We start from the raw sequence: 57,671 nt of genomic DNA, 5'->3' as shown, positions 1-57,671 counted from the left end.
CAAAACACCAGAACCGGAAACGCCCTATCACAAGGCCGCACAGGTCTGGGACGACCGCATCGGCTCGGCCCGTGTCCAGGCCCGCAACTGGCGGCTGGCGTTCTTCGGAACGCTCGCCCTGAGCGGCGGGTTGGCGGCGGGACTGGTCTGGCAGTCGGCGCGCGGCACGATTACGCCGTGGGTGGTGCAGATCGACCATCTTGGTCAGGCGCAGGCCGTGGGTCCGGCGACGGTCGCCTATCGGCCGACCGATCCGCAGATCGCCTGGTATCTGGCGCGCTTCATCTCCGAGGTGCGCGGCATCCCCGCCGATCCGGTGGTGCTGCGGCAGAACTGGCTCGATGCCTATAACTACGTCACCGATCGCGGGGCGCTGGCTCTGAACGATTATGCCCGCACCAATGATCCCTTCAGCCGGATCGGCAGGATGCAGGTGGCGGTCGAAATTGCCAGCGTGATCCGCGCTTCCGACGACAGCTTCCGGGTGGAGTGGATCGAGCGCCGCTATGTCGACGGCGCGCTGGCCATCACCGAGCGCTGGAGCGCGATCCTCACCATCGTCGTCACCACGCCCACCGATGCCGAGCGGCTGCGCAAGAACCCGCTCGGCATCTACATCCACGCCCTCAACTGGTCCAGGGAACTCGGCTGATGCGCACCCTCAACACAATCGCGCCGCTCATGATCCTGCTGGCGCCGCTGGCGGCCTGCGCCTCATGGAAGCCACCTGCCATCAGATACGACGATACGCCCCGGCAGGCGATCCTCGCCCCGGAGCCGCCCAAGCCGGTACAGGTGGTGGCACTGCCCGAACCCTTGCCGTTGCCGGGTCAACTCAAGTCGATCCCCTTCCGGCATGCATCGTCCGAGCCCGCCGATCCGCATCAACGGGTCGAGCGCGCCAATAGTGCGGCGCGGGTCCAGCCGACGCGGGCCGGTTATCTCAACGCGATCCAGGTCTTTCCCTTCTCCGAGGGCGCGCTGTATCAGCTCTACGCCGCACCCGGCGAGATCACCGATATCGCGTTGCAGCCGGGCGAGAAGCTGGTCGGCTCCGGACCGGTCGCCGCCGGCGATACCGTACGCTGGATTATCGGCGACACCGAGAGCGGGGTAGGGGCATCGAAACGGATTCATATCCTGCTCAAGCCGACGCGCCCGGATCTGACCACCAATCTGGTCATCAATACCGACCGGCGCACTTACCATCTGGAACTGCGCTCCGACGAGCGGACCTATATGGCTTCGGTGTCGTGGGATTATCCGCAGGACCAGATCGTGACCCTGCGCGGTCAGGATCGGGATTCTGATCTTGGCACTCCAGTCGTGACCGGCGTCGATCTCGATGCGCTGAATTTCCGCTATCGGATTGAAGGCGACGAGGCGCCGTGGCGGCCCTTACGGGCCTTCGATGACGGGCGGCAGGTCTTCATCGAGTTTCCGACCGGCATCGCTCAGGGCGAGATGCCGCCGCTCTGGGTAATTGGCCCGCAGGGTGACGGTCAACTCGTGAACTATCGCGTGCGCGACAACCGGATGATCGTCGATCGCCTGTTCGCGGCGGCCGAATTGCGGCTGGGGGCGAAGCATCAGCAGGTGGTGCGCGTCGTCCGCACCGACGGGGTGCGGCGGTCATGAGTGAGAGCGCCGGGAACGGGAACGCCAGGGCAGCCACCCCGCCGGTGAGGCCACCGGGTGAGATGCAGTTGCGCATCACTCGACCGCCGGTTACGCGGCTGTCGCGCAAGGTGATCCTTGGCCTGTCGGTCGTCGCCGCAGCCGGCGTCGGCGGCGCGCTTTATCTGGCGTTGAAGCCGGCGCCTCCGAAGAGCAATGCCGAACTCTACAATACCGGAAGCCGCACCACGCCGGACGGGCTGGCCAATCTGCCGGGCGATTATAACCATCCGCCGCGGCTCGGGGCGCCGCTGCCCGGCGACCTTGGCCGGCCGTTGCTCAAGGCAGGTGTTGGCGCTCCCGGCATGACGACACCGGCGGCGCCTGCTGACCCAGAGAAGCAGCGTATCGCCCAGGAACAGGAAGCGGCGCGGGCCAGCCGCCTGTTCACCCAGACGCAGATGGGGCGGGATGTCGCAGCGCCGACGACGGCGGGCACGACGGCAACCCCGCCCAGTAGCGTTGCTACCGATCGCAAGCAGGTGTTCCTCGATGGGCCGGTCGATCACCGCACCGTCAGCGCTGAGCGGTTGGTACCCGTTCCCAGCCCTTACGTGCTCCAGGCGGGATCGGTCATTCCCGGTGCGCTGATTACCGGCATCCGCTCCGACCTGCCGGGCGAAGTCACGGCGCAGGTGACGGAGAATGTCTATGACAGCCCGACCGGCCATATTCTGCTGATCCCGCAGGGCGCGACGCTGATCGGCCGCTATGATTCCCAGATCTCCTATGGCCAGAAACGGGTACTGCTGGTCTGGATCCGGCTGATGCGCGGTGCGAATGATTCGATTGTGCTGGAGAACGAGCCGGCTGCCGATGCGGCAGGGTTTGCCGGATTGCAGGACCAGACCGACAACCACTGGGGCGAGGTGTTCAAGGCAGCGTTGGTCTCGACCGTGCTCAGCATCGGCTCCGAGGCCGATATCAGCGGCGGCAACGGCATCGCCCAGGCGTTGCGCACCGGCGGCTCACAGGGCTTCAACCAGATCGGCGAGCAGATCGTCGGACGTTCGCTGAATATCCAGCCGACCAACACAATCCGGCCGGGCTTTCCGGTGCGGGTGATGGTGCATCGCGATCTGGTTCTCTCTCCATACGAAAAGGAGGCATCGAAATGACGAAGCTTAGGCTTGGGCCGATTGAGAATGACAAACCGGTGCGGCTGACCATTGAGCTGCCAGCCGCCGTACATCGTGATCTGGTTGACTACGGGCGGTTGCTGGCGCGTGAAAGCGGTCAGGTCGAGATCACGCCACCGAAATTGATCGCGCCGATGTTGGCTCGTTTCATGGAGGGGGATCGGGCTTTCCAACGTCGACGCCGCGCGCAAAAGAAGGAGGCGAGCGGGTCCGGGTCAGCGTGCGCATGAAGCTTACAAATCGACCAAGGAAAGCATCCTCGGATTCGGCACGCCAGGCCAAGTGTACATTGAAGCTATCGTCGAGGCCCGATATCGGGCGAAATGCGAGGCCAGAGGGCAGAAGATCACGACACGCGGTGTTGGTTAGCCCAATACCCGCGCCGGAGCGCACTTGCGACAAAAGAGTAATTATCCCGCCTGTATGGACCACGAGATGCCCATGTTGATCAAATGCGTCGAGTTTAAAATGGTTGCGTCGTTCTTCATGTGGATCGACTGGGACCAGAAGTCGCTCCTTCATGATCTTGGCTATTGGTAGAGTGGGCAGCTTCGCCAGGTGATGCTCCTCTGGCAGAACCGCGAGAAGCTTGTCATTATATAAAATGAACGACGCCATAGTGTCGTTGATTACACAATCCGGTAAAATTGCTGCGTCAACGTGTCGCTTGACCAGCGAAGCAGCTATGCTTTCGCCGTCGGGTACGTAGAGGCCAATGCGCGTTCTTGGATGGCGCTCGTTCCAAGCCCGAAACCACGCCTCAATTGTGGGATGAAGTGGCGGCCGCGCGACCCCAATACGGATTTCACCGTCCGGCAAATCAGCTTCATTGGCTATAATGGTCACGAGATGATTGGCTTCTGTCATGATTCGACGAGCATGCCGGAGAACCTGCCGCCCGGGCTTGGTGACCACGGTCCCCCCTGTGCCCCGTTCGAAAAGCGTGATTCCCAGCGAGTCCTCGATCCGCGTCAGGCGGCGGCTCAGTGCGGCGACGGATACGTCGAGAGCAGTGGCAGCACGGCCCAGACTATGGGTGGCGTCGAGAACGAGCAGGCTATGAAGGTCGCGTAGACTCAATGAATGGAAGCGTTGCATCACCAATTCATCCCGTCGATCTTATGATTTGCTCCGTATCTTCGTGGGACAAGGTCAATTTTTGGGCTATAATTCCTCCTATGTCTGGATCATCCTCACTTTCCCAACTTCCCCGTCGCTCTCTCGTTGACTGTGCGATTGATGCCATGCGGGAAAAAATTGAAAGCGGGGCGTGGCCTGTTGGAGAGCGTATCCCAAAAGAAACCGAACTTGCCGAGATGCTGCAGGTTGGGCGGAATACGGTGCGGGAGGCTATTCGTGTCTTGTCCCATGCTGATGTGCTGGAAGTTCGGCAGGGGGACGGAACCTATGTCCGCTTTGAACTTGATCCTGCCGCAGTCATGCGGCGCGTCACGCGATCCAGCCTCCGGGATCATTTTGAACTGCGTGTCATTCTGGAAACGGAAGCGGCCAGGCTGGCTGCGCAACATCGGACCGCCAGGGACATTCGGAAGCTGGAGAAAACACTCAAGGCGCGCGGCGAGTGGGCTGAGGGCAGTGATCTTGATCGGTTTTTGAAAGCAGATACGGCATTTCATCTTGCGGTCGCCGAAGCGACCCACAATGAAGCTCTGATTGAACTTTACCGATACTTTCTTGTCGCGGCGCGTCAGGCAGGGCGTGCTGTCATGGAAGAGCATGGCCTGCCTGAACCCGGTTATGCCGCTCATGAACGGATATTCCGGGCAATAGAGCAGGGAGACGGCGCGCGCGCAGCTCGTGCTGCCAGCGCGGTTGTCCGGCCGCTCGTGCATGCTTTTTCTGATCATACTGGGAACAGTGATTGAGCCGCGCGTCACGGTTCATCTACCTGCTGGCCAGAGCATGGCGGGCCAGGATTTCTGCTTCAGTTTTTGTCGCCGTGGCCATCTGAGGAACACCGAACGCGCGTTCCGTACCCGGGAACATCTTTTCGAGAGCCGAACGTCGTATCGCATCGGGTTCAATCAGGATCATGACCCGGCATAATCTGGAAAGGGGCTCGCGGTTTGTTTTAAGCCAGAGTCCTCGTTCCTTTCTGTCCTCGTGATCCTCTTCCGGAGCAGGGGGGTAAATCAGGGCAAACGGGGTGCCGCGCTCCAGAAGGGCGGTCATCTCCCCCTTCCAGTTTGTCGCGTAACCCGGGACCATCTGGTTCGGGTTCAGGCAGACCAGCGGAAAATCGCTTGTGTTGAGTAATCCCGAAGCGTCAGAAAGAGTCATGCCTATTCTCCATAATATACAAAGGACGGGTCATCCGACCTTTTTAATGAATGAGGATGTCTGGCGTTGGGGCAGCTTCATGTGAGCGATTGCGCCATCCGTTCGTTACCGTGAGAACGGTGCGACGCAGCCATCGATGCACCACATCTGAATCGTGGCGGGGATGCCATGCCTGAAAGACATTAACGGGTGCGAGTTTAAGTGGGAGGGGAAAGGCGTACAATCCAAGACGGTCCAGTGTGTCGCGGTTCATCGCTACATCGGGCACCGGGAGGATCAGATCGGTCCGGTGCAGGCCCTGCATCGCGGTGTAATACGAGGGAACGAGAAGGGCCACGTTCCGGTTAAGGCCGAATTCTTCCTGCAGCGCGTCATCAATGGGACCATGTCGTCGGCTGCGACGTGACACACTGATGTGGTCGTATTGAACCAGTGACTGGGGCGTGATCTCACCAAGCAGAATCGGATGGCCTGCACGCACGACCCCATGAAAACGGCTTTCGAAGAGTGTCTGCCGCATAATTTCCGGCCGCAGGTTTTCGGTTGCACCGATATACAGGTCGATCGCCCCACGCCGCAGAGCGTCGCTATCGTCGCCGTCGGTTTCACTGGCAAAAACAATAGCAGCGTCTGGACAGTCTCCCCGCAAGGTCTGAAGCAGCTTCGTCGCGAATGGTCCCACGACGACATCTGCGGCCCGGATCGTGAAGACAGGTTTTATGTCCGTAAAATCCAGTTCCTCGTCTCTGCGCATCAGGTCATGCATGCCCGCGAGGATACGGCTAATGCGCGGCTGCATCTGGAGCGCGCGGGGTGTCGGTACCATGTTGCGGCCCATCTGTACAAGTATTGGGTCATCGAAGGTTGCCCTGATCTTGGACAGGGTACGGCTGATTGTCGCCGCACTGACCTGAAGACGCTGGGCGGCACCCGTAACGCTCGATTCCTCAATCAGAACATTCATGGCGTGTAACAGGTTCAAGTCGTAGCCACGCGTCATCAATAGAGTCCTCCCGCGCACTGAAGGCGGTTCATACCCGTCTGTCTGGCAATGTCATAATAGATGGGAACATAGGATGTTTAAGGCAAGCGACCCTGCCATAAGCATGAGGACACTGCAATAATTTTATGCGTTCTTACCGTTACGGTTCATGAGAGACATATTTTCATATTTGAGCGTTCCCGATCCCGGGCGTTGCGATCACAGTCGCCGCAGACATACCTATCGCAAATTAAAGAGGCGTCGTTTGACCCGGATCGACCTTTCTCCTGCGGAAGTGGTGGCTGCACCGGCACCTGCTGCGCCACCTCCACCGCCTCCGAAAGGTCCAGCTTTCGGCCTGCGTCTCGCCACTGGCCTGATCGGCGTACTGCTGGCCGTGCTGCTGGCCGGTTTCAACGAGCATACAACCGAAATGGCGCTGGCTGATATCAAGGGGCAACTCCATATAGGGCACGACGAGGGTACGTGGATTATAGCCCTGTTCGAGGCCTTCAATATTTCGGCGATGGCCTTTGCACCATGGTGTTCCGTGACGTTTTCGATCCGACGTCTGACCATCGTCATGACAGGAATGGTTGGGGTGCTTGGGCTCGCTGCTCCTTTTATGCCGAACCTTGGCGCTCTTCTCATTCTGCGTAGCCTGCAGGGTTTTGCCTGTGGCTGCCTGCCTCCCATGCTGATGACGGTGGCGCTGCGCTTCCTCCCGCCCAACATCAAGATTTATGGTCTTGGCGCCTATGCCCTGACTGCGACCTTTGGTCCCAATCTCGGCGTGCCGCTGGCGGGCTTCTGGTTTGAATATGTGGGCTGGCAGTTCCTGTTCTGGCAGATCGTTCCACTCTGTGTGATCTCGATGATCTGTGTGGCATGGGGGCTGCCGCAGGATCCGCTGCGGCTGGAGCGCTTCAGGCAGTTCGACTGGAGGGGACTGCTGACCGGTCTGCCCGCGATCTGCTCGCTGGTCATTGCTCTCGAACAGGGCGACCGGCTCGACTGGTTCCGCTCACCGCTTATTACACATCTGTTCTGTGGCGGTGGCTTTCTATTTATTCTTTTCATTATCAATGAATGGTTCCATCCACTGCCGTTCTTCCGGATTCAGTTGCTTAAGCAGAGAAATGTCTCGGACTCACTGCTGACCCTGGCGGCCGTGCTCGTTCTTTGTGTTGTCACCATCGAGATCCCCTCGGTTTACCTTGAAGAGGTGAGGGGATACCGCCCCATCCAGACTGCGCCCATCGCGCTGATTCTGGCCGTTCCCCAACTGATCGCGCTGCCACTGGTGTCTGCGCTCTGTAATATCCGCAAAGTTGATTGCCGGATCGTACTCATGGCCGGGCTGGCCATACAGGGCGCATCCTACTGGCTGGGGACATGGATCGATTCAGACTGGGTGCGTGAGAATTTCTATATTGTCCAGCTGATGCAGGTCGCCAGCCAGCCGATGATGGTCATTTCGATCCTGATGCTGGCGACCATGGGCCTCGGACCGGCGGATGGCCCCTTCATCTCGGGCATGTTCAACATGACCAAGGGATTTGCCAATGCCATTGCTGCTGGTGTCATCGCAGCGCTTCTGCGCCGGCGGGAGCAATATCACTCCACTATGTTGCTGGATACTTACGGTTATAACCAGAATGCCCTGGAAGGGATGGGCGATCCCGCCAGTAAGTTGCTTGCTCCCCACATCGCCGACCCTGATCGTCTGGCGCGGAATACGCAGGTTCTTCTCCACGGCAAGGTCGCCGAGCAGTCTCTCGTACTGGCGTGCGCGGACATCTATTACGTGATGGTCGGGCTCTGTGCCGCTTTCATTATCCTCAATATGTTCCTGCCCCAGCGGGTTTATCCTCCACGCGCGCCGTCAGCCAGCGCCCCGGCCAAATAAGCCACAGGATCGAAATCATGTCAGACAGGATGCATCCCGTGCCACGCTCTACTTCTGAGCTTAAAAACATCCCATCACCCGATGAAAGCATCGAAGCATTCAGGACTGATCTTGAACGGATTTATGGAGACATGCCTCAGGCCGCGGATATTGCTCACGCCGGGACCAAGGCGCTCGCCAATGCCGATTATCACGCGCGGCACTGGCAGAGTAGTGAACCGGGCTCCCTGAGGCCTGGCAGTCTCGCCCATAAGCGCGCGGTGTCGCGCATGTTCCGCGATACGTTCAATCCATACCGGCCTTCCGTCATCGACTGGCCCCGGCTTGATCCTGCTACATTGCGACGCATCACATCCCTGCCGATCTGGGACATCGCCGTTGAAACCGAAGGCAAGGCGCGCCTCAGGATGGCGGCCTACGCCGCGACTATTGCTGACCCTGACATGAAGGACGCCATCGCCCGGAACGCGTGGGAGGAAAATCGTCATAAGGAAGTGCTCTCCCGATTGGTCGAGGCCTATGGGATTCCGATGGCCAAGGAGCCGCCATACATCACCCCGCGTGATACCGAATGGGCCTACATGGTCACAGGTTTTTCCGAATGCGTGGACAGCTTCTTTGCGTTCGGTCTGTTCGAACTGGCAAAGCGTTCCGGCTTCTTTCCCGCCGAACTGGTCGAGACGTTCGAGCCGGTCATGCAGGAAGAGTGCCGCCATATCCTTCTGTTCGCCAACTGGCTTGCGTGGCATCGCGCCACCCTGCCGCTGTGGAAGCGTCCATGGTTTGAAACCCGGGTGCTCGGTGTCTGGCTGTTTCTCGCATGGGAGCGGATCGGCATGGTCAGAAGCATGGATGCCGACGGTAATATGCGCGAGCAGGACGCGAATTTCACCGTATCTGGCGCAAAAGACGTGTCCAGCATCGACGTCAGCCTGCGGGAGCTTCTGGGCATTTGCCTGGACGAGAACGAGCGGCGGTTTGCGGGGTACGATGCGAGGCTGCGTAGACCCCGGATGACGCCGGCCCTCTCCCGATGCCTCCGATACGTTCTCCCCCGTTCAAAGACCCCAACAGTTGCCGCGTCACGACCCAGCCTCGTCGAGAAGGTCGGTGGCCTTTGCTTTGCGGGCCTTCTGGTTCTTTACGCGCGGACGATGTGACCGCCTTTGCCAACATCCTGCCTGTCTCGCTGACGCACTGGCTCAGGTGCGCTGTCGGGGATTTCTGGAGCTGAAATGTCACGAACACGAAACCTCATGCTGATCGGCGCAGGCGTCGTCGGTCTTGGCGCCGCCGCCTGGTTCGCAGACCACCTCATTCTCGGTAATGGCGTCCATGTCGAAACCAATGATGCTTATGTCACGGCTTATTCCACGCTGGTTGCCCCAAAAGTCTCGGGCCGTATCGATCATGTGCAGGCGCAGGATAATGAACGGGTCCATACCGGTGAAGAACTCGCCCATATCGAGGACGATGATTATCGCGCCGCGTTGAAAGTAGCACAGGGAAACGTCGCGGTCGCGCGGGCGGACATCGCCAATCTGCAGGCTGAACTGGACAGGCAGAACGCAGTCATCGCGGCGGCCGCCGCAACAGTACAGGCCGACGAGGCAGCCCTCGAATTCGCCCGTCAGGATGAAGCGCGTTATCGAAACCTGTCCGCGGGAGGTGCTGGCACGGTCGAGCAGCGCCAGCGAACGGCATCCGGGACGCGCCAGACTGTCGCGACGTTGATCAGGGATCAGGCTGGAGTTCAGGCCGCAAAAGACCAGGTGACAGTTCTGACCGCACAACTTGACCGGGCAAAAGGAAGCCTCGTCCGGGCAGAGGGAGAACTGCGTCAGGCGGAACTGGATCTGTCCTACTGCACGATCCCTGCGCCCATCAATGGTGTCGTGGGTGTGCGAGGCGTACGCGTCGGCAATTACGTTCATGCCGGGACCGCGCTCATGGCCGTGGTGCCCGTGCAGGATGCCTTTGTCGTGGCGCATTTCCAGGAGACGCAGCTCACTCGTGTATTGCCGGGGCAGAAAGCCACGGTTTGGGTGGATACGTTCCCCGGACATCCGCTCCGCGCCCATGTGGACAGCATACCGCCTGCAACCGGTGTCGCGTTCGCTCCCATCCAGCCAGACAATGCTACCGGGAACTTTACCAAGGTCGTCCAGCGCCTGCCGGTCCGTGTAACCTTTGATCCCGGTCAGCCACTGGCGGCCCGTGTGCGGGTGGGCATGTCCGTTGAGGTCCGGATCGACACGTCCTCAACGCCGGAAGGCAGCAAGGCCAGGGATGAGCGCTATGTCTGGCAATAAAGCGATGATCGCCGCCGCGCGTTCAATGCGCTCTCGCCTCGCCGCGTGGCTGGCTCTCGGTCTGCCCATGGCAGGATGTACGGTCGGACCTGATTACCATAGATCCCCACCGGCCTCACCAGCATCCTGGCACCAGAGTGTCGCGCCCGCTGAAAGTCATCCGGTGCAGGCACAGCTCGACCCGGAATGGTGGACCATCTACAATGATCCCGTCCTGACCGCGCTTGAACATCAGGTGGCCGAGGTCAACCTAGACCTGCGGGCGGCTGCCTATCGCTTTGCCCAGAGCATGGCGGAGCGCAGGATTGCGAGCGCCGCCCAGTTCCCGCACGCCGAAGCCAATGCCTCCTATGCGCGGGAACGGGCCAGTCCCAACGGTGTCCTGGGTCTGCTCGGCACCATGGAAGAACAGGGGGCAGGGTCAATCGCGAGTGGAACGCAGGGGTTTGGTCCCACACGCCTTCCGGGATCTGCAGGCGCTTCATCCTTCAACCTGCCACAATACGGTATGAACGCCTCGTGGGAGGTGGATTTCTGGGGACACGTCCGCCGGCAGGTCGAGGCTGCGACGGCCGCAATGCGTGCAACCGAAGATATGCGACGCGATGTACTGGTGTCGCTCATGGCAGAAACCGCGCAGGACTACCTCGAACTGCGCGGGGTGCAGGCCCAGATCGGAATTGTCGAAAACAATATCGGGATCGCGCGCCATAGCGTGCAACTGACAACGTTGCGTTTCACCCAAGGAGCTGCCACCCGCCTGGACGTTGCGGATTCTACCGGACAGCTGCACAGTTTTGAATCGCGTCTTCCCGCTCTGAAAAGCCAGGAAGTGCATCTGATCAACGCGCTGAGTTTTCTGGTGGCGCGTGAACCCGGTGCCCTCACGGCGCAGCTCGGCAAACCCGCACCGGTTCCTCCCGTGCCAGTGTCGGTGCCGGTGGGTCTCCCGTCCGAGCTGGCCGAACGGCGGCCGGATATTCGTATGGCGGAAGAGCGTCTGCACGCTGCGACGGCCAATATCGGTGTGGCCATTGCCGATTTCTTCCCGCGCGTCACGCTATCGGGAAGTCTGGATGTGCAGGCGCTCCAGTTCAGCGGGCTGGGATCTTGGGCGTCGCGACAGTATGGGTTCGGACCGACAGCGACACTACCGATTTTTGAAGGCGGACGCCTGACAGGTCAGCTACGCCTGCGCAAAGCGCAGCAAAGGGAAGCCGCTGTCATGCTCCAGCGCACGGTGCTGAAGGCCTGGCAGGAAATCGACGACGCCATGGCTGATCTCTCGGCGGCGCAGAACCAGAGGGATCGTCTCGCGGAAGCCGTGAAGGAAAACGAGATCGCCGTGCAAACCGCTCAGGCCCAGTATGTGCAGGGATCATCTGACTTCCTGAATGTCCTGACCTTGCAGAACGCACTTCTGGCGACCCAGAACCAGCTCGTGCAGGCCACAACCAGCGTCTCCACTTCGGTCGCTCGTCTCTACCGTGCGCTCGGTGGCGGATGGGAACGGCAGTTCCCGGTTCAGGCGCGACGTTATGCTGCAGGCTCGACATCAGCACCAAAGGGAAAATCATGATCACCCTTCGCCCCGCCCGGGATCTCGGGACGGTGACGCAGCCTGGCGTGACCATTCGCTGTCATTTCTCTTTCGCGGAATACCGTGACCTTGCTCACGTTCATTGGGGACAGATACGTGCGATCAATACCGCCGTTTTCGAGCCTTTTGCCGAGTTCCGGCTGGGAGAAGAGGATGCCCGGGATATTGTCACAATTGTTCTCAAGGGCACTTTTTTTGCCGAAGTTGACGGTCAGGCACCGCATCAGCTTCAAGAGGGCGATATCCATCTGCTCAGTGCAGGGCAGGGAATTCAGGACGCGACGTGGTGGGCCGCCAGTCCGGACTCTTCATTCATTCAGGTATGGCTGCTGCCGGACGAGGAGGGCGGGGTGCCGGAGAGTGTGGTTCATCACCGTCCGGTCCGGCATGGTCAGAATGCGCTCGCCATTCTGGCGAGCGGCTTTGCCGAAGATTCACCCGAGGATACCGATAGCGGGGCAGCAGACGAACCACTCCCGCTTCGTGCTTCTACGCGCGTCATGGGGATGGCGCTGCAGTCGGGAGTGGTGACGCATTACGTCACAAGAGCGGGACGGCGGCTTTACCTCGTTGCGCTTTCGGGCACGATAAGGGTCAATGACCAGTCTGTCAGTAGCGGGCCGGGAGCGGAAATTTCTAACGAAACAGAGGTTAGGCTTCTGGGAGAAGCGGATGCCATCGTCCTGCTGATTGATACCGTCTGAAGGTATGGGTGTTTCTCGGGTTAAGGACGAAAGCGAGAGTTTATTCGGAAAATATGTGGTTCAAAAGAAGGGGAGAGTTTTTGGAGAAAAGGGCTGTGGCTTGGGTCACGTCATAGAGTATCGCTTTGCCAAGCGTCTCCTTAACATCCGTAGGCTCGCCCAAAACGCATGAGTTCCGCCATTGGGGCTGCGTTTTCAGGAGTTCAAAATAATGAAGACAATTCGTATCCCTGCCCGAAGCATGTATTACGGCACGCCGGTCGCCTTGGTCTGTACGGAGAACAGCGACGGCTCGGACAATCTGACGCCCATGTCGTCATCCTGGTCCCTCAGGGATTTCTTGGTGCTTGGCTTGGGATCTGCGTCTCAGGCTATGGAAAATTTACGTCATCGTCCTCGCCTGACGGTAAACCTTCCTTCTGCAGAGATGTGCGAATCAATTGAGCGCATTGCAGCGTTTACCGGGAAAAATCCTGTTCCTGACCATAAGGCAGGACAGTTCTCTTATTGTCGGGACAAGTTTGAGGTTGCAGGGCTGACGCGGCTCACATCGACTGAAGGCGGTCCGTCACGCGTTGCCGAGTGTCCAATCCAGATTGAGGTTGTCGTAAATACCATGACTGACGTTTCGGACGACCCAGAGGGGTTTTCCGTTATCATCGCAAAAGCCATCGTGCTGCACGCTGCAGTCGGGATCATTAATGAAACGTCCGGTCAGATCGATCCGGCAAAATGGGATCCTCTTGTATTCAGTTACAGGACCTATCACGGTCTCGGCCCTGAATTGGGCCGTATGGCCCGTAGCGTGCGCTCCTGAAGGAATTGTATAATTCATGAAACTTGCGCAGAATATAATGCGATATAAAAAAGTCGCATCAATCAATCCCATAATGGTGAAGCTGGTAGCTTCATGTTACCATCGAAACGCAACACCGGTTTTGAACGTCCGCCGGTTTCCGTAGAAACATCCTCCCGCCGAAAAGCATGATGACACATATTTCCGGTCGAAAAGGTTGGTGCCGTTGAACATCAGAGACCATCCATGAAGGCTGGGTGACAGGTGGGAGAGATCGTAGCGCAGTGTCGTGTCAAACAGTACTACGCCGGGAACCGTAAAGCTGTTTGTCTCATCGCCTGCGCTTGAACCAACATATCGGACGCCCCCGCTGACGTTGATGCCCTGCAGATGTCCCCAGGTGACGGCATAGTTCGCCCAAAGCGAAGCCATATGTCTGGGCACGGCATAGAGGCGTTTTCCGATCAGACTGGCATCCGGATCATGTGTAACAGTCGGATCCGTGTAGCTGTAGGACGCAATCAGTCCCAGATTATCTGTGAGGGCTGCATGGGCTTCGAACTCGATACCCCAGGACCGTACGCCACCGCGCTGGACGGAGTAGTAGGGATGAGCCGGATCTGTAGTGCTGACGTGTCGTTCATTGATGTCGTAGGCAGCGACCGTCAGGAAGCTGTTATAACCGACAGGCTGGTATTTGATGCCACCTTCAACCTGACTGGCCCGGGTCGGCTGAAAAGCTTTCCCCTCATAATCGACGCCCACAACCGGCTGGAAGGATGTCGAATAACTCACGTATGGCGATAATCCGTTTTCAAAAAGATAGACAAGCCCCGCACGTCCGGTAAACGCTGAATCATGTTGGGTGCTTGTCGTATCGGAAAGCCGATCTCGCGTCCTTATGGTAAGCCAGTCATGGCGGCCGCCCAAAAGCAGGGACCAGTGACCGAACCTGATCTGGTCCTGTATGTAACCCCCGATACGTTGTGAGTCCTGCCTTGTGCTCTGGGCCAGCGCAGGAGGCACAATGGTGGCATCATAGACGGGCGCGCTATAATCAAGTGCCGAGACCAGCCCGTAAGCCGACTGGCGCATTGACGATTCCGACCGGTCATAGGTTACGCCAGCAAGAATGCGGTGCTGGAGTGGTCCTGATGTCACATGCCCTTCCACGCGTGTGTCAGCCACCACACCGTTGAGATCAGCACGTGACCAGGATGAGTAACGATTGAGATTTCCATCAGTGTCGTAGGGATTGGAAAAATTGACTGCAAGTCCCTTGAAGCTCGTATTCAGATATTCGTAGCGAACGGTTTGCTGTAGGGTCCATCCCTGAAGAAAGTGATATTTTACCCGGTATTCCGGCATGATCTGTGTTCGGTTGTAGCCATCGTAGTTTGACTGGCTCGGATTGAATTTCGTGGAAATGCGCCCGTGCGGGCCAGGTAGAACACTTCCCTGTGCGGGGATCCAGCCTGCAAAGTTATTGTCCGGATCACGTTGGACATTGAGTACAAAATCAACGCTTACTCGTGGCGTAGCTTTCCAAGTCAGCGTGGGCGTAAGAGCCAGTCGTTGCTCTTTTGCGTCCCGCATCTGGGTATCGACCCGACGCCCCAGGCCGCTGACCCGATAAAGGAGCGTCTGATCGCTCGTCAGGGCACCGCCGACATCGAATGTGCCCTGTATCCTGTTGCGACTGCCGCTTTCGATCGCAACCTGCCGGGGGACGGAAAGAGACGGAAGTTTGCTGTCGAGGTTGATGATTCCCCCGGGGCTGGCGTCTCCGTACAGCACGGAAGCTGGGCCGCGTAGCACTTCCACCCGGTCAAGGGTGGACGGATCTACCGTTGGAATGGCCCATCCTTGTCCCTGTTGTAACTGTATGCCGTCCAGAAAGCCTACGTAATTGGCGGATGTCGCGAAGCCACCGAACCCTCGCATGAATGTCGTATCGAATATCGTGTCGCTGCGCGGTTCGGAATAGACGCCTGCCGTGTATCGTAACGCCTGCGCGACGTTCTGAGTGACCTGATCATCCATCTGTTGTCGCGTGACAACGGAAATGGACTGTGGAATTTCACGGAGTGGAGTGTCCGTTTTGGTGGCGGTACTGCTATCGAACGCAACGTATCCTTTCGCTTTATGCTGATACTGCGCACGTACCACGATCGTTTCTGTTTTCGGTTTTCTGTCGTGGGTTTTGTCTTCAGCAGCCTGCCCAATGCAGGGCAGAGCCACACCACATCCAAGCAGAATGCAGAAAAATGGATTGCGTCGGTCATGAAAAGCATCGCCAGCGCGGCGCTTATGGCTCGTGTGATCGCATCTGCATATCAATTGGGTCATTGAGGGTCTGTCCAACGAATTAGGTTACCCCAAACGTAAGTGCGAAGCGTTCGCAGAGTCAATACATAGGATGTTCCGATGTATCCGTGCTGAGGCTCCTGTTTCAGACCGTTGTCAGTCGGAGCGTTCCCCGAGATGAAATGAATCATTCCATTCCACGGCATTTCTGATCAGTATGGACCTTGGTAGGCAATGGTTCCTGAAATCACAGGAACTACGGTGCGATGTACACTACAAATCGAGTACAGACGCGAGCGTGGCTGCTGTTCTGTTCCACTCTTCTGGCCCTTTCAGGATGTGCTCCCGGCAGGGATGAGCGTCCTGAAGGTAAAATCACGGATGTCAGCATCCTGAAAAGCGGTCATGATATTGAACAGGCGCAACAGCAGTCTGCTCACACATTTCCCGCCAAGGCATGGTGGCTGGTCTATCATGATCCTCAGCTTGAGCGGCTCGTAGGAGACGCGCAGGAAAGTGCTCCCTCGATCCAGATTGCACAGGCACGGTTGCGTGAGGCTGCTGCCGTAGAAGGCGCAGCGCGAGCCAACCAGTTGCCCCATGTCGATGGGTTCGGCTGGATAGCAGGAGAGCAATTCCCTAATCACTCTTATTATCCCGCGCCATACAAAGGAAATTTCGGGAGTGAGGGTAAACTCCAGCTTGATGTTCAGTATCATGTCGATTTCTGGGGACGTTGGCGAAAACTGACACGTTCGGCACGCTACTGGCAGAAGGTTTCCTCTCTTGAGGTCGCTGATGCGCGCCTTCTGATTCAGACGGCAATGGTCAGTGCTTATGTAAGATTGGATGCAGCGTATCGGATGCGCGATGTGGCTCAGCAGGGGCTTTCACGGCGTGAAGGCATCGTGGAAATGCTGGCGTTACGGGAAAAGGCCGGGCTTTCGACCGACATCAATGCTGTGGCGGCCCGTGAGGCCCTGACCGACACCCGCAGCCAGATTGATCTGCTGGACGGAGAGATCAGTGCCCGCAGACATGAAATCGCGGCCCTTCTCGGTAAATCGCCTGACTTCGGAGACGCGATCGCACGGCCGCATCTGCCAGTTATTGCTGATCCGGCGCCGTTGTCGAATGTTCCGGCTGTTCTTCTGGGCTATCGACCTGATGTAGAGGCCAAACGTGCGGCAGTGGAAGCCACATCCAACGCCGTTGGTGCGGCCCGCGCGGCATTCTATCCCGATGTCGATCTTGTTGCCTTTGCCGGTTTCCGGTCTCTCGATATCGGTCACATGATGCGACCGGGCAGTGTCGCGACACAGTTTGGGCCAGCCGTCACCCTTCCTATTTTCGAAGGAGGTCAGCTCCGTGCCGCCCTGAAAAACCGGCTCGGTGAGTACGATGCTGCTGTCAATGACTACAACGCGACAGTGTCAAAGGCGCTGCAGCAGGCCGCTGACGGAATCTCCGACCTGAAGGCAAGGCAGGCCACCAGGCAGGAAGCCGAGGCCGCTGTCAGGCACTGGCAGCATGTCGTCGATCTTGAACGCATCCGTCAGAAAAATGGTCTTTCGGACACCAATGATCGTCTGGCGGCCGAAACGGCATTGCTGCTCTCTGAGCGCCGTTCAGTCGAGGCGGCCGCACGCGTCGCTGAAGCCCAGATCACCCTCATTCGCGCACTCGGTGGCGCCTGGTCGCCTTCTTTCACTTTCTCTGCAGGGCAGAAATACCATGGCTGATACTCCTGTTCCGGCGGCTGCGGATCCTGCCGCTATCCGTCGCAAGCGTCTGCTCTGGCTCGGTGGTGGTCTCGTAATCATCGCAGTTGGCTGGAGCGCCTATACTTTTCTCTCCAATGGTGCACTCGTTTCTACAGACGACGCATACGTCAATGGGCATGTTGTGGCGATTACACCACAGGTCGCGGGTACTGTCCGGGCCATCGGGGCGGACGACACTGATCGTGTGTTGACAGGTGCATCTCTCGTGGAACTGGACACAAGTGACATGCGTATCAGGCTGGAGGCTGCTGAAGCCGGCCTGGGTCAGGCCATCCGTCATGTCCGGAGACTTTTCGCGGCTTTGGACGAAGCCCGTGCGCTCGTTGCTGTCCGTCAGACAGAACTGGATCGGGCATCGGCCGATCTCCGGGCACGCCGTATGGTGGTTGGGCAGGGGGCTGTGACGGCGGAAGAGGCCCGCCATGCCTCGGATGCCACCAATACGGCGAAGGCCGCCCTTCAGGTTGCGCAGGCGGCGTATACCGTTGCGCTGTCCCAGACACAGGGCACGACGCTTCCTACCCATCCAGATGTTATTGCAGCAAAGGCCAAGCTCCGGGCGGCAACGCTGGATATGGAGCGTGCCACGGTGCGGACGCCGGTCGGAGGCATGGTCGCAAAACGGGATGTCCAGCTTGGACGCCGCGTCGCTGTTGGTGATCGTATGATGGCCGTCGTGCCTTTCGACCAGTTCTGGATCGACGCCAATTTCAAGGAAAGGCAGCTTCGGCACGTCTGCGCCGGTCAACCCGCCACCATGACTGCGGATGTTTATGGCAGCAGCGTGATCTATCACGGCCATGTCATGGATGTGAACGCTGGCAGTGGCGCGGCTTTCGCTTTACTGCCGGCCCAGAACGCAACAGGGAACTGGATCAAGGTTGTGCAGCGTGTGCCTGTACGTATCGCATTCGATCCGGTGGAACTGGCCCGTAAGCCTCTCCGGATCGGGATGTCGACCGAGGTTGAGATTGATACCGGACGGTGCGATCCACAAGCAGCCAGTCGTCCAGCAGTCGCTGTTGGTACAGACCTCTATACAGAGCAGCAGCAGGCTGCGGACCGTCATGTTGCGGAGATCATGATGAAAACCATGGGAGAGGCGGAATGAGCAGGCCGGCTCCCCAGCCAATCCAGCCGCTGTCCGGACCGCTCCTGGCGTTCGCGGCGATGACAATCGGTCTTGCCTCCTTCATGGCCGTGACGGATATCACGATCGCGAACGTCTCGGTCCCGACCATTTCCGGCAACCTTGGTGTCAGCACCGAAATCGGCGAATGGACCATTACCTCTTTCGGAATTGCGAACGCCATTTTCATTCCCCTGACGGGTTGGCTGTCGCGTCGGTTCGGGCAGGTCAGGCTGTTTGTCTGCGCGGTGGCAGCTTTCACGGTTGCCTCAGTGCTTTGTGGCATGGCGCGCTCCTTTCCGCTGTTGCTTGGTTTTCGTGTCCTTCAGGGCATGGTGTCAGGTCCGATCGTGCCACTGAGCCAGGCATTGCTCGTTGCTATATTTCCGCCGGAAAAACGGACACTGGCGGTTGCCATGTGGGCCATGACGAACATGGCGGGGCCGGTGGCAGGGCCTGTGCTCGGCGGTTGGATTACGGACGAATACACCTGGCCATGGATCTTTCTTGTCAACGCACCGGTTGGCATTTTCGTGGTGGTTTCCACATCGGCGCTGCTGCGGGGACGCGATACACCGACTGTCAGACTTCCGGTTGACGTAATCGGCCTGATCCTACTTGCCATTGCCATGGGGTGTCTGCAGGTGGCGCTTGACCGTGGACGGATACTCGACTGGTTTGCTTCGCCTTTCATCTGCACAACAGCGATCCTGTCTGTGCTGGGACTTGTATTCCTCGTTGTATGGGAATTGGGCGCCAAATATCCCATCGTTGATCTGCATTTCTTCGCATACAGGAATTTTGCAGTTGGAACGGTCGCGGTGGCCATCGGGTTCGGCTTGTATTTCGCAGCCCTTGTGCTGGTGCCACTCTGGCTACAGACCGATATGGAATACAATGCGACATGGGCAGGGCTCGTGACTGCCCCCATGGGTGTATTTGGTATCCTGCTTGCGCCCTTTCTTGGGGCATGGGTCAGAAAGGGGGATGCGCGCCTCTTCGCGTCACTGGCCTTCTTCTGCTGGGCCGCTGTGGCGTTCTGGCGGGCAAATTTCACGACGGATATCGATGCCGGTACGATTGCTCTCACCTGTCTGGCCCAGGGGATAGGGATCGGCTTTTTCCTGACACCTCTGACGGCTCTTTCCCTGTTTGGCATTCCGCCGGAACGCCTTGCTGCCGCGTCCGGGCTCCAGACAGCCATTCGCATGATGTCTGGAAATCTTATCGCCTCTCTCGCCCAGACGTTCTGGGATCGGCGCTCCCGTTATCATCAGGCGCATCTGGTTGAGACACTTACGCCCTATCACGATCGTGCGGCGGATGCGGTGACGACCCTGAAAGGTGCGGGGCTGACGGGGGATCAGGCCTGGGGAGCTATCTACCATCAGGTGCTGGTTCAGGCAGACATGGTTTCCATGAATGAATTCTACATGATCTCCACATTTGCCTTTACGGCATCCGTGGGAATCATCTGGATTGCCCGACTGCCTCGAAAGAAAAGCTGAGTCCGATCAGGACGTCTTATCGTCCTGACGCCTCACCGGTGCACAGACTTCACGCACGCATTGTCTGAGAAAGCGGTGCGCTGCATCGCGATCAAAACGGGGATGCCATGCCTGGGCAATGACAAGTGTATCGAGAGGTACAGGAATATCGAACGTTCTCAATTGTATCCCCAAAGCTTCGACAGCACGCAGGACAAAGCGCGGTACGAGGGCGATCAGTTCCGTACCGGGAAGAGCAGCGATCGCCAGCATGAAGGAAGGAACGATGAGAGAAACCCGTCGCTGAAGCCCGTAATGCGCCATCAGCGCCTGATCAACAGGCCCTTCCGCGCGTCCCCGGCGTGAGACACTTATTTGCGGAAACGATACAAAGCGTTCCGGAGAAATTTCAGTTTTGAAGATGGGGTGGTCCGGGAGTGCCAGTCCGATATGATGATCGCGAAAAATGGTCTGAACCCGTACTTCCGGTCCCATGGCCCGGAGCGCCCCGATATCGAGATCAATGCGTCCTTCGCGCAGCGCATCGTCGTCGGACTCATGTTCCTGGGCAAACCGGAGTTCCGCTTTCGGGGCATCATGAGCGATCCGGGCTGCGAGGCTTGAGGCGAACGCCGCTGTAAATCCTTCATTTGCCCGGATTGTAAACCGTCTTTCCAGTCGGTCGAGATGCAGTTCCGTGTTCGGCAGGAGAACGTCCTGAGCTTCGGCAATGATGTTGCGGATCCGGGCGTGCTGGGTGCGGGCATACTCCGTGGCGACAAGTTCCCGTCCTGCCCGTACCAGAATGGGATCGCCCATGATTTCACGGGCGCGAGCGAGCAGACGGCTCACGGAAGGTGGGCTTAGCCCAAGGCGTTCCGCTGTACGGCCCACGCTCTGTTCCTCAATAAGGATGTCCAGTGCATGGAGAAGATTGAGGTCCGTCGGTTTCACGTTTTCAAATCACTCCACGTCTTACGTCACGACCTTGTTCAGGATGCCAGTAATCTTCAGATGCGACCATTTCATATAATGGAATGATACTTTCCATTTCACGGTATTTTTTGAAGGTTGGATCAGACCGTAAGGTGTTCTCAGACAAGAGGGCCAATTTTCCACGGCTCTGCCTTCCCCAGAGGGCCAGAGCCTTTTCATTTGCGGTCCCCGGATTTCTGAAAGTCATCGTGATGAAAATGATGTCACAAAACAGGACGTTACGTCCGGCAGTCGTCAAGGCGGTGCATGATGTGACGCCGCACATGCGGCGCGTCACGCTCGTCGGAGACGATATCAAGAGACTACCGGTCGAGCATCCCGCGCAATGGATGAAGGTGTTCCTTCCTGCACCGCCCGGCCGCAAGCCAGAAGGACGTGCCTATACGATCCGCCGCTATGAGGCGATTGCCGGGTTGATGGAAATGGATTTTGTCCTGCATGGCGACAACGGTCCGGCGTCTGCCTGGGCCGAAAAGGCAAAAGTTGGGGATGTGCTTCAACTGGCAGGGCCGCGCGCAGGATACCGCGTTGATCCCGCTGCAAGTCGCCATCTTATGGTGGGGGATGCGACGTCGCTTCCAGCGATAGCGGCTATTCTTGAGGCGTTACCACCTGGCGTTACTGCCGATGCCTTTATTGAAGTGAATGGCACAGATGAAGAACAGAAACTGGAAACTGCTGCATCCCTGAATGTTACCTGGCTGCATTCGGGTAGCGAGCCCCCCGGCACGACGGGGCAACTCGAACTCGCTGTACAGGGGGCAGTTCTTGATCTGTCCGATTGTCAGGTATGGGTCGCGGGTGAGTCTTTCATGGTCAGAGCCGTGCGGACTTATCTGACCGTCGATCGTCTGCTTCCTTCCGGTCGCCTGCATGCGGCCGGTTACTGGAAAATGGGCGATGCGGACCATCGCGACCGTGACTGACAGATCCCTCTTCACGACAATCATGCAGACCAGAAAAGGCTGACACCCTATGAACGTCGCACACGGTCACTCTATCCGCTCCATAATTCCGACCGTTGCCCGTGCGATCGAGGCTATGCGTGCAGGGCGAATGGTTATCATGGTGGACGATGACAACAGGGAGAACGAAGGCGACCTGGTCATGGCGGCTGAATTCGTGACTCCTGACGCAATCAATTTCATGATTACACATGGACGAGGGTTGGTGTGCCTACCCCTTGCCGAGGAATACGTTGAACGTCTTTCATTGCCGATGATGGCTGATGAGAATACCTGTCCGTTTGGTACCGCCTTTACGGTGTCGATTGATGCGAAGGAAGGAACCACGACAGGGATTTCTGCCTATGATCGCGCCCGGACGATCCGCGCGGCGATTGAACCGGGTGCTTCGAAGCAGGATTTCATGGTGCCAGGTCATATCTTTCCACTGAAGGCTGCAAAAGGAGGAACACTCTCACGGCGCGGTCATACGGAGGGATCGGTGGATTTGGCTCGGCTTTCTGGCCTCAAACCTGCTGGAGTGCTCTGTGAAATCCTGAACGAGGACGGCACCATGGCCCGCCGGACGCAACTGGATGTGTTTTCTCAACGGTTTGATCTACCAATAATCAGTATTGCAGACATTCTGCGGGCGGTTGTGGCGTCACAATCTAATGCAGGAAATTAAAGTAATAAAAAATATAACACTTAATTTTTATGAAGAATGTAATCGTGATGTCCGAAGTAATATTATATTAGTAGAGAGAAATAGTTGATTGGTTACGCGCGAACAGCAACATCATGAGCAAAACGTTGACCAAGAGCCTCGGTCGTGATCGCCGCCATACGATATCCGTTTGCTGGATTGCTCAGATAGTCGAGGTAGGCACTTGCACGACCGCCATCGCCCCCGTCAAGGTCGGCGCGGTCGCTCACGACGAGGCCACCTTGTCTCAGACCCGGTTCGAGCAGGCGCAGGATATCCAGATAGAGCCCTTTCGAGGCATCAAGTAGGATCAGGTCGATTGGGTGTGGCACATCGCGGGCAAGCGTAGCCATGGCATCTCCGATGCGGATGTCGACCAGATCAGCCAGCCCAGCTTCGTGCAGATTGGCTGCTGCGCTTGCCGCTTTCTGTGCGACAAACTCTGTTGTCACCAGCTGCCCGCCGCCGTTATCCCTTAGGGCGGCCGCCAGAAAGAGCGTTGAAACCCCGAATGACGTGCCAAACTCAACAATATGTCGGGCACCGCTGCTGCGTGCCAGCACATAAAGCAGGGTGCCAAACTCAGGTGTGACTGGCATTCTGGCCCCAGCCATGGCCTGATAAAATCCGTGTTCTCCATCATGGTTCAGTCCTGCGGACTGCGCTTCCGCCCGTCGAACGGGATCCTGTTCAATGGTCTCGGAATAGAGACGTTCAAGAACCCGCTGGATAGCTGCTGTGAATTGTGGACGAAAGAGGTGATTGGTCATGATAACTCCGCAGACAAGACTGGATGCAGATAATAATAATCCCTCGCTCTATGCTGGCGTTACTCGCATTTTCACCGAGGATACCGACCTCACTCTGGCTCCACGGAAATGGCCGCGTCAGGCACGCTCGCGAGCGACTGTGGATGCCATTCTGGATGCGACTGCTCTGCTTCTGGAAGAAGGAAAGTCCTGCAGCACTAACGCAATTGCGGACCGTGCCGGAGTTGGAATCGCCACCCTTTACCAGTATTTCCAAGGCAGGAACGAGGTCATCGCCGCCCTGAGTCGTCAGGTGCGGGAAAGGCTGGTGCATACCGTGGCCTCGGCACTGGTGACTGCGTGCCGCCAGTCATTGCGTGACGGATTACGCTCTCTGATTCTCGCCGCAGTTCAGACAGATCGGAAGCATCCGCTTTTCGCAGTGCGCCTGGATGAAATCGAGGCGAAGCTGCCTCTCGAGACAGACCATCATCGTATCATGACTGAACTCTGTGCAGTGGTAACAACGTTTCTTGAGCATCATAATGTTGCTCTTGGGAGGAAGGCGCAAGCTCTTGCCAATGATCTCTGCGTCATAGCAGGAGCGCTCATTGACGTGACACGGCAACGCACCACGGTGATAGAAGCAGACCAGCTTGATCGCATCATAGGTCAGTTGATGGCAGTTATTCAGGCCGAGAAGAAACTGATGAGAGAGTGATCTCTTTGATTATCTTATAATGATTGATTTTGAGAAGCCGCCCCCTTTAAGGAACGGTAGGCTGACCATTTATGACCTGAAATCCCAACTCTTCATAGAAGATCGCGTTCTCTGGTTGCTGAGTGATAAGGGACGTGGGGAACGGAGCGTTATCGATAAAATGGGACAGTTCACCTCGCAGGATGCAGAAACCAGGTTCTTGCACCGGCCATTTGGTGATTTCGTTCGACAGTCAGTTTATCGCCATGATGCCGCGGTTCCCGGCAAGCGCTTCTCGTCGTCAATGACAGTCACGCAGGAGAGGGGATTATCTGACCAACTCCAGAAAACAAGGTTTTTGTCATTTTCTGTCGCTCCGGGAGCAAAGCTCGGGACGATTATGCCGGCTGCGCCACTGGCCATGAGTGCTTTTGCCAGTTCCCATGAGGGGGGCGTCTTGCCTTGGTCAGCAAGATCTTCCCAAGGACAGGCCAAGGTGGCAGGGGAGAAGCCCAGATTGTTAAAACTAGATAGATCGGTCAGATCGAGGACTGGTTCGCTCTCGACGTCATAGGCACAGATGGTCAAAGGTTGCGGCTTGAATGGGAAACCCTGCTGGGCTTCGAGCCATGCAGTTTCCATCCGAAGTGATGTGTAAAGGGCAGGTATACCGGCCGGGTTGAAACGTCCTCCGTGGAGCGCCGCACCATCGCCCGATAATGGCGCGAAAGACCACCGGGGATTGTGAGCCCTGAATACCCGTCCGGTGAACCTCACGCGTAGCCGCCGGTAGCAATCCGATCCAGATAGCGTCGGACGGCATCGGCGCGTCCCTCCCGGACAAGCGCCTCGGCAGTCTGATCACCGAAGGAGGGCAAAGGTTGTGATCGGTACCATGCGAAAGCCTGTTGGGCCGAGCCAGCCCATGGCCGGACGCGATTGAGGATCTCGACCATGTCGCGCAGCCTGGCTTGAGTGGCAGGGCGGCCAAGGCGTGCGCTTTTGGAGACGGCGTCACGAGACAGGCCCAGAGTGGTGGCCAGTTCACCCCTTGTGATGTGCAGCATATTGCTCAGCCGTTCTGCAGCGATCAGCCCCGATGGATCAAAGGCGTCGATGAGGAATGTAGTCTCAGACATGATGGAATGCCTCATATATTGACCGTTATATGGGATTATATATGAGGCAGATTGTCTGTTGCAAGGATTCCAGTTGGATATGTCCGTGCGCACTGGCATTGTCATCCTGTTACGCGGCGCGACGGGGTATCTCGCGGTCCACCAATCGCAAGTATCGTTGGTTGCCTTCCCCCGCAACCAAAATCACCACTAAATTGTAGTCACTATACCCAACCCGCCTCCCTCAGGCGGGGTTTTTGCGTTGCACTTAATCCCTCAGAAGCCACAAGACTCAACACATCCCCAGAAAATCCATCACACTCTCCCAGAGTAGAATGCCAGCTCAAACTGTTATTCAAAACAGAAATGAAAAGGGGACCGGTAGAGCCGGTGTAATCCGGAGCCGTATCTCTGCAATTGTCTACGCTTTGCTCAACCCTCTGGTGTGACGCGGTGTCGACCCCACATAAGTAACCCGGCAAACAGGGAAGGGGCCTTCATGATTCCGCTTTCAATTCTTGATCTGGCCTTCATCAATGAAGGGAGTGTAGCAGCAGAGGCGCTGCAGCGTAGCGCGGACCTTGCTGTGCATGCGGAGAGTTTAGGGTTCCGTCGCTTCTGGCTCGCAGAACACCATGCAATGCCCGGCATTGCTTCCGCCGCGACCGCTGTGGCTATTGGGTATGTTGCGGGAGCGACGAAAACCATTCGGGTGGGGGCAGGTGGCATCATGCTGCCCAATCACGCACCGCTTGCCGTCGCCGAAGCGTTCGGGACACTGGACTCTCTCTATCCCGGACGGATTGACCTTGGATTGGGGCGAGCACCGGGTTCCGATCAGGCAACCATGCAGGCACTGCGGCGTGATCCCGGCTCTGCTGATCGTTTCCCTCAGGATGTTGCGGAACTGCTGCATTATTTTGAGAAGCCCCAACCGGGTCAGACGGTTTTTGCTGTGCCGGGAGCCGGGCTGGATGTGCCCGTCTGGCTGCTCGGTTCTTCCCTGTTTTCCGCGCATCTGGCCGCAATCATGGGCCTGCCGTTTGCTTTCGCCAGTCATTTTGCACCGGATCTGATGGAAGAGGCTCTGGCCCTTTATCGTCAGTGTTTTGAACCGTCAGAACGTCTTCAGAAGCCTTACGCCATGCTGGCCGTCAATGCGATTATCGGAGAAACACCTGCCGAGGCGCAGCATGCAGCAACTTCTCTGGAGCAGCATTTTGTTGCGTTACGCCGGGGGCGTCCAACGCAATTTCCAGCACCTCGCGCCGTTTTCTGGAACGAACAGGAGCAGGCTCTTATTGACCGAACCCTGCGTTATACGTTTACAGGAACGGCAGATGTCGTGGCCGAAGAAATTTCCGCTTTTATAAAACAGCATCAGCCGGACGAACTTATGATCGGTGCGCCCCTCTTCTCACAGGCCGCGAGGCGCTCAACCCTTACCGGCATTGCGCAGAAGCTGATAGATCGTCAGTCAGTGGACGTTTCATGATTTCATAACCAGATGTTCAGATCTGGAATCTTGCTGATCTATGCTAACGTCTTGCAAAGAGCGGTAACTGACGTCCGCAAGTATTATGATCATGAGCCGTCACACGCGGAACGTAATTCGCAGGAGTGATCGTCTGGGGGGCGTCAGATAACGGATATGCTCAGGCGAGTGAGTGCGTTTGCGATATCTAGGAGTTTGACGCAATCCACTCCAGTTGGTCCTTGATTGCTGTCCGGGCCAGAGCCGCGATATCGAGGGCTTCGAGAAAAGAATGCGTGGCACCTTTATAGACGCGTGCGGTTACATCATTGCCGTGTTCCTGTAGCTGATGGGCTATGGCGTGGCTTTCATCAGAAAGCACGTCACATTCTGCAATTGTCAGAAAACATGGCGGCAGGGCATGGAGGTCTGCCGCGAGCAGATGTGCCTGAGGGTGTGTGCGCGAAGGTGCTTCTGGGATATAGCGTTTCCAGAAGAATACCATTTCATCACGGGTCAGCATGTATTCGGGGCCGCTATAGGCATCGAAGGAGGCATTCTCACAACGAGAATCATAGACGCCGTAGCTGAGCAGCAGGCCGTTTAGCTTCAGAGCACGCGTGTCTCTCAGGGCAAGTGCTGTAGCAAGACTAAGGTTGGCCCCTGCTGAATCCCCACCGAGGAAGAGGGGCAGAGGTCCAATGTCTCCAGCAAGATCTTTGGCAAGCGTGCTGATTGCATCGGTAATCTGATGGAGCGCGGTCGGGAAGACATGTTCTGGTGCGAGCGCATAATCAAGCGCGATGACCAGCAGGTTACCCTGATCGGCATAGGCTCGTGTCAGACGGTCATGCGTATCGACGCCAAAAATCGTCCATCCACCGCCATGTAGATAAAAGAGCACGCCCGTGATTTTACCGGCAGGACGATAGATCCGATATTTCATGGGTGGTGAGACACTCTCCATCTTGCCTTCGTTCATGATGACGCCGGGGGTTGGCAGATTGGGCAGAGTGGCGCGGCCCTGAGCAGCAAGACGACGTGCGGTCTCTGGTGGCAGGGTTTCAAAAGGAGGAAAATCCCGGCTCACATCGGCCATGTGACGGCGAAAGGCTGCGATTTCTGGGTCAATCTTGCTCATGAAATACTTTCTTCGGGTACGGTCAGATCTTGTTTTGGGCTGCTCTTATTCACTATGCGCGCCCGGATAACGCTCAGTACACATCCTGCTGTGACGTAAAGAAGCAGAAAAATGGCGGCTGCAGGGTGCCCCATCCGCGCTTGCTGCCAGAGCCCGGCAATGACGACGCCAATTGTTGTAAGGGATAAGAATAAGGCGCAGACGGGTATGATGCCGAGCCATAATCCGCCGACACGCACACCCCCCAGAGGCAGGCGGAAGGGCCGGACCATGTCAGGTGCGGTGACCCGCATACGCATGACGCTGAGTGCAACACCGGCGAAGGCAACCATTGTGCCGATGCTGACCAGATCAGCCAGAATGCCAATCGGGAAGAGTGCTGCCAGCAGGCCTGCCGCACCGGCTGTCAGCGCAATCCCGTGTCCTGGCGTGCCGTGGCGGGGATGCAGCCGGGTGAACCAGTTGGGCAGAAGCCCATCACGGGCCATGGCAAAGCAAATGCGCGAATGGCCATAGGTATTAGCCAGCATGACAGAGGCGAGCCCCGCTAACGCGCCGACCCGCAGCAGCATTCCGATACCGGGATAGCCAACATGCGCCATGGCGAAGGCGACCGGATCTGGCACATTCAGTGTGCGAAACGGCACGAGGCCTGTCAGCACAAGAGAAACCAGCGCGTAGAGTAACGCACTGACAGTCAGTGTGCCGATCAGTCCGATCGGGAGGTCACGGGCGGGTTTGCGTGCTTCTGCGGCTGCGGTGGCGACGGTATCGAAGCCGAGATAAGCGAAGACGACGACGGACGCTGCCCGCAAAAAGCCGGATGCGCCATAGCGAAACGGCCCTTCAGATGGAGGCAGAAAGGGGTGCCAGAGAGCAGGCTGGACATGGCGCGCGCCGATCAGCAAAAACGTCAGCAATACACTTATTTTTACAATAACCAGCACGGCATTCGCACGGGCGGATTCCCGCACACCGCGCATCAGTATCCCCCCGACAATCAGCAGGGCGAGGAGTGCAAGAGCGTTGGTATGGAAGCCACTAGTTGGCAGATCGGTCGGGGCGGTTCCGGCAATGCTCGCCTGTGTTAGCGCCTGCGGGAGGTCAATGCCGAACTCATGCAGCAGGCTCATGAAGTAACTGGCGAAGCCTGTCGAGACTGCGGCGCCGGCCAGCAGAAATTCCAGCGTGAGAGCCCAGCCGACCCCAAAGGCGGCAACCGGGCCAAATGCGCGGGCAACATAACTATAGGACGCACCCGCTATTGGCATGGCGGTTGCGAGTTCCGCATAGCAAAGGCCGGTGAGGCCGCAGGCCGCAGCGGCGGCTACAAAGGCGAGGGTGACTGCTGGCCCTGCGTATTCCGCCGCTGCCACCCCAGGCAGGATATAGATCCCGGCTCCTACCACGCAGCCCACCCCGAGCAGGAGGAGATCCACCGGCCCAAGGGCGCGATGGAGGGAAGGGGCTCCTGTTTTAATCTCTGCGGCCATAGTGTCTCCTGCGCCAGATTACAGATGCCAGTTCAGGGTCATTCCGACAGACTGCGGCGGGATGAAATAATACTGGTTTACGAGCGCGCTGCCATTATCATAGCCCATGCTGAGCCCGTGGGAATTGCCAACATTCTTGGCATAGAGGCTGAGGTCGAGCTGCCCTTTGGGGACGTGAAAATGTCCGGTAAGCTGGAAGTCTACGGTATTGTAATTGCCGATCCGCATGCTGTTGCCAAGCAGGCCCGGTGCGGAGCCGCGATAGTGATGAATAACGGAGAGCGTGGGCTCATGTGGTAAATCTACAGCCGCATAGCTGAGAATTTCGCTGAACTGCCATTTCGGGCTGGAGGCCAGTTGTGATCCTGAAGGAATGACACCGCCGGACGTAGAGACAGACTGCGTTGTGTGTGCATCATCATACGTACCGTTTATACGGAGTTGAAGCCCTTTGATCGGTGTGATCCATGTTGCACTCAGTTCCGCGCCCCGGCTGACGGAGGCCCCCACGTTTGCGCCATAGGTCAGGCCGTCAGGCCGCAACAGGCGCGCCTGCATATTGCTCCAGTCAATCCAGTAGAGCGTGGGCTCAATCAGCAGGTGATGGTGAAAAAGGTTGAGACGCGCACCAACTTCGTAATTTTTCAGCGTGTCCGACCGTGTGCCGCGGGGCGTGGGGTAGGCTGCATTGTAAATTGTCGAATTGGGCGTGCCAAAACGATACCCTTCCGAAAACAGGAAGTAGAACATCATCTGCTTGTTTGGTTCATAACGCAGCGCAACCTTCGGGAGCGCGCTTGTCTGCGAGGTGCTGGAGGCCGTGCGGTTGAGCAGGCTGCCGTTGCTGCTGTAGGCAAGGTAGCCGGGCGTCTCGCTCGAGGTTTTTTCTGATGCGTTAAAGACGCGGGCGCCGCCTGTCAGAGTCAGCCCTTTGAAAATTTCGTAGGAGGCTTCACCAAAAATGGATTTTTCAGTGCCATCGTAATTTGCTGTGCCCCAATACCAGCTGTCACCCTGCGTTAACTGCGGCACGAGAGATGCGCCATACAGGCCGGAAATAAAGGACTGAACATTGTCAGTCATGACATTGTCTTCAATGCGCTTCCATGTTTCGTAATAGGCTGCGCCAATCAGCCAGTTGAAACGCGAGTGCTTGCTGGAGGCAAGACGCAGTTCATAATACATGGACTTGCTGTCACCGGTTTCATTGAGCGTTGTATTCCCCCCGCCCATCGTGTCTCCGTAATACGGGGTATAATCGGTGGTGGCGTTTTTTCCTTTACGGGTGAACGCTCCCATCGCGCTCAGTGTGGCAAAGGAGAAATCATGATCGTAGCGCAGCTCATGCATCTGGATCTGTGTGCGGAGCGGTTCCTCAATATGGCGTTGCTTCTGATAATCAGGCAACGCTGCGAGCGAATAGGGATCATCTGAAATATCGGAACTCTGGGCGATATAGGTGTAGGCGATCTTGTCCGCATCCGTGGGCGTATAGACAACGCTTGCGCGGGCATTGCGTGTGTATCCGGTATTGGTATTGCGGCCTATGCCTAAGTTGGTGATGTAACCGGGGTCCTGCCGGTATCCAAGCACGCCGCGCACGGCAAGTTTGCCCTTGATGATCGGTATGTTGAACATACCTTTTTCGCCGTAGCCAACTTCATGACCGGGCATCCCGACGATGGAGGACTGGGCGGCGGCGTCAATCTTGCCCGTGTCAGCCTGATTGGGGATGTAGTCAATCGCACCACCCAATGTTGCGGAACCAAAGAGCGTACTTTGCGGACCACGCAGGGCTTCCACGCGGGCGACGTCAAACGTGTCGATATCCGGCACGGCAATGGCAAAGCCGGGTTCAGAAAGCGGAATGTCGTTCAGAAAATAGCCGGTAGTGCCTTGCCCCTGATCAATGCCAGCGGTGGTGGCAATACCGCGGAAAGTGATGGTCGACAGGCCGGGCAGGGACTGGTTGAACGTTGCCCCCGGAATTTGCGCGATATAGTCGCTATAAGACTGCGCATTGATTTTTTGCAGGAATTTTCCGGAAAGCACGGTGACAGAGTTCGCCACATCATGAGTGGATTGCTGCCGCCGTTCCGCTGAGACCGTAATGGATTCCAGCGTATCAGGCTGTTCCTTTGCCGCTGCCCGGTTGTTCATATGGGGGGCGGCGGGCTGGAGGACGACCGGACGCGCGGCCGGAGCCGGGCGGGCTGGATGTGCGTGCTGTTTTGAATCTGTTTCAGTCTGGGCCAGCACTGTTCCGGGAAAAGCGGAAACAGCGGCCAGGAGCAGAAGCCGAAAACCGGGGCGGAGTCTGGAAAAAGAGCTGTGGATCATGAGGGCTCGTTCCTGAAGAGGGCTGATACAGGGAGCAGTCGGTAACGTGATGGGTCGGTTCAGAGATATTTTTGAAGCCAGGAGAGAACCTGTTGCTGCACGTCGATCTCGGTATCGAGCCCGACACTGCCGCCAAACCAGTGGGGTGCGCCGGGATAGTGGATAAAGCGTGCCGTTTTTCCACTTTCATGCAGGGCCGCGTAGAACAGGCGGCTCTGGAGTGTGGGCACGCGTGTGTCCGCATCACCATGCAGGAGCAGGACCGGCACAGTGACGTTCTGGACGAAGCTGAGTGGTGAATGGGCGGAATAGTCGCTTTGGTGGGTCAGTGGGTCACCAAAGTAGGGCGGGATGAAGCTGAGGCCGACATCGGTGCTCATGGCCATTGTCATGAGGTCGGCAATGCCTGCACCCGCAATGAGTGTTTTGAAACGGTCATTATGTCCGGCAGCCCACATGCCCATGAAGCCGCCATAACTCCAGCCGCCCAGTGCAAGGCGCGCCGGGTCGGCAATGCCGTCTTTTTCAAGGTGATCGACGCCGCTGAGGATATCCTGATAATCCTTGCCGCCCCAGTCACCCCGATTGGCGGCGCTAAACGCTGGGCCGCCGCCTTCGGAACCGCGCGGATTGGGCATGAACACCGCAATGCCGTGAGAGGCAAGCATGCGCGCCCAGTTGTGCCATGAGCCAAGCCATCCATCGTACCAGGCCTCCAGCGGACCACCGTGGATTTGCACGAAAAGAGGCATTGGCTGATGCGGGCTGGCACCCGGTGGCAGCACGAGAATGCCGGAAAGATCAAGCCCGTCCTTCGCCTTCCAGTGGATGATGCGCTGTTCCCCGAGGGACCATTGATCTACGCCCGGATTGCTGTGCGTCAGTTGCTGCCCGTGTCCCTTGTGGTAAAGCCAGACCTCATCCGGCATTGTGCGGGTTGACGCTGTCAGGGCGATGTCACCACTCTTGTCACGGGAGAAAGAGAAGACCTCCCCCATAACCGTTGCGATCTCGGTCGGTTCGGCCGTGCTGGCGTGATCGAACGCCACATGGGCCAGATGTGTTTCCACACCTTTAAAGCCAAGAACGGTCAGGCCATGCCCGTCAGTGTCCCACGCGGCACGCAGGATTGCGCCACCCCATGCGGACGCAATGGGTTCACGCTTTCCCGTTGCAAGATCAACGGTTCCAACAAGACCATCAATACCGTCCTCTGAGAAATACCCATAGACGACGGTGCTCCCGTCTGGAGAGAAAGAGGCATGCACAGCCGTGGCATGGCCGGGCAGGGTGTACAGCACCGTGCCATCTGGTTTGATGACGGATTGGGTTGAGCGGTACCAGTAGTATTCAAGCCCACCTTCTTTACCGCTGCGGATAATGAGGCATTGCCCCTTCGGCCCCCAGTCCACGTCAAAGACGAAGGGATCGGGCGTTGGGATGGTTCTGGTCTTCAGGGTGGTGACGTCAAGCAGGATCAGGTGGCTGGTACCGCTGCGCCCTTCTTCCGTCGCGTTATGCGGAAGCGCAGGCGGTGCTTCATGGGTGATGATCGCAATCGAACGGCCATCAGGTGCCCATGTGAAGGTGACGGGCGTTCCCGTCAGTCCGGGAATAGTGCGCGTTTTTCCGCTTTTGATGTCGAGCAGTACGAGGCGTGCCCCACGCGCTGTGCCGGTCGCATGCGTGCGGAGGAGGGCTAGCGTTGCACCATCGGGAGACCAGCGTGGGTGATGGTCCCCTGTGAGTGTACCGCGCAATTGCTTCGGTTCTGCGTGTGAACCGGGCGTGACTGCCCATAGGTCCGGTGCTGTCGGTGCGGTGTGACTGGAGGGGGTGATGCGGCTGTAAAGGATCTGGTGGCCGTCAGGCGCGATCTGGGCATCTGAGATCTGCCGCAGTGCTGAAATGTCTTGCGGTGTGATCGGATGCGGTGCTGCCAGTGCGGGGGATGAGACCAGCAGAGTGATCAGTGCAGAGGAAAGTATCCGGACAGACGCAGTGCGCCCCACTCCCGTGGGAAATACTTGAGCAGTGCGTATTGTATTTTTATAACGCAAGGCAGGCATGACCTTTGGGCTATTGTGATCCTGCCCTGATCCTCTCGCAGATTGTTGTCTATCCGGAACATCCAATTTTTGAACGGTGACGGGTCCACGTCATAAGCGTGGTTTTTCCTAAGGCAGACGGCTCGCCTGTTTGAGAAGACGCAAGGCATGACGTGTCTTCTCGGCGTTCATGCTGGCAAATCCGATCCGTAATCCGCGGGGCGCTTCCGGTCGTGCCTTATAGGAGTCCGACCCTGCGAAGCGAAGAGCCAGAGCAGCGGCGTTGCGCTCTATCCGGTCCAGTATGGTGGTGTCGGCAAACCGGAGCCAGAAGGCCAGCCCGCCTTTGGGCGGTATGAAGGTAATGGAAGAACCGAATTCTTCCGTCAGCGCCAGAGCAAAGGCGTCCCGGCGTTCTGCATAAAGGCGGGCGGCCTTGCGGGCATGGCGGCGTAATTCGCCTTCTTCAATCAGCGCCCCGACCGCTTCTTCCGTCACGATATTGCCCATCCCGTCTACAATCGAGACATGGTGCGCCAGAGCCTCAATCACCGCGGCAGGCGCCACAACATAGCCCAGCCTTAAAGCCGGAATAGCCAGTTTGGAGAGGGAGCCGACATAAATCACACTTTCCGGGGCGTAGCTTGCCATCGGTAATAAAGGCTGTGATTCAAAATGAAATTCGTGATCGTAATCGTCTTCAAGAATTGCAAAACCGTAGCGGCGCGCCAGTTCAATCACTTTTAGTCTTCGGTCAGGATGGAGCGAGACTGTTGTGGGAAACTGGTGATGCGGTGTCAGAAAAACGAACGCGATGCGCTGCGTGGCGCAAAGCGCTTCGAGTGCCGTGACATCTGCACCGTCTCCATCCAGCCCGATTGTCCGGAGTTCTGCCCCCAGTGCCTGAAAGGCCATGACGGCAGGCTCGTAAGTGAGTTCCTCCACGACAACAATGTCACCGGGGCGGATCAGTGTCATGGCGGCCAGAAAAATACCGTGCTGACTGCCGCGTGTGATGCAGATATTCTCCGCGTTAACAGGCAGGCCCCGCTCCGTTTTCAGCATGGTCGCGATTGTCTGGCGCAGGGAGGCCGAGCCACGCGGATCAGCATAAGACAGGCGGTTATAGCGTGAGACTTTGCTCAGGGCACCACGGTAGGCGCGGGCCAGAACATCGGCGGGAAACAGCCGCCCATCCGGTGAACCCTCATCAAGTTTGACACCGTGATCTTCCAGCACCGCAAGGGCGCGTGCCGGAGCTGCGATATAGCGAAAACCAGCCTGTGGCGAAGCAGTTTTTTCCGTATCAGCTTTCTTGTCGGGACGGGAGGATGCGGACCGTACCGGCAATGTCGCGGAGACCTGTGTGCCGCTGGTGCCTGATGTTTCAATCCATCCCTGAGCAACGAGTTCCTCAAAGGCCAGAACAATTGTCTTGCGATTAACGGCCAGCGCATCCGCCAGCGCGCGGGTGCTGGGGAGATAGTCTCCCGCTGAAAGCCGGCCCCGTTCAATTTCCTGCGTAACTGCGTCGGCAATCTGCAGGTAAAGCGGCTGCACGGATTGCGGGTCCAGAGTGATATCAAGCGGTACGCGCCGGGGACGAAGCATCAGATGATGTTCCCACTCAAAAATACAAAACGAGACTGAGGACAGGTTTTTCTTATGGTCCCCTGCTCGTGAAACAATTGGCTCTTGTCGTGCCCAGCAGGGTGCGTGAAATGGAAAAGAGCATCCGCGCTGTCACTATAAACAGGCAGTCTGGATATCCTGACGGGCCGCGGCAGTAAAGCACGATCCGTAAGCGCAAATTTCCATTCTTCCTGAAGTGTGCCGACCAGAAACATGAATGACCTTATAGCACAACTGATTGGTGAATATCCCCTTGCAGCGGTGAGTGGTCTTTCTACCGCCGATGGGATGCCGGTTCATCTTCCCCTGATTCTGGAACCTTCCGGTCAGTCCCGGGATTTGTCGCACGCGCGCCTTATCGGTCATATGGCGCGGCGTACCCTCACGATACCGCCCGAAGCCGGGCCGATCGCTGTGGAGGTTATGTTTTCTGGCCCGCAAGCCTATGTGTCGCCGGAAGTGGCAGGAGATCGCGGCTGGATACCGACATGGAATTATGCACGCGTCTGGGCGCGCGGAGCCCTGAGTTTTTCCGAGAATCTGACAGGATCAGGTCTTGAGCTGCTGGTTGACGCAATGGAGAAGGCGCGCGCAGAACCCTGGCGAATCAGTGAAAGCGAGCCACGTGCAGAGGCGCTCAAGAAACATATTATTGGCTTTGAAATTACGAATCTCACCTTCCACCCGTCCTTCAAGCTGGGACAGGGTGAAACTCCGGCAGTGTTCGATAAAATTGTAAGCGATCATCCGGACAGAGATCTCGCGCGCTGGATGCGGCTGCACGCAGCTTCGACGTCCTCTGTGCAGGTTCTTCAGGAAAATCCTGCCTGAAAGCCTGAAAGTTAGTGACTATCTGACCACCCTATCCCGGATCATGGCGTCATGCGATGTGGCAGGTCGCCTTTTTGCTGCGTCCTTTGTGCACGGAGAGACGACGATCCGTCTTGTCCTGTAGGCGTATATCATCCGGCGTAAGAGTCAGCTTTGCGGAGGGTTCCGTAAGCATAGTCGTCAGGGCACGATGCGCATTTGCCGCGTAGTGCATGGTGTTGGGGCGTGCCGGGCTGGCGGCCAACTGCGCAGAGTTCTTTCTGGATGTGGCGAGCAGGCCGTTTTACGGGTTCAACCGTAATAGGGCCCTGTCTCATATGAGGGGAGGAGCGAAGGCTCCGACCCCTCTTCGGAGAGAGGCTTCATAACACTGACATATCAAGCAGGCGGCGGGCTACTGTGCCGGCATGGGCGCTCGGACCGGGCGGCGCGAAGGCCTGTCCTGCGACGAAGACTCCCTCCATCAGCAGCACCAGACCAGCGGTCAGCGCCTCAGGGTCGCGTGCGTTCAGAAGTGCCACGCGAGATGCAATCCAGTCGGCCATCGCCTGTTTGAGTCGCGCGGCCTCCCGGCGGACAGGATGATCGCGATCAGGGAACTCAAGGATTGCGTTTGTCAATCCACAGCCGCGATAGGTCGGGCTGGAGGCCCGTTCAGCCAGACCGTCAAAATACGCAAGGATCTGGCCGCGTGGATCGTCGGGAAAATCGGACTCGGCCTCCTCGAAGCGCGTCCGGCAGGTTCCGTAGAATTCATCAAGATAGACCGCAGCCAGCCCGTCTTTGGATTCATAGGCACGGTAAAGCGACGGCTTGGTAACGCCCGCGTTTTGCACGATTTCTTCGACGCCAACGCCGCGTATTCCGTTGTGATAGAACAATTCGCGTGCTGAATTCCGAATCCGTTCGGCGGCGCTGACGCCGGGTGTGGGTCGCTTCATAATCTATTTCCGCTTGACGATGTTACCGATCGGTACCTAGGCTCAGTAAAGTGTAACTTACCGGTTAGTCATATGAGCAGAAATCTTCCCATCCGCAAGGGTGCCGTCTTTGTGGTCGTCGTGGTGCTCACCTTTCTCTCCTTGCTGGTGTCGGCCGGTGTGCGCTCAACGCCCGGCGTCCTGATGATGCCCCTGCAAATGGAGTTAGGGTGGAGCCGCACCACGGTTTCGTCGGTCGCCGCTTTTGGTATTTTTCTCTACGGCTTTGTGGGGCCGTTCTCCGCGGCGCTGATGCAGTCAATCGGAATCCGACGCACGCTGATCGGGGCGCTCCTGCTGATCGGTGCGTCGTCCGGGCTTTCACTGTTCATGACAGCGCCGTGGCAATTTTTCCTCACATGGGGGCTGCTAACCGGTCTTGGCACCGGGGCCGTTGCAATGGTGCTCGGCGCTACGGTCGTCAATCGCTGGTTCGTGGCGCGTCGCGGCACGGTCATGGGTCTGCTCGCGGCAAGCACGGCAACAGGGTCGCTGCTGTTCCTGCCTCTACTGGCGTCCCTCGCACAGACGCATGGCTGGCGCGGGCCGGTCGTCGCTGTCACGGTGGTGTGTCTGGGTCTTGTGCCGCTCGTCGCGCTGTTCCTGCCTGAACACCCTGAGCGTCTGGGCCTTGTGCCGCACGGGGCGGAGGAGGGATATGTTCCTCCCGCGCGCCCGTCACGCCATCCGCTGCATATCGCGATATCGGCGCTCCGTGACGCGATGGTCATGCGGGATTTCTGGTTGCTGTTCCTGACGTTCTTCGTGTGTGGCTTCACGACAAACGGGCTGATCGGCACGCATTTTATCGCGATCTGTGCTGATCACGGTGTGGGCGCGGTCCCGGCGGCGGGGTATCTCGCGCTCATGGGGTTCTTTGACCTGTTCGGCACCACAGCCTCGGGTTGGCTCACCGACCGGATGGATGCGCGGCGGCTGCTTTTTGCCTATTACGGCCTGCGGGGCCTGTCGCTGATGGCGCTGCCGTTTGTAGATTTCCACGGCGCAAGCCTGACGCTGTTTGGCGTGTTTTATGGGCTGGACTGGATTGCGACAGTGCCACCAACCTTGCGTCTCGCGAATGCCGCCTTTGGCGAGGCACGCGCGCCGGTTGTATTCGGATGGATCGTGTTTGGGCATCAAATCGGCGCGGCTCTGGCTGCGTCGCTTGCCGGTGTGCTGCGTCAGGCACAGGGAAGCTATCGTGACATGCTGCTCATGGCCGGGCTTGCCGGCTTGGTCGCAGCGCTGATGGCGCTGCGGATTGGGCGTTCTCCGTCGAAAGGCGTTGCCCTTGCGGCGGAGTGAGACAAGGTGAGGAATGGTCCACGCGGATGTTCAATTGACCATGGGGCTGCGTCGGATTTATTTCGGGCAGACGTCACGCATTATCAGAAAAACGCACGTCAAAATGCCTGTTAATCTTGACGGGTTCTCAAATTGCAATTGCAGTGACCAAATCCCAAATCCCAAATCCCAAATCCCAAATCCCTACCGTAATAGCACCCATCCATCGGCTGCACGCCGGATCTTTCTGTTCCACATGTCCGGCTTACAGTACCAAACGCACCGCGGCTGATTATCAGACAATAAATGTCAGCGCGTCGCTCGGGTAAAGCTATAAACTTCAATGCTCAGCCGCTCATGCAATGGCCTTCAGTTCAAACTGGTAACCCGCAGTCAGACGACTAAAAATCGATGATCTCCACGCTTGCCGTTGAAGAGACTTATAAGGAGCAAAGACGGTGGAAATATCCAGTTCTTCTTTGCTCCATCAGGACTTTAGCCTGCTGTATCGACAAGAACGACTTCGGCATCCGTAAGGGCGCGAACTTTGAGAATATCTATCTCCAAGAGTGCAGCCCCATCGCCTTCACTAATTTTTCTGCCTTCAATCTCAACCGAGCCTTTGGCAACCACAAGGTAGGCAAGTTTTTCCGTGCCAAGATGGTAGTCAGCTATCTGATCTTTTCTCAATGTTGCCCCAAGCACACGTGCATCGGCGTGAATGGGAAGGGCATCGCCGTCATTCTGGAAACCTGATGCCAGAGTAAAAAATTTTCCAGCACTGTCGTCTTTCGGAAAAGCACGAGCGCCCCATGACGGTGCGTGACCTGCCTGATTGGGCATGATCCAGATCTGGAAGATCCGAGTTGTGACATCTTCCAGATTATGTTCGCTGTGTCGGATACCCGTTCCTGCGGACATAACCTGCACATCTCCGGCCACAGTGCGCCCTTTATTGCCAAGGCTGTCCTGATGCGTGATAGCGCCCTCACGAACATACGTGATGATTTCCATATTTTCATGCGGATGAGTACCAAAGCCGGTGCCCGGTGCGATGGTATCATCATTCCAGACGCGCAGACTGCCCCAGTTCATACGGCTGGGATCATAGTAATGGGCGAAAGAAAAATGGTGCCTTGCATCCAGCCAGCCGTGGTTGGCGTGGCCAAGTGTGTCATAGGGGCGGATTTCAATCATAACATGCTTTCCCGATTTGGTACGTAAGTATCTGATGAGACGTTAAGCACGGGCGAGTGTGGAGGATATAGAAATCATGGAAAGATATCGTTTCCATTTTTGTGATATGGAGTATTTTGTATCCAGAAAATGCAAACACGTTCTGATAAACACGATATAGACATTATCCTTATCAACTCTTTCGCGAGATCGTCTGATGCGCCTCCCTGATTTTGAAGCATGGGCTATTTTTGCAAAAGTCGCTGAACTCGGTTCGTTCGCCCGCGCAGCAGAAGAGATCCAGCTTTCCAAACCGACTGTATCTAAAGCGGTAGGTCGTCTGGAACAAACACTCGGCGTTGCACTGTTTAATCGGAATTCCCGCCACCTGTCTCTTACAGAAGCGGGGCGGACGGTGCTGGGGCACGCGAACCGTATTCTGGTGGAAGCAGAGGCAGCGGAAACAGAAGCACGCGGAGGCACGCAACGGCCTTCCGGACTGGTCAGGATTGCGGCCCCGATGTCTTTCGGCATAGGCCATTTGTCGCCTGTTTTACCTGCCTTTCTTGCCAAATACCCGGATATTGATGTGACTGTCGATTTCAGTGACACGCTTGTTGACTTCGTGGCGGAAGGATACGATGTCGCACTCCGTATTGCGTCTCTTGCAGACTCTGCGTTGCGGGCACGGAAACTCTGCGAAGTTCAGCTTTTACTGGTGGCAAGCTCTGCTTATCTGGATCGGGTGGGACGTCCTGAGCATCCACGGGATCTTGAAGCTCAAAAAAGCTTTGTCTACACCAACACGTCAGCGCCCGGAAAAATTCGTCTTCAGCATAATAAAAATGGAAAAGAATTTGTTCTGACGCAAACTTCCAGATTCCGTGCAGATAATGCGGAAGCGTTTCTTCCTGCCTTGAAGGCTGGACTGGGCTTTGGTCTGTTTCCCGAATTCATGGTAGGGGAAGGTCTGGCATCCGGCCTTTTTGAGCGGATCCTGCCGGACTGGCATGCGCCGTCTATTGCGCTGTATCTCGTCACGCCATCCAGCGCGCTCAGACCAATGAGGGTTACGGCTTTGCTGGATTATCTTGTGGAATGTTTTAGTCAGCCGGGATGGTTGAGCCAGGCAAAATAAACATGTGATTCGGGCATAAGATTTGTCTGTTTCTGTATTCTAAAAAAATTTCTTTGAAAGAGAATTCCCATGCCATTGATGAATGACATGGGTTGGCAATTAATAAGCCTTCCTGAATTGAGGCACTATTCTCAGCTCAGTTTTCTGGCAATACCCGCGACATGCTGGCCAAGGAACTTTGCTCCTTCCAGTTCATTGGCGCTTGGCTGGCGCGACCCATCTCCTGCGGCAAGTGTGGTGGCCCCATAGGGCGAGCCGCCAGTAACTTCGTCCAGCCTGAGCTGACCCTGAAAGCTGTAGGGCAGGCCACTGATAATCATGCCGTGGTGGATCAGATTAGACATCAGGGAATACAGGGTGGTTTCCTGCCCGCCATGCTGAGACGCGGTTGAGGTAAAAACGGCTCCGACTTTTCCAACCAGTGCTCCTGCGAGCCACAAGCCTCCTGTCTGGTCCCAGAAGTTTGCCATCTGGGCTGGAAGCCGTCCAAATCGTGTCGGCGCGCCGATAATAATAGCATCATAATTTGGCAGGTCGTCTGGTGTTGCAATTGGTGCGTTTTGCGCCGTTTTGAAGTGATGGGCTATGGCAACGTCTTCCGGTACCAGTTCAGGAACACGCTTGATATCAACCTCAAGACCTGCTGCCCGCACGCCTTCGGCGACAGCATTGGCCATGGTTTCGATATGCCCGTAAGATGAATAGTAAAGAACAAGAATTTTAGCCATTTTGGATTTCTCCTTTGGTGTTGATAACAGTTTCCGTAAAGTTTTCAGAGTCTCCATCATGATAGGCCCTGTGTAAGGAAGCGATATGTAAAAGCAGGAAACACTCAGTTTCCTGTTTTGGGATTGCGTATTCTCAGAGTTTTCTGGCCGTGGTGCTCTGTGTAGTGCTTGCCAAAATCCCATCAATGGAGAAATGACCGGGCCCGGTAGCCGCAAGAGCCAGAAGCCCGCCAGCAATACTGAAGTTTTTGTAGAAATGGATCCACATATCGTATCGTTCCATTCCAGAGAACGTCCAGTAATGGTGGCCAATAAACGCCGTGGCGAGTGTGTAAAGTGCCAGAATAATGGCAACGGGAGAGGTCAGGGCACCTAGGGCGATGAGCAGACCAAAACCCAGCTCAACCAGAATAGCGATAATGGAAGACAGGTAAGGCAATGGTGCGCCAGTTGTGGCCATATAAGCCACGGTGCCAGAGAAACCAGTCAGTTTGCCCCAGCCCATAAAGACAAAGAGCATGGCAAGCAGCAGGCGTGATGCCAGCAAAACAGGATCGCGCGGGAGAGACAGGCTCATGGTGGTGGATCTTTCATCAGAAAAGCAGCGTGTTATTTGCTGCCGCTGCTTGTTTTTAGGCTGGCCTAATTGAGCGATAAATAGAAATGGACTAAATACAATGTTTCCATTTTTTACATTAAAGGTTTTATGACGGGCATAAGCTTTACAGGCGTTGCTGTAGGGGCGCGGACGAACGAGCATAAGGCAGGCGAGCATATGTAATAATTGCTTGAATGCCTGACGCCCGGAACGCAAGGCCGGTCTATCCACATGGTCAGTGCGCCGAGATTATTCGCATAATAAGCAGTTTATCGAAGAGGAATAAGATACCGTATGAAAGAAGAGCTTCACGTTCTTCTGACACAGCATCCTGCCTGAGGCCTTTTCCATAAGACGGAAAGATTTTCCCTGTATTCCTGTATCCTGATAGGCGGACACTGATCTGCGTTGCCTATGAGCAATTCATGTTGCCATGCGTTGGTCGTGAAGGACGGCATGCCATAAACTGGCTGCCGTACAGAATGCTGAGCGGGAGATTGGTCTTCTGGGACGTTATACGAAGAGCGCATTGGCAGTCGGGGGTGGCAGGGCAAGACTGAGTAAGAGCCCAAGCATACAAAAATAACAACTATTTATTTTAGTGATATGACAAAAATACTAAAATGATAGATAATTATTTGACAGGGTCTCTCCGCTCAGGCTAAGTGGCGTGATTGGAAGAGAGGATGTGATGACTTTCCAGAAAGATCATCTGCTACCAGTCGCTATGGTATTGCGATGTTGTATGGGCGGCCGATAACAGGAGACTGTTTTCGACAATATGGTAACCTGAGCTGTGCAGCAGGGTACTGATCCCTTTTTCCTAATCTGACTGCTTTTATTATGGCTATAAATCTTTTGTCCTTCGCCCAGAGTGCGAGAGCGATCCTGTCTGTTCCTATTCGGACGGTGCTTTTTCTGCCTGAGTGTCTCAACTGACAAAACCACGGACTGATTCTCTTTGCAAATGCAGAAAGAATTCAGATCAAGAAAACAATCTTTAAAAATGGTTTTGGAAGCGATGGCTCACAATGGGAGATCAGGCTTATGCGTCGAGCAAACAAGAAATTGGAAACAAGTCTTTATTATCGTCTGTCGGCGCGTCTGGAGAAGCTGGTGCTCAGACTATATGGGGTATCCTGAGCAGGGAGCCGAACCCACTTTTAAAGGATTTTATTGAATACCATAATATTGCAAACGCAGATCCTGATGCGTGCTTTGCGCTTGCGCTGTCTTCCTTACTGGCAGGAAAATTGTCTTCTGGCGCAGAGAGTGATTTGAATTTCTTTAGTCTTTTCATAAAATATTATCAGGTTTTTCCTTACCTTTCTCTAATGGCGCAGTCAGATTTGCATGCGTTGTATGATCGTAATCCTGCGGTGCATGATTATGGAACAGCTTTTCTGAACTTTAAAGGATATCATGCCCTCCAATGCTATCGGATTGCGCATAGACTATGGATAGAACATCAAGAAACCGCAGCCAGATTTATTCAGAGTCTTATTTCCGAACGGTGGGCCATTGATATTCATCCGGCTGCTGTTTTGGGCGAGCGCCTTATTCTGGATCATGGGACAGGCATTGTAATTGGAGAAACAGCGCGTGTTGAGGATGATGTTGTTCTTTTCCAAGGTGTTACTTTAGGTGGCACGGGAAAGGAAAGCGGTAAACGCCATCCAACAGTATACCAGGGCTCCATAATTGGTGCGGGCAGTAAAGTGCTCGGCGCAATTGAAATCGGCCGAGGAGCCAAAGTGGGTGCCGGTTCAGTGGTTGTAAAAAATGTTCCCGAGTTTACCAGTGTCTTTGGGAACCCGGCGCAGGTTGTGGGACGCCATACCCATCTGCCTGCACTGACATTCGATCAGTCTCTTCCTGCCATCGACTATATATTATAACAAACATAATAGTGATATAAAAAAACACACTTAATGATATCGTTTTTCTATTGATTTTTGATATGAGGGTGTTACGGTCAGAGTCACGGTTGCCTGTTGAGGTATGCCGAAAATACGATGGAGCGATAAAATGGTTTATCCGGTTCGCCTTCCGATTCGATGTTGTTAAATAAAACCAATAAATAAAGAATTTTTCTTTTATATTTTTAAATTATAAGGTCTGGCAGTTCATGACTGAGATTCAGCCTACGTCCGCTGGTGCATCTGCGCTTGATCGTAATTTGTCTGCAAGGCAGCTTTCTACAGCACATGTTACGCGTGTCCAGAATCTGGAGCGTACGCCGCGCTGGCTGCACCGTCTTTTGCCATGGGTGAATGTAGGAGGCGGTGTTTTCCGTGTTAACAGACGCCGCATTGTGTCGTCCCGTTTCACGGGTGTGGTATTTTCGGGCAATGACCGTACGCTGGCCCCCACTCCTGAAAGTCTGTCTCTTTTCCCCGGCTTTGCGGGACAGACGCCAGAGGATATTCAGGCCGTCAGCAAGGTATTTAAATCGCATAAGCTGCCCGCAGGAAAAGAGCTTTCGATTGATGATGGCAGCCTGCTGATTGTTGTGAACGGGCAGATTCAGCAGAACGCAACAACACCGGAAGGGCGGCAGATCAGGCATCTGTTTCTTGCCGCGGGTCAAAGCGGGATTGTGCGGCACGATGCGCACCATGGCCCGCTTGTCGCCACGGGTGACACAACAATCGTGACACTTTCTCCGGCTCTGGCGGAGCACTATCCCTGGTTATCAGGCGCGCTTGATCAGATCGACCAGCAAGGAGAGCCTGCGGTTGGTGTCAACCAGTATGGAGAGGCCGCTATTCAGGTGCTTTCCAGTGTTGATGGTGAGCCAAAACTGCCTACAACATTCGTCGATTATCAGGATCACCCGCGCGAATATTATCTGCACTCCCTGCAAACTGTTCTGCGCACCCACACCCGTATTACCGACCTTTACAGCAACGAGTTTGATCAGTTGCGGGAGCAGGTCAGGGTGGTCATAGACGTGATTCGGGAACGTGAGGAATGGGAGCTTCTGAATAACCCGGAATTCGGTCTGCTGCGTGAAACGGCGATCGCGCAGCGGGTTCCCACACGGAGCGGTCCGCCCACGCCGGATGATCTGGATGAACTCTTAACCAGAGTGTGGAAAAAGCCTGGGTTTTTCCTGGCACATCCCAAAGCAATTGCCGCCTTTGGTCGTGAGGCGACGCGCCGGGGCGTCCCGCCGCCAACAGTCACCCTCTTTGGGTCAGCCTTTCTGACATGGCGTGGCATTCCTCTTGTTCCCTCAGACAAAATTCCGGTTTCTGAATTTGGAGAAACCAGTATTCTGCTGCTTCGTGTCGGTGAGGAAGAGCAGGGCGTCATTGGGTTGCATAATACGGGGATTACGGGCGAGGTCGAGCCGGGCCTTTCCGTGCGCTATAGCGGGACGGACCAGTTCTCGGTCGCATCACATCTGATTACACGCTATTTTTCGGCGGCTGTTCTGGTTGAAGATGCAATTGCCCGGCTCGATAATGTGCTGATTGGAAATTATTATGACTACGCACCCTGATGCTGGCGATGTGCCGCCCATCACGGCGCATCAGACTCTTCTTGCCCGTGCCTTTCAGGATGTTCTGAATGAGGGGGCGGCTGACGCTGCTCCCTTTGGTCGCCCGCAGCTTACGGCGCCAGCGTTTGCGTCAGGAGCAGATGCGTCCGGGTATGAGCCTGTATGGTCAAGAACACCGGTGACAGCCACTGCGTCGCCAGACACTCAGTTTGGCGCTCTTTCCGAAAAAGCTGTTTCCCCGTTTTTCTCTGGAGCATTCTCGCTGCCAGCCCGGCCTTCCGGGCCGCCTCTGTCAGAAGAGGTTTCAGCTACACCGTATTTTTTGAAGGATAAATCACAGAATACAGGAAAAATACTGTCCGCGTATGATATCCGGCAGATTAAGAACGATTTTCCTATCCTCAACCAGTCGGTCAACGGACATAAGCTGATCTGGCTGGATAATGCCGCCACAACGCAAAAGCCACGCGTTGTGATTGATGCGACCTCTCATTTTTATGAGCGTGATAATTCAAACATCCATCGTGCAGCGCATACCCTCGCAGCGCGCGCCACAGATGCGTTTGAAGGGGCACGGGAAAAGCTCCGGCGTTTTATTGGTGCGCGCGAGGCCGCGGAGATTGTTTTTGTCAGAGGCACAACGGAAGCCATCAATCTGGTAGCGCAAAGCTACGGCCGGGCCAATATCGGTGCTGGTGATGAAATTCTGATCACCACAATCGAGCATCACGCTAACATTGTGCCGTGGCAATTGTTGGCCAAACAGACAGGAGCCGTCTTACGGGTGGCTCCTGTGAACGACAAAGGCGAGCTTCTGCTCGAACAGTTTGCGGCGCTTCTGTCTGGACGTACGAGAATTGTTGCGGTGACGCATGTTGCCAATGCGCTGGGCACTATCAATCCAATTGAGCAGATTATCCCGCTGGCCCACGCATATGGTGTGCCGGTTCTGGTGGATGCAGCGCAATCCTCGCCCCATTTGCCACTGAATGTGGCCGCGCTGGATGCAGACTTTCTGGTGCTGTCTGGCCACAAGGTGTACGGCCCGACCGGGATTGGCATTCTGTATGGTAAACGCGGGCTCCTTGAGGCTATGCCACCCTGGCAGGGTGGTGGGCACATGATACGGGATGTTACGTTTACCCACACGGAGTTTCAGGGGCTTCCCGAAAAGTTCGAGGCTGGCACGCCAGACATAGCCGGGGCTGTTGGTCTGGGGGCCGCTGTAGAGTATCTGGAGCAGATAGGCCTGCCAGCTATTGCCGCGCATGAACATGCGTTGCTGGAGTATGCTACTTCTGAATTTGAGCGTCTGCCGGGTGTCAGGATTATCGGCACGGCTGCGGCCAAGGCGAGTGTTTTGTCTTTTGTGGTCAAAGGGCATGATGTGACGGACGTGGCAAAATATCTGGACCGTTATGGCATTGCTGCGCGCTCCGGGCACCACTGCGCGCAGCCTGCGCTCCGGCGTTTTGGTGTGGAGGCCACGGTCAGGGCTTCTTTTGGCCTTTACAACAGTTTTGAGGATGTAGATGCTCTGGTCTCAGCACTCAGGTCATTGATAAGGCACTGACATGACTTTTGCAGTTCTGACTGCATTCGGCGGCGGTCTTCTGATAGGGAGTGCCGCCGTTTTTTTGAAGGCGACGACGGGGCATATCCTTGGTGTCAGCGGTATTCTGGGGAATGCTGTTTCACGCTCCGCAGGGAGTTGGCGGTGGGCGTTTCTCGCGGGTGTAGTGGGTGCCGCGGTTGTCATGCGCAGTATGGGCGTTCTGGTGCCAGCAAGTTTCAGCCAGTTGGGGTGGCAACGTCTGCTGGTCGCGGGTCTGCTGACAGGCACCGGGACCAGACTGGCCAATGGGTGCACCAGTGGTCATGGCGTATGTGGGTTGGGAAATCTATCCGGACGTTCTTTAATTGCGGTTCTGGTTTTTATGGGAACAGCCGGGCTTGTTGTCTTTTCCCAGCATAGCGGGAGCTGGTTTCCATGAAGACTATGGCATCCGCCTTCTGCGGCTTTATTTTTGCTCTCGGCCTGATGGTGTCAGGGATGGCAGACCCGGCAAATGTACTGGGCTTTCTGGACGTGACCGGCGCGTGGAACCCTCTTCTGGCTTTTGTGATGGGAGGCGCCGTTGCTGTCACGCTTCCCGGTTTCTGGTGGCTTCGTCACCGGCAGGTTACAGGCCCCGCGTCTGATAAGGCGCGACACTGGCCGAAGCGCTGGCCGCCTGATGTGGCTCTTGTGGTGGGGGCAATCCTGTTTGGTATTGGCTGGGGGCTGACCGGCGTGTGTCCCGGTCCGGCCCTTGTTCTGCTCGGACTGGACGGCTGGAAAGCGTGGCTTCTGGTTGCAGGTATCCTGCTGGGCTGGAAAGGTACGCAGTATTTACAGACTGCCCGTGCGCGATAATGCAACCGATTGTCTGCTGTCGCGGGCTGCGGAAACAGACAATCGGAATGAGGGGCCGCACAGACCAGACTTTAGGGCTTGGGTCTGGCCGTAAAATCCGCGGCGTCATGACGTTCCGGTAACTGGTCTTCTGCCGGGCCGGTAATGCGGTTAACACGCCGGCCACGCTGGACAGCAGGGCGCGCCAGCAGGCGGTCTGCCCACGCCTTGACGTGCGGGTAGGCCTGCACCCCCAGAAACTCTGATGCACCGTAAAGCCACCCTTCTACCAGACCGCCATACCATGGGAAAATGGCGATATCCGCAATGCTGTAGGTCTCACCAGCAACATAGGGCACTTCCTGAAGGCGGCGTTCCAGCACGTCCAGTTGCCGTTTGGTTTCCAGAGTAAAGCGGTTGATCGGATATTCCTGCTTTTCAGGCGCGTAAGCGTAGAAATGGCCAAAGCCGCCGCCAACATAAGGCGCACTACCAACCTGCCAGAAGAGCCAGTTGAGGCATTCGGTACGGCCATGCAGATCTTGCGGGATAAAGGCCTGAAATTTGTCTGCCAGATACAGCAGGATAGAACCGGATTCAAAAACCCGAAGCGGCGGGTGAACGCTATGATCCACGAGAGCGGGAATTTTTGAATTCGGGTTAATGCTCACAAAGCCGGAACCAAACTGATCCCCTTCAGAAATACGGATGAGCCAGGCATCATAATCGGCGTCCCCATATCCCGCAGCCAGAAGTTCTTCCAGCAGAATGGTGATTTTCACACCGTTGGGTGTGCCAAGAGAATAAAGCTGGAGCGGATGCCGCCCAACAGGCAGAGGTTTCTCATGCGTTGCTCCAGCAAGAGGCCGGTTTGTAGCAGCAAACCTGCTGCCGTCCGGGCCCTCCCATTTCCAGACTTTGGGGGGCTGATAGGGTGTGTGCTTGTCGCTCATGCAAAGAGTCCATTGTAGGGTGTAGGCCATCAGGATGGCATGCGCCTGCGCACAAAACAACGCATTAAACCGTGTTTATAAAAAACCACAAAAATAATATGATTTAACAGATTGACTACATTTCTAGTTGGTGGAATCATCGGTTTCGGTTTGTGACACTCTGATGTCTCCAGTGGAGTCAACGTATTATGCACAGCAGATACCGAATGTCGGTTTGGGGCCGATGTAGCCGCGATCGGTCGTCAGACCGCGGTCCGGGCTAAATTCGCCGACGGAAAACTGTCGGCTCCGCAAGATGCGCAGAAGGCAGAGTGTGATGTTGGCATCCCACGTTCTTGAAATCGATGGTGTTTTTGTCGGTTCTTTCATTCAGGATTGCAAGCCGTGCCCGCAGCGTTTTTACGCTGTGCATGAGGCTGTGAAATCCTTTCATAATCAACGTCTCGATCACTCCGGATCTCTGAGTCGTCAGATTACCCGGCAGTTCCGTCGGGCCAGAGCGTCTTCCACGTCGGCCTGAGAGAGATTTGATCCTATTCAGGAAAGTTAAAAGATCATGAGTAAGTTTCGTCCTTTGCAGGATCGTGTTGTGCTGCGTCGTATTACCCCGGCGGACAAAACAGCCGGAGGCATTATTATCCCTGATACGGCTAAGGAAAAGCCTGTTGAAGCCGTTGTCGTGGCCGTAGGGCCGGGCGCGCGTGATGAGCACGGGCAGGTTGTACCTCTGAGTGTCAGGGCAGGGGATCATGTGCTGTTTGGTAAATGGTCTGGCACGGAGGTCAGTATTGATGGTGAGGATCTGCTGATTGCCAAAGAAGCTGATCTGTTCGGTATTCTGGAAAACGCCTCGTAATTTAAGATCTGTATTGAGAAGAGAGAAAAGAAAATGGCTTCTAAAGACGTAAAATTTTCCACCGACGCCCGTGCCAGCCTGCTGAAAGGCATTGATATTCTGGCCGATGCCGTCAAGGTGACGCTTGGCCCCAAGGGGCGCAATGTTGTTCTGGACAAGAGCTTCGGTGCGCCACGCATTACCAAGGATGGAGTCTCTGTCGCCAAGGAAATTGAACTGGCTGACAAATTTGAAAATCTCGGGGCGCAACTGGTGCGTGAAGTGGCCACCAAGACAAATGATCTGGCAGGCGATGGCACAACCACCGCCACGGTGCTGGCTCAGTCCATCGCCAGAGAGGGGCTAAAGGCTGTTGCAGCGGGCTTTAACCCGCAGGATGTGCGGCGTGGAATTGAGCACGCTACCAAAGCTGTTATTGAGGAATTGCGTAAGCGTACCAAAGCGATTTCTGGCCACGAAGAAACCGCTCAGGTTGCAACTGTCTCAGCCAATGGCGAAGTGGAAATTGGCCGTATTATTTCTGACGCTGTGCAGAAAGTAGGCAAGGATGGTGTGATCACGGTTGAAGAAGCCAAAGGCTTTGAGACAGAGCTGGACGTTGTTGAAGGGCTTCAGTTCGACCGGGGCTATATCTCTCCCTATTTCGTGACGAATACCGAAAAGTTAATTGCTGATCTGGAAAATCCCTACATCCTGATTCATGAAAAGAAACTCTCTTCTCTCCAGTCGCTCCTCCCGCTGCTGGAAACAGTGGTGAAATCCGGGCGGCCGCTTCTGATCATCGCGGAAGATGTGGATGGGGAAGCCCTTGCGACACTTGTGGTGAACAAACTGCGTGGTGGTCTGAAGATTGCCGCTGTGAAGGCGCCCGGCTTTGGGGACCGGCGTAAGGCCATTCTGGAAGATATTGCCATTCTCACTGGGGGGGAGGTTATCAGTGAAGAGCTGGGGATCAAGCTGGAAAACGCCACACTGTCCCAGCTTGGGCAGGCACGGCGTGTGGTAATCGACAAGGACAATACCACCGTTGTGGACGGGGAAGGGCAGGAGGACGTCATCAAGGCGCGTGTCGGGCAGATCCGAGCGCAGATTGCTGATACCACGTCTGATTATGACCGTGAGAAACTTCAGGAACGTCTGGCCAAGATTGCCGGGGGTGTTGCGATTATCCGTGTCGGAGGGGCAACCGAGACGGAAGTCAAAGAACGGCGTGACCGTGTGGATGATGCCCTGAACGCAACCCGCGCCGCGGTTGAGGAAGGTATTGTGCCCGGCGGCGGGACGGCTCTGGCCCGTGCGACAGAGGTGGTGGCGCATTTGCACTTCCATAATGACGATCAGCGCGTTGGCGGAGATATTGTGCGCAAGGCACTTCAGGCCCCGCTGCGCCAGATTGCTGCCAACGCGGGTGAAGACGGAGCTGTAGTTGCGGGAAAGGTTCTGGAAAATTCTGACTACAATTATGGGTTTGATGCGCAGCTTGGTGAATATAAGGACCTTGTTGCTGCCGGGATTATCGACCCGACCAAGGTTGTCCGGACGGCCTTGCAGGATGCGGCCTCTGTCTCCGGCCTTGTCCTCACCACAGAAGTTCTTGTGACGGACAAGCCGGAGCCCAAAGTGCCATCAGCACCGCCGGGGGCAGATCACGGATTCTGAAGATCGTTCCCTGTGAGTGAACGAGAGAGGGCATCGCTTTATGGCGGTGCCCTTTTTTATAGTGCTACATTGTACGTGCTTCCATTTTTATGGGCTCTGAAAAATTAGTGTGAGATGAAATCAGGAAAGAACAAACTATCGATGACAAAAACCAGAAAGAGCCCGAGCCAGATGAAAGGGAGTGACGTTCAGTTTGATGAGACTGATCTGGGCTGGATTGTTATGAGTATAGGCATGGCAATTGGTGCAGGGATTGTTTTTTTGCCTGTGCAGGTGGGTCTTGTGGGGCTGTGGGTATTTTTGCTCTCTTCCGCCATTGGCTATCCGGGAATGTATCTCTTTCAGAGGCTGTTTATTAATACACTCTGTGGAGCCAGAGAAAGCCAGAGCTATCCACAAATGATAGCCAGCTACCTTGGGAAACGCTGGGGTCTTGTCCTGGGCCTTGTGTATCTGATGATGCTGACAATATGGATGTTCGTCTATGCAACCGCTATCACGCGTGACAGCGCATCCTATTTAAAAAGCTTTGGCCTGACCAGCACGTTGCTTTCTCAGCAGGCATGGTATGGCCTCCTGCTTGTGACCATACTGGTCTTGCTGGCTTCGCGTGGAGAACGCCTCCTTTTTCGGTTTTCATCTTTTATGGTGCTGACAAAACTCGCCATCGTTGGGATGCTGGGGCTTTTTATGGTATCGCGGTGGAATGCGTCTTATATTACAGGGCTCCCTGCGTTTGGGCCTCTGGTAAAGGAAACAATTATCACGCTTCCGTTTACGCTGACGTCCATTCTGTTTATCCAGACACTCAGCCCGATGGTGATCGCATACAGGGCAAAAGAGAAATCTTTGGAAGTGGTGCGTTACAAGTCTCTTCGTGCAATGAATATTGCATTTGGTGTTCTTTTTATAACCGTATTTTTTTATGCGCTGTCTTTTACATTTTCTTTGCCGCATGAGGCCGCAGTTGCAGCCTACAAACAGAATATTTCCGCACTTGCCGTCACCGCACAAAATTTTCCCGGAAGCTGGGCCAGTATTATTGGAGTCGTGTTGAATATCTTTGCGGTCATGACAGCATTTTTTGGGGTTTATCTGGGGTTTAAGGAAGCATGTTATGGGCTCATTGCGCCAGTTATAAAACATTATAACAGTAAAAAGGAGCTTCCTGAAAAACAGGTTACTTACGGCATTATGCTATTTTCGATCCTTCTCTCATGGACTGCCATAGTCGGTAATTTTCCTGTCCTATCTTTTACCGTTTTATGCAGCCCCATTTTTGGTATCCTTGGTTGTCTGGTTCCGGCATGGCTTGTCTACAAAGTGCCGGAATTAAAACCTTACAGAGGCTATGGCGTTTATTTCGTGGTGTTTATAGGGCTCCTTTTATGTATCTCTCCCGTTTTTAAATTCTTGTCATAAAAAGTACGCCCTATAAAAATTTTATAGGGCGTTATTTTTTCAAAAATTTCCATGCTGAAAAAATGCTGTGTCTCATGAGTTCCGGAATTATCTTTTTGGATAGGTATAAGCGGGAAGAAGAATGAAGCCTCCCAAAGAAAGAAGGGCAATAATCTCCAGGAGCAGGAGACCGCCTGAATACGAACCAGTCTTATCATAAATCCAGCCTATTGCCGGCGGAGAAAGCGCTGCGACAATCGCGATCAGGGAATAGAGACAGGCATAAATTTTTCCAAAATGAGACAACCCAAAATACCGGCCCACAAAATAGGATGTCATGCTTGTCTCACCCCCGGACCCTAACCCCAGTAAAAAAGATGCCGTAAACAGAAGGAAAGGGGTTTTGGAGATATGAATGACAATCAGACCGATAAAAGCCATAAGTGCAAAAGGAACAATAATTTGGGGTCTGTCCTGAATATCCAGAAGCCAGCCAACCATAATCTGGGCCAGAATAGCCCCTGCGGCAACGCAGGAAAGCAGAGTCGTCGCTATATTCAGAGAGAAACCTTTATTCAAAAAAATACTGACATACTGTGAGAAGAGTGCCTGATCGACAAACATGGAGGTTGCAACTGTTACAAACAAGAGCCAGAAGATCGGTGTTCGCAGAGCATAATGCAGGTTTTTCCCCGGCAGCGATGGGGTTTTTTGCCCTGCACTCTTCGGAGGGTCCTTCAAAAAAGCAAATAGAAAAGGCAATGTCACAAGAGAGGCTAGTCCGAGCACCGCATAGGCGTTCTGCCATCCTACGGCGTTATATAAACTGCGGACAACCTGAGGTGCTATCATCATTGAGAGGAAAATGCCGCTTCCAAAGCTACCAAGGGCAAGCCCTCTTCGGTTGGAAAACCATCCTGAAAGCAATTTGCTGTAGGGCGCTATTCCCGGCCCAATAATGCCTAAAAGCGCATAGAACAGCCAGAATTGCCAGATGTCTGAGCCGGTTGTTTTGATAAGAGTTAAAATAATTCCAGACAAGAGTGCCAGAGGAAGTACCGTGCGTCTGATCCCGAACCGGTCGATCAAAAAGCCGATCAGGATTCCGCCTGCTGCTCCGCTCCAGTGTTCAAATGTGATGGCAAAAGAGGCTTTTGCCTGCCCCCAATGATACGTCTGGGTAATAGCAGGCAACAAAACGCTGAAAGCACTTGCGGACAGCGTTCCTGCACCCATAGACGCACCAATGAGTGAAACAGCAATAATTTTTGGAGTGTGATGCCTCTCCTGATGCGGCAGAAATGTTCCGGTCTGAGCCTGCTGAGAGTTGGCACTCATTTTGCCAGACCAGGTGGAAAGCTATTGGGTGTAATTTCTTCAGGCTTTTCTCCGAGCGCTTTCAGTGACCTTGGCAAGCGTTCAGTATTGATCGGTTGACGGTCACCAATCCAGAGACCTGCAACGATGTGATCTGCCAGAGGGTTATCCGTATTCGGATGAATGAGAATTCTCAGGCCATTATGGTTGAGGCTAAGCCATGAAACAATTTCTGAAAATTGCTCCTTGGTGAAGCCGAAATACCAGGACGGGGATGTGTGTGGACCAAAAGCCTGATCGTGCCATGGACCAATCTCGACAACAAAATTTTGCGTAACCCAGTCGCGGATGATGCGAGATTGAGCCGCAGTACTTTCGTCAAAATAGATATGAGCATGCCAGCTTGCAATGTCATGGATTGAGCGAGGCTCCAGGGAGAGCGCATCTTTCGTCATAATTGTATTCTCCAGACTAGTTCTCGCACATTAAATACATTTTTTTATCGTGTTGTCAAAAAACAACATTAAAAATTAAGAAATATAAAAAGATAACAAAAACAATAAGTTATATAGAGACATCAAATCGGATTTTTGCTATTTTTTGCAAATTCCCAGCCTAAGTTCAAAAAATATCGCGATCTATGAAAAAACCACTATTGAATAGAGTCATAAAAAAGAAATACGAACAAAAAAGTGAAACAGGGAACCAAAAGAGCCGGACCCTGGGATGGCACAGTGACGATGTTAGGGGCGTAAAGCCTCATAAATGTGGAGCGTTGGCGAGTGGAAAAAAGACATAGTCCTGTACTGATTGGTATTTCTATAACGTTCTGCTCTGTCATGCCCGTAGCTCAGGCTTTTGCTGAAGACGGGAATGTTTCTTCAGTTGCAATTTTTAGCAAAAAAGAATTAAAAAGCGGGAAAAGCAAAAAAAATAATGTAAATGAAGAGAAAAATACAAATAGAGACAAGAATGATGCTCAGTCCGCAGAGTCTGTTGTTGTAACCGGCACCAGAGCCAATGGACGCACGGTGCATAACAGTGCAGCTCCGATTGATTTAATTAGTCAGAAAGATCTCGCGCAAACTGGTGCAACCAATATTTTGGAAGCAATGGGGCGGTTGCTGCCGTCATTTAACGTGCCGGCGCTTGTACAGCCAGATTTGGGGAGCATGGTGCGTGGTGCGCAACTTCGTAACATGGACCCGGCTTATACTCTGGTTCTTGTAAACGGTAAGCGCCGGCATACGACGGCGGTTGTGAATGAGGACGGCTTTCCCGGTTCCGTTGCCACGGATTTGTCTCTGATTCCGACCGCATCAATTGATCACATTGAAGTCTTGCGTGATGGAGCATCAGCAATTTACGGCTCAGATGCTCTGGCCGGGGTTATCAATATTGTCTTGAAAAAAGATACCAAAGGGACATTCAGCGGGCAGGGTGGCTCAACGTATGATGGAGGAGGCACCAATGGTTATGTGAGGGCAGATAAAGGCTTTTCATTTGACCATGGAAAAGGGTTTGTTCATCTTTCTGCGGAATTTAACCGGCAGGATATGGCGTCCAGAAATTTTCCACTTAAATCTGGTTATCTGTCCTACCCTGCTGTCAGCAATACAACTGGCGCTCTGGTCGCGCTGGGATCAGGTAATACGCTGCCTGCCGGAACGCACCTTAATCCTAAGGAGGCGGGAAGAAATAATACACCATGGAAAAATGTTGGCTCACCGTCCAGTACTCTTGGGGAGTTTGCGTGGAATGCTGGCTATGATCTTACAAAGAGCATAACATTTTATTCCTTTGGCACATATTCTTACCGGGATGCTGCCTCAGTACAAAATTATCGTCTGCCCAATACCGTGTTTAAATCTAATCTCGGATTATACTCAGTCTATCCGGATGGATTTAACCCGTATGAGACGATGAAGGAGAACGATTTTTCTGCCACCGGCGGCATTAAATGGAAGACCGGGAAATGGGACTGGGATCTGAGTGGTACATATGGGGAGGACGACATAGACGTTGGTGTTACCCATTCAGCAAACTATGCTCTCTCCTATCCCGGTTCACAGACAGCGTTCCATGTTGGAAACCGTAATTATGGGCGTTTCACGGGTGATCTGGATGTAAGGCGGTTGACGTGCCCCCTTTTTTGTATCCACTTAAAAGGAGAGTTCCCGTTTTTTATGGCTTGGGGTTGATGGAATGACAAGGGTCTCGGGGGCATGCCCCCGAGACCCTTGTCTGGCGATCTGATCCGGTGTCCTGCCATCCAGCTGGGAATGGGGACGCACCGTATTGTAGTCTTCCCGCCAGTCAGCCAGAACCTGTCGGGCATGGCTGAGAGACGTGAACAGCGTCTCGTTGAGGCATTCATCCCTCAACCGGCCGTTGAAACTTTCGACAAAGCCGTTCTGTTGCGGTTTCCCGGGGGCGATATAGTGCCATTCAACCTTCATCTCATCCGCCCATTTCAGGATGGCATGGGATGTGAACTCCGTACCGTTGTCGCTGACAATCATGAGGGGTTTGCCATATCGTTCCACCAGGGCCGTCAGTTCCCGCGCCACACGTCCACCTGATAATGACGTGTCGGCAACCAATGCCAGGTTCTTGCGACTGAAATCGTCGATAACAGCCAGAATGCGGAACCGGCGGCCACAGATCAGGGCATCCGAGACAAAATCCAGGCTCCAGCGCTGCCCGGGTTCCTGAGGGATGGTCATGGGAGAACGCGTCCCCAGTGCCCTCTTGCGGCCGCCCCGATGGCGGACTTTCAGCCCTTCCTCCTGGTAAAGACGGAACAGCTTCTTGTGATTGGGGCTGAACCCTTCGCGTGCCAGAAGATAACCCAGGCGGCGATAGCCAAAGCGGCGTCTCTGGCTCGCCAGATCACGCAGGCGCTGGCGCAGGGTGGCATCATCTGCCCGGGTGGAAACATACCGCGCAACACGCCTGGCAAGACCAACAAGGGCACAGGCGCGACGCTCACTCACCTCCAGAGCCTTTTGAAGGTGTAGGACCGCCTGCCGCTTTGCGACAGGCGTCACCACTTTTTTCCAACAATTTCCTTCAACGCCGCATTATCCAGCATCGCATCCGCCAGGAGACGCTTCAGACGACCGTTTTCATCTTCCAAGGCCTTCAGTCGTTTGGCCTCAGATACCTCAAGGCCACCATAGCGGGTCTTCCATTTGTAAAACGTCGCATCACTGATCCCGTGTTTGCGGCAAAGATCAGAGACCTTGAGCCCAGCCTCCTGTTCCTTCAGCACCCCTATGATCTGCTCTTCCGTAAAACGACTGCGTTTCATTCGTCCGTATCCTTCTCGATCGGACTCTACTTTTAAATGGTTACATTTTCGGGGGGCACGTCA

Annotated in this window: 51 protein-coding genes and 1 pseudogene (1 of these 52 running past the window's edge); 30 read left to right on the top strand and 22 right to left on the bottom strand. The window is 55.5% G+C overall.

Features of this window, described 5'->3' with window-relative positions; translation table 11 throughout:
- The 4 genes in view from trbF to JK199_RS11875 are tightly spaced (each overlapping or abutting the next) and all read left to right on the top strand, a layout consistent with a single transcriptional unit that may run on beyond the window.
- A protein-coding gene (gene trbF, locus JK199_RS11890; RefSeq protein WP_212376204.1) for a conjugal transfer protein TrbF crosses the window boundary here: on the top strand, positions 1-652 show its 3' portion. The gene continues 29 nt to the left of window position 1, outside the view; 652 of the gene's 681 nt are visible here — the last part of the coding sequence; the start codon falls outside the window, past its left edge; its stop codon occupies positions 650-652.
- Complete coding sequence (gene trbG / locus JK199_RS11885) at positions 652-1,638, top strand: P-type conjugative transfer protein TrbG (protein WP_212376201.1); 987 nt, start codon at positions 652-654, stop codon at positions 1,636-1,638. The genes trbF and trbG overlap by 1 nt, the downstream gene beginning before the upstream one ends.
- A complete protein-coding gene (locus JK199_RS11880; protein ID WP_212376198.1) occupies positions 1,635-2,795 on the top strand; it encodes a TrbI/VirB10 family protein in 1,161 nt (386 codons plus the stop codon). Before trbG ends, JK199_RS11880 begins: the two co-directional genes overlap by 4 nt.
- Positions 2,792-3,046 (top strand): DUF2274 domain-containing protein, encoded by a 255-nt coding sequence (locus tag JK199_RS11875; RefSeq protein ID WP_061471321.1) that lies wholly within the window; start codon positions 2,792-2,794, stop codon positions 3,044-3,046. Before JK199_RS11880 ends, JK199_RS11875 begins: the two co-directional genes overlap by 4 nt.
- Here JK199_RS11875 and JK199_RS11870 read toward each other — a convergent pair.
- Positions 2,964-3,914, bottom strand: coding sequence for a LysR family transcriptional regulator (locus JK199_RS11870; RefSeq protein ID WP_113596916.1), 951 nt, complete (start codon positions 3,912-3,914; stop codon positions 2,964-2,966). The genes JK199_RS11875 and JK199_RS11870 overlap by 83 nt on opposite strands.
- Between JK199_RS11870 and JK199_RS11865 the strand changes: the two genes are divergently transcribed.
- Entirely contained in the window at positions 3,896-4,702 is an 807-nt protein-coding gene (locus tag JK199_RS11865) for a FadR/GntR family transcriptional regulator (protein ID WP_342356321.1), read from the top strand. The two genes, JK199_RS11870 and JK199_RS11865, sit on opposite strands and share 19 nt — an antisense overlap.
- A 19-nt stretch (positions 4,703-4,721) precedes the next feature.
- Here JK199_RS11865 and JK199_RS11860 read toward each other — a convergent pair whose 3' ends face one another.
- Together JK199_RS11860 and JK199_RS11855 are read right to left on the bottom strand one after the other, a co-directional pair.
- Positions 4,722-5,117 carry a hypothetical protein gene (locus JK199_RS11860; RefSeq protein ID WP_133258756.1) on the bottom strand — a complete coding sequence of 132 codons (396 nt, stop codon included), beginning with the start codon at positions 5,115-5,117 and terminating at the stop codon, positions 4,722-4,724.
- 43 nt (positions 5,118-5,160) lie between these two features.
- Positions 5,161-6,099, bottom strand: coding sequence for a LysR family transcriptional regulator (locus JK199_RS11855; protein WP_244985109.1), 939 nt, complete (start codon positions 6,097-6,099; stop codon positions 5,161-5,163).
- Positions 6,100-6,364: 265 nt separating this feature from the next.
- On the opposite strand from JK199_RS11855, the gene JK199_RS11850 reads away from it, so the two are divergent.
- The 6 genes from JK199_RS11850 to JK199_RS11825 all read left to right on the top strand — a co-directional run bounded on the left by JK199_RS11850 (position 6,365) and on the right by JK199_RS11825 (position 13,441).
- Positions 6,365-8,008 (top strand): MFS transporter, encoded by a 1,644-nt coding sequence (locus JK199_RS11850; protein WP_113596919.1) that lies wholly within the window; start codon positions 6,365-6,367, stop codon positions 8,006-8,008.
- Positions 8,009-8,139: 131 nt separating this feature from the next.
- Complete coding sequence (locus JK199_RS11845; protein ID WP_239021549.1) at positions 8,140-9,168, top strand: ferritin-like domain-containing protein; 1,029 nt, start codon at positions 8,140-8,142, stop codon at positions 9,166-9,168.
- A 75-nt stretch (positions 9,169-9,243) separates the two neighbouring features.
- Positions 9,244-10,320 carry an HlyD family secretion protein gene (locus JK199_RS11840; protein ID WP_113596921.1) on the top strand — a complete coding sequence of 359 codons (1,077 nt, stop codon included), beginning with the start codon at positions 9,244-9,246 and terminating at the stop codon, positions 10,318-10,320.
- A complete protein-coding gene (locus JK199_RS11835) occupies positions 10,307-11,899 on the top strand; it encodes an efflux transporter outer membrane subunit (protein ID WP_408742379.1) in 1,593 nt (530 codons plus the stop codon). Before JK199_RS11840 ends, JK199_RS11835 begins: the two co-directional genes overlap by 14 nt.
- Positions 11,896-12,624 carry a pirin family protein gene (locus tag JK199_RS11830; protein ID WP_212376192.1) on the top strand — a complete coding sequence of 243 codons (729 nt, stop codon included), beginning with the start codon at positions 11,896-11,898 and terminating at the stop codon, positions 12,622-12,624. The genes JK199_RS11835 and JK199_RS11830 overlap by 4 nt, the downstream gene beginning before the upstream one ends.
- Before the next feature lie 211 nt (positions 12,625-12,835).
- Entirely contained in the window at positions 12,836-13,441 is a 606-nt protein-coding gene (locus JK199_RS11825; RefSeq protein WP_212376189.1) for a flavin reductase family protein, read from the top strand.
- 96 nt (positions 13,442-13,537) lie between these two features.
- Here JK199_RS11825 and JK199_RS11820 read toward each other — a convergent pair whose 3' ends face one another.
- Complete coding sequence (locus JK199_RS11820; RefSeq protein WP_212376187.1) at positions 13,538-15,769, bottom strand: TonB-dependent siderophore receptor; 2,232 nt, start codon at positions 15,767-15,769, stop codon at positions 13,538-13,540.
- 224 nt (positions 15,770-15,993) lie between these two features.
- Between JK199_RS11820 and JK199_RS11815 the strand changes: the two genes are divergently transcribed.
- The 3 genes from JK199_RS11815 to JK199_RS11805 are packed head-to-tail and all read left to right on the top strand — an operon-like array spanning position 15,994 to position 20,148.
- Positions 15,994-17,469, top strand: coding sequence for an efflux transporter outer membrane subunit (locus tag JK199_RS11815; protein WP_212376186.1), 1,476 nt, complete (start codon positions 15,994-15,996; stop codon positions 17,467-17,469).
- The gene (locus JK199_RS11810; protein ID WP_212376183.1) at positions 17,462-18,622 is read left to right on the top strand and encodes an HlyD family secretion protein; all 1,161 of its coding nucleotides are present in this window, start codon (positions 17,462-17,464) and stop codon (positions 18,620-18,622) included. The genes JK199_RS11815 and JK199_RS11810 overlap by 8 nt, the downstream gene beginning before the upstream one ends.
- Positions 18,619-20,148, top strand: coding sequence for a DHA2 family efflux MFS transporter permease subunit (locus JK199_RS11805; RefSeq protein WP_003618926.1), 1,530 nt, complete (start codon positions 18,619-18,621; stop codon positions 20,146-20,148). Before JK199_RS11810 ends, JK199_RS11805 begins: the two co-directional genes overlap by 4 nt.
- Before the next feature lie 6 nt (positions 20,149-20,154).
- Here the strand turns inward: JK199_RS11805 and JK199_RS11800 are convergent, their stop codons facing one another.
- Positions 20,155-21,081, bottom strand: a complete 927-nt coding sequence (locus JK199_RS11800) for a LysR family transcriptional regulator (protein WP_212376180.1) — start codon at positions 21,079-21,081, stop codon at positions 20,155-20,157.
- Positions 21,082-21,320: 239 nt separating this feature from the next.
- Here JK199_RS11800 and JK199_RS11795 point away from each other — a divergent pair, with 239 nt between their 5' ends.
- Together JK199_RS11795 and ribB are read left to right on the top strand one after the other, a co-directional pair.
- Positions 21,321-22,049: a siderophore-interacting protein gene (locus JK199_RS11795; RefSeq protein WP_244985108.1), complete on the top strand. Its 729-nt coding sequence runs from the start codon at positions 21,321-21,323 to the stop codon at positions 22,047-22,049.
- Positions 22,050-22,098: 49 nt separating this feature from the next.
- Positions 22,099-22,731 (top strand): annotated as a pseudogene (gene ribB, locus JK199_RS11790) (3,4-dihydroxy-2-butanone-4-phosphate synthase); the annotation flags it as partial.
- A 116-nt stretch (positions 22,732-22,847) separates the two neighbouring features.
- Here ribB and JK199_RS11785 read toward each other — a convergent pair.
- Complete coding sequence (locus JK199_RS11785) at positions 22,848-23,543, bottom strand: O-methyltransferase (protein WP_212376175.1); 696 nt, start codon at positions 23,541-23,543, stop codon at positions 22,848-22,850.
- Between JK199_RS11785 and JK199_RS11780 the strand changes: the two genes are divergently transcribed.
- Entirely contained in the window at positions 23,542-24,243 is a 702-nt protein-coding gene (locus tag JK199_RS11780) for a TetR/AcrR family transcriptional regulator (protein ID WP_212376172.1), read from the top strand. The two genes, JK199_RS11785 and JK199_RS11780, sit on opposite strands and share 2 nt — an antisense overlap.
- A 237-nt stretch (positions 24,244-24,480) precedes the next feature.
- Here the strand turns inward: JK199_RS11780 and JK199_RS11775 are convergent, their stop codons facing one another.
- Positions 24,481-24,999, bottom strand: coding sequence for an RES family NAD+ phosphorylase (locus JK199_RS11775; protein ID WP_089179451.1), 519 nt, complete (start codon positions 24,997-24,999; stop codon positions 24,481-24,483).
- The gene (locus JK199_RS11770; protein WP_061471297.1) at positions 24,996-25,361 is read right to left on the bottom strand and encodes an antitoxin Xre/MbcA/ParS toxin-binding domain-containing protein; all 366 of its coding nucleotides are present in this window, start codon (positions 25,359-25,361) and stop codon (positions 24,996-24,998) included. Before JK199_RS11770 ends, JK199_RS11775 begins: the two co-directional genes overlap by 4 nt.
- A gap of 478 nt (positions 25,362-25,839) precedes the next feature.
- Between JK199_RS11770 and JK199_RS11765 the strand changes: the two genes are divergently transcribed.
- The gene (locus tag JK199_RS11765; protein WP_212376168.1) at positions 25,840-26,835 is read left to right on the top strand and encodes an LLM class flavin-dependent oxidoreductase; all 996 of its coding nucleotides are present in this window, start codon (positions 25,840-25,842) and stop codon (positions 26,833-26,835) included.
- A 187-nt stretch (positions 26,836-27,022) separates the two neighbouring features.
- On the opposite strand, the gene JK199_RS11760 is transcribed toward JK199_RS11765, so the two are convergent.
- The 5 genes from JK199_RS11760 to pdxR form a co-directional block, all read right to left on the bottom strand.
- A complete protein-coding gene (locus JK199_RS11760; protein WP_212376165.1) occupies positions 27,023-27,955 on the bottom strand; it encodes an alpha/beta hydrolase in 933 nt (310 codons plus the stop codon).
- Positions 27,952-29,448 (bottom strand): amino acid permease, encoded by a 1,497-nt coding sequence (locus tag JK199_RS11755; RefSeq protein WP_212376162.1) that lies wholly within the window; start codon positions 29,446-29,448, stop codon positions 27,952-27,954. The genes JK199_RS11760 and JK199_RS11755 overlap by 4 nt, the downstream gene beginning before the upstream one ends.
- Before the next feature lie 18 nt (positions 29,449-29,466).
- Complete coding sequence (locus JK199_RS11750; RefSeq protein ID WP_212376159.1) at positions 29,467-31,788, bottom strand: TonB-dependent receptor; 2,322 nt, start codon at positions 31,786-31,788, stop codon at positions 29,467-29,469.
- A gap of 59 nt (positions 31,789-31,847) precedes the next feature.
- Complete coding sequence (locus JK199_RS16010) at positions 31,848-33,800, bottom strand: S9 family peptidase (RefSeq protein WP_212376155.1); 1,953 nt, start codon at positions 33,798-33,800, stop codon at positions 31,848-31,850.
- A gap of 165 nt (positions 33,801-33,965) precedes the next feature.
- The gene (gene pdxR, locus JK199_RS11740; protein WP_212376151.1) at positions 33,966-35,447 is read right to left on the bottom strand and encodes a MocR-like pyridoxine biosynthesis transcription factor PdxR; all 1,482 of its coding nucleotides are present in this window, start codon (positions 35,445-35,447) and stop codon (positions 33,966-33,968) included.
- Positions 35,448-35,681: 234 nt separating this feature from the next.
- On the opposite strand from pdxR, the gene JK199_RS11735 reads away from it, so the two are divergent.
- Positions 35,682-36,299: an FMN-binding negative transcriptional regulator gene (locus JK199_RS11735; RefSeq protein ID WP_212376148.1), complete on the top strand. Its 618-nt coding sequence runs from the start codon at positions 35,682-35,684 to the stop codon at positions 36,297-36,299.
- Positions 36,300-36,348: 49 nt separating this feature from the next.
- Here the strand turns inward: JK199_RS11735 and JK199_RS11730 are convergent, their stop codons facing one another.
- Together JK199_RS11730 and JK199_RS11725 are read right to left on the bottom strand one after the other, a co-directional pair.
- Positions 36,349-36,543, bottom strand: coding sequence for a hypothetical protein (locus tag JK199_RS11730; protein WP_212376145.1), 195 nt, complete (start codon positions 36,541-36,543; stop codon positions 36,349-36,351).
- A gap of 118 nt (positions 36,544-36,661) precedes the next feature.
- Complete coding sequence (locus JK199_RS11725; RefSeq protein WP_077930937.1) at positions 36,662-37,240, bottom strand: TetR/AcrR family transcriptional regulator; 579 nt, start codon at positions 37,238-37,240, stop codon at positions 36,662-36,664.
- Between the two features lie 72 nt (positions 37,241-37,312).
- Here JK199_RS11725 and JK199_RS11720 point away from each other — a divergent pair, with 72 nt between their 5' ends.
- On the top strand, positions 37,313-38,587 hold the full coding sequence (locus tag JK199_RS11720; RefSeq protein ID WP_212376141.1) for an MFS transporter: 1,275 nt from the start codon (positions 37,313-37,315) through the stop codon (positions 38,585-38,587).
- A 474-nt stretch (positions 38,588-39,061) separates the two neighbouring features.
- On the opposite strand, the gene JK199_RS11715 is transcribed toward JK199_RS11720, so the two are convergent.
- Positions 39,062-39,763, bottom strand: a complete 702-nt coding sequence (locus JK199_RS11715; RefSeq protein ID WP_212376137.1) for a pirin family protein — start codon at positions 39,761-39,763, stop codon at positions 39,062-39,064.
- A gap of 196 nt (positions 39,764-39,959) precedes the next feature.
- Between JK199_RS11715 and JK199_RS11710 the strand changes: the two genes are divergently transcribed.
- Positions 39,960-40,880 carry a LysR family transcriptional regulator gene (locus tag JK199_RS11710; RefSeq protein ID WP_212376134.1) on the top strand — a complete coding sequence of 307 codons (921 nt, stop codon included), beginning with the start codon at positions 39,960-39,962 and terminating at the stop codon, positions 40,878-40,880.
- 131 nt (positions 40,881-41,011) lie between these two features.
- On the opposite strand, the gene wrbA is transcribed toward JK199_RS11710, so the two are convergent.
- On the bottom strand, positions 41,012-41,608 hold the full coding sequence (gene wrbA / locus JK199_RS11705) for an NAD(P)H:quinone oxidoreductase (protein WP_212376131.1): 597 nt from the start codon (positions 41,606-41,608) through the stop codon (positions 41,012-41,014).
- Positions 41,609-41,741: 133 nt separating this feature from the next.
- Positions 41,742-42,185: a DoxX family protein gene (locus tag JK199_RS11700; RefSeq protein ID WP_212376127.1), complete on the bottom strand. Its 444-nt coding sequence runs from the start codon at positions 42,183-42,185 to the stop codon at positions 41,742-41,744.
- 1,052 nt (positions 42,186-43,237) lie between these two features.
- Here JK199_RS11700 and cysE point away from each other — a divergent pair.
- The 5 genes from cysE (at position 43,238) to JK199_RS11675 (ending at position 48,130) form a co-directional block, all read left to right on the top strand.
- Complete coding sequence (gene cysE, locus JK199_RS11695; RefSeq protein WP_212376124.1) at positions 43,238-44,104, top strand: serine O-acetyltransferase; 867 nt, start codon at positions 43,238-43,240, stop codon at positions 44,102-44,104.
- Positions 44,105-44,334: 230 nt separating this feature from the next.
- Positions 44,335-45,714, top strand: a complete 1,380-nt coding sequence (locus JK199_RS11690; RefSeq protein WP_212376121.1) for a family 2B encapsulin nanocompartment shell protein — start codon at positions 44,335-44,337, stop codon at positions 45,712-45,714.
- Positions 45,698-47,287, top strand: coding sequence for a cysteine desulfurase (locus JK199_RS11685; protein ID WP_212376118.1), 1,590 nt, complete (start codon positions 45,698-45,700; stop codon positions 47,285-47,287). Before JK199_RS11690 ends, JK199_RS11685 begins: the two co-directional genes overlap by 17 nt.
- 1 nt (position 47,288) lies before the next feature.
- Complete coding sequence (locus tag JK199_RS11680) at positions 47,289-47,708, top strand: YeeE/YedE family protein (protein WP_212376116.1); 420 nt, start codon at positions 47,289-47,291, stop codon at positions 47,706-47,708.
- Entirely contained in the window at positions 47,705-48,130 is a 426-nt protein-coding gene (locus JK199_RS11675; RefSeq protein WP_212376113.1) for a DUF6691 family protein, read from the top strand. Before JK199_RS11680 ends, JK199_RS11675 begins: the two co-directional genes overlap by 4 nt.
- Before the next feature lie 71 nt (positions 48,131-48,201).
- Here JK199_RS11675 and yghU read toward each other — a convergent pair whose 3' ends face one another.
- Complete coding sequence (gene yghU, locus JK199_RS11670; RefSeq protein WP_212376111.1) at positions 48,202-49,062, bottom strand: glutathione-dependent disulfide-bond oxidoreductase; 861 nt, start codon at positions 49,060-49,062, stop codon at positions 48,202-48,204.
- Between the two features lie 556 nt (positions 49,063-49,618).
- On the opposite strand from yghU, the gene JK199_RS11665 reads away from it, so the two are divergent.
- From JK199_RS11665 to JK199_RS11655, 3 genes are all read left to right on the top strand, one after another.
- On the top strand, positions 49,619-49,918 hold the full coding sequence (locus JK199_RS11665) for a co-chaperone GroES (protein ID WP_212376108.1): 300 nt from the start codon (positions 49,619-49,621) through the stop codon (positions 49,916-49,918).
- Positions 49,919-49,951: 33 nt separating this feature from the next.
- Positions 49,952-51,577: a chaperonin GroEL gene (gene groL / locus JK199_RS11660; protein WP_212376105.1), complete on the top strand. Its 1,626-nt coding sequence runs from the start codon at positions 49,952-49,954 to the stop codon at positions 51,575-51,577.
- 141 nt (positions 51,578-51,718) lie between these two features.
- A complete protein-coding gene (locus JK199_RS11655; RefSeq protein WP_212376102.1) occupies positions 51,719-52,999 on the top strand; it encodes an SLC5/6 family protein in 1,281 nt (426 codons plus the stop codon).
- Between the two features lie 87 nt (positions 53,000-53,086).
- On the opposite strand, the gene JK199_RS11650 is transcribed toward JK199_RS11655, so the two are convergent.
- A complete protein-coding gene (locus tag JK199_RS11650) occupies positions 53,087-54,316 on the bottom strand; it encodes an MFS transporter (protein WP_212376099.1) in 1,230 nt (409 codons plus the stop codon).
- Positions 54,313-54,750, bottom strand: a complete 438-nt coding sequence (locus JK199_RS11645) for a DOPA 4,5-dioxygenase family protein (protein WP_212376096.1) — start codon at positions 54,748-54,750, stop codon at positions 54,313-54,315. The genes JK199_RS11650 and JK199_RS11645 overlap by 4 nt, the downstream gene beginning before the upstream one ends.
- A gap of 327 nt (positions 54,751-55,077) precedes the next feature.
- Between JK199_RS11645 and JK199_RS15980 the strand changes: the two genes are divergently transcribed.
- Positions 55,078-56,496, top strand: coding sequence for a TonB-dependent receptor plug domain-containing protein (locus tag JK199_RS15980; protein ID WP_212376093.1), 1,419 nt, complete (start codon positions 55,078-55,080; stop codon positions 56,494-56,496).
- On the opposite strand, the gene JK199_RS11635 is transcribed toward JK199_RS15980, so the two are convergent.
- Positions 56,458-57,608 (bottom strand): IS3 family transposase gene (locus tag JK199_RS11635; RefSeq protein ID WP_237915129.1). Its coding sequence is split into 2 segments (ribosomal slippage): positions 56,458-57,350 and positions 57,350-57,608, totalling 1,152 coding nucleotides; the frame shifts between segments, so codons are not numbered across the junction. The two genes, JK199_RS15980 and JK199_RS11635, sit on opposite strands and share 39 nt — an antisense overlap.
- Between the last annotated feature and the right edge of the window lie 63 nt (positions 57,609-57,671).

The organism is Acetobacter persici, from assembly GCF_018256955.1.
GTDB classification, from domain to species: domain Bacteria; phylum Pseudomonadota; class Alphaproteobacteria; order Acetobacterales; family Acetobacteraceae; genus Acetobacter; species Acetobacter persici.
The sequence above is the reverse complement of the archived record's forward strand: the minus strand, read 5'-3'. Positions and strand labels throughout refer to the sequence as shown.

What these genes read in the sequence shown, in the direction of transcription:
- JK199_RS11725 (WP_077930937.1), bottom strand. Translation starts at nt 37,240, where the DNA reads ATGAAGCGACCCACACCCGGCGTCAGCGCCGCCGAACGGATTCGGAAT.
- JK199_RS11755 (WP_212376162.1), bottom strand. Translation starts at nt 29,448, where the DNA reads ATGGCCGCAGAGATTAAAACAGGAGCCCCTTCCCTCCATCGCGCCCTT.
- JK199_RS11765 (WP_212376168.1), top strand. Translation starts at nt 25,840, where the DNA reads ATGATTCCGCTTTCAATTCTTGATCTGGCCTTCATCAATGAAGGGAGT.
- JK199_RS11805 (WP_003618926.1), top strand. Translation starts at nt 18,619, where the DNA reads ATGAGCAGGCCGGCTCCCCAGCCAATCCAGCCGCTGTCCGGACCGCTC.
- JK199_RS11880 (WP_212376198.1), top strand. Translation starts at nt 1,635, where the DNA reads ATGAGTGAGAGCGCCGGGAACGGGAACGCCAGGGCAGCCACCCCGCCG.
- yghU (WP_212376111.1), bottom strand. Translation starts at nt 49,062, where the DNA reads ATGAGCGACAAGCACACACCCTATCAGCCCCCCAAAGTCTGGAAATGG.
- JK199_RS11685 (WP_212376118.1), top strand. Translation starts at nt 45,698, where the DNA reads ATGACTACGCACCCTGATGCTGGCGATGTGCCGCCCATCACGGCGCAT.
- JK199_RS11820 (WP_212376187.1), bottom strand. Translation starts at nt 15,769, where the DNA reads ATGACCCAATTGATATGCAGATGCGATCACACGAGCCATAAGCGCCGC.
- JK199_RS11875 (WP_061471321.1), top strand. Translation starts at nt 2,792, where the DNA reads ATGACGAAGCTTAGGCTTGGGCCGATTGAGAATGACAAACCGGTGCGG.
- JK199_RS11655 (WP_212376102.1), top strand. Translation starts at nt 51,719, where the DNA reads ATGACAAAAACCAGAAAGAGCCCGAGCCAGATGAAAGGGAGTGACGTT.
- JK199_RS11780 (WP_212376172.1), top strand. Translation starts at nt 23,542, where the DNA reads ATGATAACTCCGCAGACAAGACTGGATGCAGATAATAATAATCCCTCG.
- JK199_RS11825 (WP_212376189.1), top strand. Translation starts at nt 12,836, where the DNA reads ATGAAGACAATTCGTATCCCTGCCCGAAGCATGTATTACGGCACGCCG.
- JK199_RS11680 (WP_212376116.1), top strand. Translation starts at nt 47,289, where the DNA reads ATGACTTTTGCAGTTCTGACTGCATTCGGCGGCGGTCTTCTGATAGGG.
- JK199_RS11860 (WP_133258756.1), bottom strand. Translation starts at nt 5,117, where the DNA reads ATGACTCTTTCTGACGCTTCGGGATTACTCAACACAAGCGATTTTCCG.
- JK199_RS11845 (WP_239021549.1), top strand. Translation starts at nt 8,140, where the DNA reads ATGCCTCAGGCCGCGGATATTGCTCACGCCGGGACCAAGGCGCTCGCC.
- JK199_RS11645 (WP_212376096.1), bottom strand. Translation starts at nt 54,750, where the DNA reads ATGACGAAAGATGCGCTCTCCCTGGAGCCTCGCTCAATCCATGACATT.
- JK199_RS11810 (WP_212376183.1), top strand. Translation starts at nt 17,462, where the DNA reads ATGGCTGATACTCCTGTTCCGGCGGCTGCGGATCCTGCCGCTATCCGT.
- JK199_RS11750 (WP_212376159.1), bottom strand. Translation starts at nt 31,788, where the DNA reads ATGATCCACAGCTCTTTTTCCAGACTCCGCCCCGGTTTTCGGCTTCTG.
- JK199_RS11840 (WP_113596921.1), top strand. Translation starts at nt 9,244, where the DNA reads ATGTCACGAACACGAAACCTCATGCTGATCGGCGCAGGCGTCGTCGGT.
- trbG (WP_212376201.1), top strand. Translation starts at nt 652, where the DNA reads ATGCGCACCCTCAACACAATCGCGCCGCTCATGATCCTGCTGGCGCCG.
- JK199_RS11720 (WP_212376141.1), top strand. Translation starts at nt 37,313, where the DNA reads ATGAGCAGAAATCTTCCCATCCGCAAGGGTGCCGTCTTTGTGGTCGTC.
- pdxR (WP_212376151.1), bottom strand. Translation starts at nt 35,447, where the DNA reads ATGCTTCGTCCCCGGCGCGTACCGCTTGATATCACTCTGGACCCGCAA.
- groL (WP_212376105.1), top strand. Translation starts at nt 49,952, where the DNA reads ATGGCTTCTAAAGACGTAAAATTTTCCACCGACGCCCGTGCCAGCCTG.
- JK199_RS11870 (WP_113596916.1), bottom strand. Translation starts at nt 3,914, where the DNA reads ATGCAACGCTTCCATTCATTGAGTCTACGCGACCTTCATAGCCTGCTC.
- JK199_RS11715 (WP_212376137.1), bottom strand. Translation starts at nt 39,763, where the DNA reads ATGATTGAAATCCGCCCCTATGACACACTTGGCCACGCCAACCACGGC.
- cysE (WP_212376124.1), top strand. Translation starts at nt 43,238, where the DNA reads ATGGGAGATCAGGCTTATGCGTCGAGCAAACAAGAAATTGGAAACAAG.
- JK199_RS11770 (WP_061471297.1), bottom strand. Translation starts at nt 25,361, where the DNA reads ATGTCTGAGACTACATTCCTCATCGACGCCTTTGATCCATCGGGGCTG.
- JK199_RS11710 (WP_212376134.1), top strand. Translation starts at nt 39,960, where the DNA reads ATGCGCCTCCCTGATTTTGAAGCATGGGCTATTTTTGCAAAAGTCGCT.
- JK199_RS11865 (WP_342356321.1), top strand. Translation starts at nt 3,896, where the DNA reads ATGAATGGAAGCGTTGCATCACCAATTCATCCCGTCGATCTTATGATT.
- JK199_RS11835 (WP_408742379.1), top strand. Translation starts at nt 10,307, where the DNA reads ATGTCTGGCAATAAAGCGATGATCGCCGCCGCGCGTTCAATGCGCTCT.
- JK199_RS11795 (WP_244985108.1), top strand. Translation starts at nt 21,321, where the DNA reads ATGATGTCACAAAACAGGACGTTACGTCCGGCAGTCGTCAAGGCGGTG.
- JK199_RS11665 (WP_212376108.1), top strand. Translation starts at nt 49,619, where the DNA reads ATGAGTAAGTTTCGTCCTTTGCAGGATCGTGTTGTGCTGCGTCGTATT.
- JK199_RS11700 (WP_212376127.1), bottom strand. Translation starts at nt 42,185, where the DNA reads ATGAGCCTGTCTCTCCCGCGCGATCCTGTTTTGCTGGCATCACGCCTG.
- JK199_RS11785 (WP_212376175.1), bottom strand. Translation starts at nt 23,543, where the DNA reads ATGACCAATCACCTCTTTCGTCCACAATTCACAGCAGCTATCCAGCGG.
- JK199_RS11735 (WP_212376148.1), top strand. Translation starts at nt 35,682, where the DNA reads ATGAATGACCTTATAGCACAACTGATTGGTGAATATCCCCTTGCAGCG.
- JK199_RS11690 (WP_212376121.1), top strand. Translation starts at nt 44,335, where the DNA reads ATGACTGAGATTCAGCCTACGTCCGCTGGTGCATCTGCGCTTGATCGT.
- JK199_RS11675 (WP_212376113.1), top strand. Translation starts at nt 47,705, where the DNA reads ATGAAGACTATGGCATCCGCCTTCTGCGGCTTTATTTTTGCTCTCGGC.
- JK199_RS11760 (WP_212376165.1), bottom strand. Translation starts at nt 27,955, where the DNA reads ATGAGCAAGATTGACCCAGAAATCGCAGCCTTTCGCCGTCACATGGCC.
- JK199_RS11830 (WP_212376192.1), top strand. Translation starts at nt 11,896, where the DNA reads ATGATCACCCTTCGCCCCGCCCGGGATCTCGGGACGGTGACGCAGCCT.
- wrbA (WP_212376131.1), bottom strand. Translation starts at nt 41,608, where the DNA reads ATGGCTAAAATTCTTGTTCTTTACTATTCATCTTACGGGCATATCGAA.
- JK199_RS11650 (WP_212376099.1), bottom strand. Translation starts at nt 54,316, where the DNA reads ATGAGTGCCAACTCTCAGCAGGCTCAGACCGGAACATTTCTGCCGCAT.
- JK199_RS11815 (WP_212376186.1), top strand. Translation starts at nt 15,994, where the DNA reads ATGTACACTACAAATCGAGTACAGACGCGAGCGTGGCTGCTGTTCTGT.